The organism is Pseudomonas sp. HP_01, from assembly GCF_055284355.1.
In genome coordinates, this window is the sequence record NZ_JBTOPV010000010.1 from 56,902 (window position 1) to 109,301 (window position 52,400).

At 59.3% G+C, this 52,400-nt stretch carries 45 protein-coding genes, 2 tRNA genes and 1 pseudogene (1 of these 48 running past the window's edge); 33 read left to right on the forward strand and 15 right to left on the reverse strand.

Annotated elements, in window-relative coordinates; all coding sequences use genetic code 11:
- The 3 genes from carA to greA form a co-directional block, all read left to right on the forward strand.
- A protein-coding gene (gene carA, locus ACYAR8_RS07755; protein ID WP_463579547.1) for a glutamine-hydrolyzing carbamoyl-phosphate synthase small subunit crosses the window boundary here: on the forward strand, positions 1–396 show its end. 741 nt of this gene lie to the left of the window's left edge; 396 of the gene's 1,137 nt are visible here — the last part of the coding sequence; its start codon lies off the left edge, out of view; the stop codon is at positions 394–396.
- Between the two features lie 122 nt (positions 397–518).
- Positions 519–3,740 (forward strand): carbamoyl-phosphate synthase large subunit, encoded by a 3,222-nt coding sequence (gene carB / locus ACYAR8_RS07760; RefSeq protein ID WP_074888468.1) that lies wholly within the window; start codon positions 519–521, stop codon positions 3,738–3,740.
- Positions 3,737–4,213 (forward strand): transcription elongation factor GreA, encoded by a 477-nt coding sequence (gene greA / locus ACYAR8_RS07765; protein ID WP_037015137.1) that lies wholly within the window; start codon positions 3,737–3,739, stop codon positions 4,211–4,213. Before carB ends, greA begins: the two co-directional genes overlap by 4 nt.
- A 181-nt stretch (positions 4,214–4,394) precedes the next feature.
- Here greA and ACYAR8_RS07770 read toward each other — a convergent pair whose 3' ends face one another.
- Entirely contained in the window at positions 4,395–4,703 is a 309-nt protein-coding gene (locus ACYAR8_RS07770; protein WP_074888472.1) for a YhbY family RNA-binding protein, read from the reverse strand.
- A 107-nt stretch (positions 4,704–4,810) separates the two neighbouring features.
- On the opposite strand from ACYAR8_RS07770, the gene rlmE reads away from it, so the two are divergent.
- The 18 genes from rlmE (at position 4,811) to ACYAR8_RS07860 (ending at position 23,238) form a co-directional block, all read left to right on the forward strand.
- Positions 4,811–5,461 carry a 23S rRNA (uridine(2552)-2'-O)-methyltransferase RlmE gene (gene rlmE, locus ACYAR8_RS07775; protein WP_065987607.1) on the forward strand — a complete coding sequence of 217 codons (651 nt, stop codon included), beginning with the start codon at positions 4,811–4,813 and terminating at the stop codon, positions 5,459–5,461.
- 189 nt (positions 5,462–5,650) lie between these two features.
- Positions 5,651–7,561: an ATP-dependent zinc metalloprotease FtsH gene (gene ftsH / locus ACYAR8_RS07780; RefSeq protein WP_108118907.1), complete on the forward strand. Its 1,911-nt coding sequence runs from the start codon at positions 5,651–5,653 to the stop codon at positions 7,559–7,561.
- Between the two features lie 8 nt (positions 7,562–7,569).
- Positions 7,570–8,421, forward strand: a complete 852-nt coding sequence (gene folP, locus ACYAR8_RS07785; protein WP_463579548.1) for a dihydropteroate synthase — start codon at positions 7,570–7,572, stop codon at positions 8,419–8,421.
- 16 nt (positions 8,422–8,437) lie between these two features.
- Positions 8,438–9,781: a phosphoglucosamine mutase gene (glmM, locus tag ACYAR8_RS07790; protein WP_463579549.1), complete on the forward strand. Its 1,344-nt coding sequence runs from the start codon at positions 8,438–8,440 to the stop codon at positions 9,779–9,781.
- Between the two features lie 66 nt (positions 9,782–9,847).
- A complete protein-coding gene (gene tpiA, locus ACYAR8_RS07795) occupies positions 9,848–10,603 on the forward strand; it encodes a triose-phosphate isomerase (protein WP_074888486.1) in 756 nt (251 codons plus the stop codon).
- Between the two features lie 4 nt (positions 10,604–10,607).
- On the forward strand, positions 10,608–10,991 hold the full coding sequence (gene secG, locus ACYAR8_RS07800; RefSeq protein ID WP_074888489.1) for a preprotein translocase subunit SecG: 384 nt from the start codon (positions 10,608–10,610) through the stop codon (positions 10,989–10,991).
- A gap of 44 nt (positions 10,992–11,035) precedes the next feature.
- A tRNA-Leu gene (locus ACYAR8_RS07805) sits at positions 11,036–11,121 on the forward strand.
- Between the two features lie 97 nt (positions 11,122–11,218).
- Positions 11,219–11,295, forward strand: a tRNA-Met gene (locus ACYAR8_RS07810).
- Between the two features lie 128 nt (positions 11,296–11,423).
- Positions 11,424–11,882: a ribosome maturation factor RimP gene (gene rimP, locus ACYAR8_RS07815; protein WP_074888710.1), complete on the forward strand. Its 459-nt coding sequence runs from the start codon at positions 11,424–11,426 to the stop codon at positions 11,880–11,882.
- A gap of 59 nt (positions 11,883–11,941) precedes the next feature.
- Positions 11,942–13,423, forward strand: coding sequence for a transcription termination factor NusA (nusA, locus tag ACYAR8_RS07820; protein ID WP_074888492.1), 1,482 nt, complete (start codon positions 11,942–11,944; stop codon positions 13,421–13,423).
- Positions 13,424–13,450: 27 nt separating this feature from the next.
- The gene (gene infB, locus ACYAR8_RS07825; RefSeq protein WP_074888495.1) at positions 13,451–15,988 is read left to right on the forward strand and encodes a translation initiation factor IF-2; all 2,538 of its coding nucleotides are present in this window, start codon (positions 13,451–13,453) and stop codon (positions 15,986–15,988) included.
- A 161-nt stretch (positions 15,989–16,149) separates the two neighbouring features.
- Complete coding sequence (rbfA, locus tag ACYAR8_RS07830; RefSeq protein ID WP_463579550.1) at positions 16,150–16,548, forward strand: 30S ribosome-binding factor RbfA; 399 nt, start codon at positions 16,150–16,152, stop codon at positions 16,546–16,548.
- Between the two features lie 3 nt (positions 16,549–16,551).
- Positions 16,552–17,469 carry a tRNA pseudouridine(55) synthase TruB gene (gene truB, locus ACYAR8_RS07835; protein WP_074888502.1) on the forward strand — a complete coding sequence of 306 codons (918 nt, stop codon included), beginning with the start codon at positions 16,552–16,554 and terminating at the stop codon, positions 17,467–17,469.
- Positions 17,470–17,620: 151 nt separating this feature from the next.
- A complete protein-coding gene (gene rpsO, locus ACYAR8_RS07840; RefSeq protein ID WP_037015114.1) occupies positions 17,621–17,890 on the forward strand; it encodes a 30S ribosomal protein S15 in 270 nt (89 codons plus the stop codon).
- Between the two features lie 172 nt (positions 17,891–18,062).
- Positions 18,063–20,168 carry a polyribonucleotide nucleotidyltransferase gene (gene pnp / locus ACYAR8_RS07845; RefSeq protein ID WP_065987598.1) on the forward strand — a complete coding sequence of 702 codons (2,106 nt, stop codon included), beginning with the start codon at positions 18,063–18,065 and terminating at the stop codon, positions 20,166–20,168.
- Positions 20,169–20,462: 294 nt separating this feature from the next.
- A complete protein-coding gene (locus ACYAR8_RS07850; protein WP_074888508.1) occupies positions 20,463–20,813 on the forward strand; it encodes a BON domain-containing protein in 351 nt (116 codons plus the stop codon).
- Between the two features lie 460 nt (positions 20,814–21,273).
- Positions 21,274–22,275 (forward strand): response regulator, encoded by a 1,002-nt coding sequence (locus ACYAR8_RS07855; RefSeq protein ID WP_074888511.1) that lies wholly within the window; start codon positions 21,274–21,276, stop codon positions 22,273–22,275.
- A 3-nt stretch (positions 22,276–22,278) separates the two neighbouring features.
- The gene (locus ACYAR8_RS07860; RefSeq protein ID WP_108118902.1) at positions 22,279–23,238 is read left to right on the forward strand and encodes a GGDEF domain-containing protein; all 960 of its coding nucleotides are present in this window, start codon (positions 22,279–22,281) and stop codon (positions 23,236–23,238) included.
- 159 nt (positions 23,239–23,397) lie between these two features.
- Here ACYAR8_RS07860 and ACYAR8_RS07865 read toward each other — a convergent pair whose 3' ends face one another.
- From ACYAR8_RS07865 to ACYAR8_RS07895, 7 genes are all read right to left on the reverse strand, one after another.
- A complete protein-coding gene (locus ACYAR8_RS07865) occupies positions 23,398–24,159 on the reverse strand; it encodes a hypothetical protein (RefSeq protein ID WP_463579551.1) in 762 nt (253 codons plus the stop codon).
- Positions 24,160–24,522: 363 nt separating this feature from the next.
- Positions 24,523–25,803 (reverse strand): TRAP transporter large permease, encoded by a 1,281-nt coding sequence (locus ACYAR8_RS07870; RefSeq protein ID WP_074888520.1) that lies wholly within the window; start codon positions 25,801–25,803, stop codon positions 24,523–24,525.
- On the reverse strand, positions 25,803–26,330 hold the full coding sequence (locus ACYAR8_RS07875) for a TRAP transporter small permease (RefSeq protein ID WP_463579552.1): 528 nt from the start codon (positions 26,328–26,330) through the stop codon (positions 25,803–25,805). Before ACYAR8_RS07875 ends, ACYAR8_RS07870 begins: the two co-directional genes overlap by 1 nt.
- A gap of 63 nt (positions 26,331–26,393) precedes the next feature.
- Positions 26,394–27,377, reverse strand: a complete 984-nt coding sequence (locus tag ACYAR8_RS07880; RefSeq protein ID WP_463579553.1) for a TRAP transporter substrate-binding protein — start codon at positions 27,375–27,377, stop codon at positions 26,394–26,396.
- Between the two features lie 82 nt (positions 27,378–27,459).
- The gene (locus ACYAR8_RS07885; protein WP_463579554.1) at positions 27,460–28,347 is read right to left on the reverse strand and encodes an SMP-30/gluconolactonase/LRE family protein; all 888 of its coding nucleotides are present in this window, start codon (positions 28,345–28,347) and stop codon (positions 27,460–27,462) included.
- A 63-nt stretch (positions 28,348–28,410) separates the two neighbouring features.
- Entirely contained in the window at positions 28,411–29,235 is an 825-nt protein-coding gene (locus ACYAR8_RS07890) for an NAD-dependent epimerase/dehydratase family protein (protein WP_074888529.1), read from the reverse strand.
- A 633-nt stretch (positions 29,236–29,868) separates the two neighbouring features.
- Positions 29,869–31,125 (reverse strand): OprD family porin, encoded by a 1,257-nt coding sequence (locus ACYAR8_RS07895; RefSeq protein ID WP_463579555.1) that lies wholly within the window; start codon positions 31,123–31,125, stop codon positions 29,869–29,871.
- Between the two features lie 509 nt (positions 31,126–31,634).
- On the opposite strand from ACYAR8_RS07895, the gene ACYAR8_RS07900 reads away from it, so the two are divergent.
- The 6 genes from ACYAR8_RS07900 (at position 31,635) to ACYAR8_RS07925 (ending at position 38,862) form a co-directional block, all read left to right on the forward strand.
- Positions 31,635–32,582: a substrate-binding domain-containing protein gene (locus ACYAR8_RS07900; protein WP_463579556.1), complete on the forward strand. Its 948-nt coding sequence runs from the start codon at positions 31,635–31,637 to the stop codon at positions 32,580–32,582.
- Positions 32,583–32,702: 120 nt separating this feature from the next.
- Positions 32,703–34,214, forward strand: coding sequence for a sugar ABC transporter ATP-binding protein (locus tag ACYAR8_RS07905; protein WP_463579557.1), 1,512 nt, complete (start codon positions 32,703–32,705; stop codon positions 34,212–34,214).
- Positions 34,215–34,218: 4 nt separating this feature from the next.
- Positions 34,219–35,178 (forward strand): ABC transporter permease, encoded by a 960-nt coding sequence (locus tag ACYAR8_RS07910; RefSeq protein ID WP_074888538.1) that lies wholly within the window; start codon positions 34,219–34,221, stop codon positions 35,176–35,178.
- Between the two features lie 172 nt (positions 35,179–35,350).
- Positions 35,351–36,439: an alcohol dehydrogenase catalytic domain-containing protein gene (locus tag ACYAR8_RS07915; RefSeq protein ID WP_463579558.1), complete on the forward strand. Its 1,089-nt coding sequence runs from the start codon at positions 35,351–35,353 to the stop codon at positions 36,437–36,439.
- Positions 36,440–36,589: 150 nt separating this feature from the next.
- Positions 36,590–38,122: an FGGY-family carbohydrate kinase gene (locus ACYAR8_RS07920; protein WP_463579559.1), complete on the forward strand. Its 1,533-nt coding sequence runs from the start codon at positions 36,590–36,592 to the stop codon at positions 38,120–38,122.
- 2 nt (positions 38,123–38,124) lie between these two features.
- Positions 38,125–38,862, forward strand: a complete 738-nt coding sequence (locus ACYAR8_RS07925; protein WP_074888547.1) for an SDR family oxidoreductase — start codon at positions 38,125–38,127, stop codon at positions 38,860–38,862.
- A 221-nt stretch (positions 38,863–39,083) separates the two neighbouring features.
- Here the strand turns inward: ACYAR8_RS07925 and ACYAR8_RS07930 are convergent, their stop codons facing one another.
- Positions 39,084–40,100 carry a LacI family DNA-binding transcriptional regulator gene (locus ACYAR8_RS07930; RefSeq protein WP_108118893.1) on the reverse strand — a complete coding sequence of 339 codons (1,017 nt, stop codon included), beginning with the start codon at positions 40,098–40,100 and terminating at the stop codon, positions 39,084–39,086.
- 189 nt (positions 40,101–40,289) lie between these two features.
- A complete protein-coding gene (locus ACYAR8_RS07935) occupies positions 40,290–40,943 on the reverse strand; it encodes a hypothetical protein (protein ID WP_463579560.1) in 654 nt (217 codons plus the stop codon).
- Positions 40,944–41,368: 425 nt separating this feature from the next.
- Here ACYAR8_RS07935 and ACYAR8_RS07940 point away from each other — a divergent pair, with 425 nt between their 5' ends.
- Entirely contained in the window at positions 41,369–42,577 is a 1,209-nt protein-coding gene (locus ACYAR8_RS07940; protein ID WP_463579561.1) for an MFS transporter, read from the forward strand.
- A 3-nt stretch (positions 42,578–42,580) separates the two neighbouring features.
- Positions 42,581–43,048 carry a metallophosphoesterase family protein gene (locus tag ACYAR8_RS07945; protein ID WP_463579562.1) on the forward strand — a complete coding sequence of 156 codons (468 nt, stop codon included), beginning with the start codon at positions 42,581–42,583 and terminating at the stop codon, positions 43,046–43,048.
- A 150-nt stretch (positions 43,049–43,198) separates the two neighbouring features.
- Here the strand turns inward: ACYAR8_RS07945 and ACYAR8_RS07950 are convergent, their stop codons facing one another.
- From ACYAR8_RS07950 to ACYAR8_RS07960, 3 genes and pseudogenes are all read right to left on the reverse strand, one after another.
- On the reverse strand, positions 43,199–43,990 hold the full coding sequence (locus tag ACYAR8_RS07950; RefSeq protein ID WP_463579563.1) for a substrate-binding domain-containing protein: 792 nt from the start codon (positions 43,988–43,990) through the stop codon (positions 43,199–43,201).
- Between the two features lie 173 nt (positions 43,991–44,163).
- Positions 44,164–45,081: a methyl-accepting chemotaxis protein gene (locus ACYAR8_RS07955; RefSeq protein WP_463579569.1), complete on the reverse strand. Its 918-nt coding sequence runs from the start codon at positions 45,079–45,081 to the stop codon at positions 44,164–44,166.
- Positions 45,067–46,284 (reverse strand): annotated as a pseudogene (locus ACYAR8_RS07960) (methyl-accepting chemotaxis protein); the annotation flags it as partial. The pseudogene ACYAR8_RS07960 and the gene ACYAR8_RS07955, both read right to left, overlap by 15 nt.
- A 106-nt stretch (positions 46,285–46,390) precedes the next feature.
- On the opposite strand from ACYAR8_RS07960, the gene ACYAR8_RS07965 reads away from it, so the two are divergent.
- Positions 46,391–47,566, forward strand: a complete 1,176-nt coding sequence (locus tag ACYAR8_RS07965; RefSeq protein ID WP_463579564.1) for an acyltransferase family protein — start codon at positions 46,391–46,393, stop codon at positions 47,564–47,566.
- A gap of 23 nt (positions 47,567–47,589) precedes the next feature.
- On the opposite strand, the gene ACYAR8_RS07970 is transcribed toward ACYAR8_RS07965, so the two are convergent.
- The gene (locus ACYAR8_RS07970) at positions 47,590–48,828 is read right to left on the reverse strand and encodes a TIGR03862 family flavoprotein (protein ID WP_108118887.1); all 1,239 of its coding nucleotides are present in this window, start codon (positions 48,826–48,828) and stop codon (positions 47,590–47,592) included.
- Positions 48,829–49,053: 225 nt separating this feature from the next.
- Positions 49,054–49,971 carry a histone deacetylase family protein gene (locus tag ACYAR8_RS07975; RefSeq protein WP_463579565.1) on the reverse strand — a complete coding sequence of 306 codons (918 nt, stop codon included), beginning with the start codon at positions 49,969–49,971 and terminating at the stop codon, positions 49,054–49,056.
- 127 nt (positions 49,972–50,098) lie between these two features.
- Between ACYAR8_RS07975 and ACYAR8_RS07980 the strand changes: the two genes are divergently transcribed.
- The 3 genes from ACYAR8_RS07980 to ACYAR8_RS07990 all read left to right on the forward strand — a co-directional run bounded on the left by ACYAR8_RS07980 (position 50,099) and on the right by ACYAR8_RS07990 (position 52,253).
- On the forward strand, positions 50,099–50,662 hold the full coding sequence (locus ACYAR8_RS07980; RefSeq protein ID WP_074888576.1) for a GNAT family N-acetyltransferase: 564 nt from the start codon (positions 50,099–50,101) through the stop codon (positions 50,660–50,662).
- Positions 50,663–50,790: 128 nt separating this feature from the next.
- A complete protein-coding gene (gene tesB / locus ACYAR8_RS07985) occupies positions 50,791–51,660 on the forward strand; it encodes an acyl-CoA thioesterase II (protein ID WP_463579566.1) in 870 nt (289 codons plus the stop codon).
- A complete protein-coding gene (locus tag ACYAR8_RS07990) occupies positions 51,657–52,253 on the forward strand; it encodes an HAD family hydrolase (protein WP_463579567.1) in 597 nt (198 codons plus the stop codon). Before tesB ends, ACYAR8_RS07990 begins: the two co-directional genes overlap by 4 nt.
- Positions 52,254–52,400 lie beyond the last annotated feature (147 nt).

Sequence of the window (52,400 nt, forward strand, 5' to 3'; positions counted from 1 at the left end):
TGCGACTACGCCATTCAGGCGATCAAGGACGTGCTGGAGACTGACATTCCAGTCTTTGGTATCTGCTTGGGTCACCAGTTGTTGGCGCTCGCGTCCGGCGCTCGGACCATCAAGATGGATCTGGGCCACCATGGTGCCAACCACCCTGTTCAGGACCTGGACACCGGCGTGGTCATGATCACCAGCCAGAACCACGGTTTTGCGGTGGACGAAGCGACTTTGCCGAGCAACGTTCGCGCGATTCACAAGTCGCTGTTCGATGGCAGCTTGCAAGGCATCGAGCGCACCGACAAGGACGCGTTCAGCTTCCAGGGTCACCCTGAGGCGAGCCCGGGACCGACCGACGTCGCGCCGCTGTTCGATCGTTTCATCACAGCGATGGACAAGCGCCGCTAAGGCTGCTTTGCGACTGTAGCGAGCAGGTGGCCGCGGCGGACCGGACAAGGTCCGATAGCCCGCCCGGCACCTGAGATGTTCAAGACGGCTTGCCGACTGACACAGGATTCGAGTGACAACCCATGCCAAAACGTACAGACATTAAAAGCATCCTGATTCTTGGCGCTGGCCCGATCGTGATCGGCCAGGCCTGCGAATTCGACTACTCCGGCGCCCAGGCCTGCAAGGCCCTGCGCGAAGAGGGTTACCGCGTCATTCTGGTCAACTCGAACCCGGCCACCATCATGACCGACCCGGCCATGGCGGATGCGACCTACATCGAGCCGATCAAATGGGCGACCGTCGCCAAGATCATCGAAAAGGAACGCCCTGACGCGCTGCTGCCAACCATGGGCGGCCAGACCGCACTGAACTGCGCGCTGGATCTGGAGCGCGAAGGCGTTCTGGAGAAGTTCGGCGTTGAAATGATCGGTGCCAACGCCGACACCATCGACAAAGCTGAAGACCGCTCGCGTTTCGACAAGGCCATGAAGTCCATCGGCCTTGCGTGCCCGCGTTCCGGTATCGCCCATAGCATGGAAGAGGCCAATGTGGTCCTCGAAAAGCTGGGCTTCCCGTGCATCATTCGTCCGTCCTTCACCATGGGCGGCACCGGTGGCGGCATCGCGTACAACCGTGAAGAGTTCGAAGAAATCTGCGCCCGCGGTCTCGACCTGTCGCCGACCAAAGAGCTGCTGATCGACGAGTCGCTGATCGGCTGGAAAGAATACGAAATGGAAGTTGTCCGCGACAAAAAGGACAACTGCATCATCGTCTGCTCCATCGAAAACTTCGACCCGATGGGCGTGCACACCGGCGACTCCATCACGGTCGCGCCGGCACAGACGCTCACCGACAAGGAATACCAGATCCTGCGGAACGCGTCGCTGGCGGTCCTGCGTGAGATCGGCGTAGAAACAGGCGGCTCGAACGTTCAGTTCGGTATCTGCCCGGACACCGGCCGCATGGTCGTGATCGAGATGAACCCACGTGTCTCGCGCTCTTCTGCGCTGGCTTCCAAGGCTACCGGCTTCCCGATCGCGCGAGTGGCAGCCAAGCTGGCTGTCGGCTACACGCTGGACGAGTTGCAGAACGAAATCACCGGCGGCAAAACCCCGGCGTCGTTCGAGCCATCGATCGACTACGTCGTCACCAAGCTGCCACGCTTTGCGTTCGAGAAGTTCGCCAAAGCTGACGCGCGTCTTACCACTCAAATGAAGTCGGTCGGCGAAGTCATGGCCATCGGCCGGACTTTCCAGGAATCCCTGCAGAAAGCCCTGCGCGGCCTTGAAGTAGGTGTCAGCGGTCTCGATCCGAAGCTGGACCTGAGCAATCCGGAAAGCATGAGCATTCTCAAGCGTGAGCTGACGGTTCCGGGTGCCGAGCGCATCTGGTATGTCGCCGACGCTTTCCGTGCCGGCATGACGGTTGAACAGATTTTCGGCATGAACATGATCGACCCCTGGTTCCTGGTGCAGATCGAAGATCTGATCAAGGACGAAGAGAAGGTCAAAACTCTCGGCCTGTCGGCGATTGACCGCGACCTGATGTATCGCCTGAAGCGCAAGGGCTTCTCCGATGCACGCCTGGCCAAGCTGCTGGGTGTGACCGAGAAAAACCTGCGCACGCACCGTCACAAGCTGGACGTGCTGCCCGTCTACAAGCGCGTCGATACCTGCGCCGCCGAGTTCGCCACCGACACCGCGTACATGTACTCCACATACGAGGAAGAGTGCGAAGCCAACCCGACGAATCGCGACAAGATCATGATTCTGGGTGGTGGTCCGAACCGTATTGGCCAGGGCATCGAGTTCGACTACTGCTGCGTGCACGCTGCGCTGGCGCTGCGTGAGGACGGGTACGAGACCATCATGGTCAACTGCAACCCGGAAACCGTATCGACCGACTACGACACCTCTGACCGTCTGTACTTCGAGCCAGTGACCCTGGAAGACGTGCTGGAAATCGTCCGCGTCGAGAAGCCGAAAGGCGTGATCGTTCAGTACGGCGGCCAGACTCCGTTGAAGCTGGCGCGCGCACTGGAAGCCGCAGGCGTGCCGATCATCGGTACCAGCCCGGACGCCATTGACCGTGCAGAAGACCGCGAGCGCTTCCAGCAAATGGTCGAGCGACTGAACCTGCGTCAGCCGCCAAACGCTACCGTGCGCAGCGAAGACGAAGCCATTCGCGCTGCGGCGAAGATCGGTTATCCGCTGGTGGTTCGTCCGTCCTATGTGTTGGGCGGCCGTGCGATGGAGATCGTCTACGAAGAAGAAGAGCTCAAGCGCTACCTGCGTGAAGCGGTGCAAGTGTCCAACGACAGCCCGGTGCTGCTTGACCACTTCCTGAACTGCGCCATCGAAATGGACGTTGATGCGGTCTGCGACGGCACCGACGTGGTGATCGGCGCAATCATGCAGCACATCGAGCAGGCCGGCGTTCACTCCGGTGACTCGGCATGCTCGCTGCCACCGTATTCGCTGCCGGCGCATATCCAGGACGAAATGCGTGATCAGGTCAAGAAAATGGCCCTGGAGCTCGGCGTTGTCGGCCTGATGAACGTACAGCTGGCATTGCAGGGCGAGGACATCTACGTCATCGAAGTCAACCCGCGCGCATCCCGTACCGTACCGTTCGTGTCGAAATGCATCGGTGTCTCGCTGGCGATGATCGCCGCTCGCGTCATGGCTGGCAAAACCCTGAAAGAACTCGGCTTCACCAAAGAGATCATCCCTAACTTCTATAGCGTGAAAGAGGCGGTGTTCCCATTCGCCAAATTCCCCGGTGTGGACCCGATCCTCGGCCCAGAGATGAAGTCGACCGGTGAAGTCATGGGTGTCGGTGACACCTTCGGCGAAGCCTTCGCGAAAGCCCAGATGGGCGCCAGTGAAGTGTTACCGACTGGCGGCACGGCATTCATCAGTGTGCGTGACGACGACAAGCCGCTGGTGGCAGGTGTAGCACGCAGTTTGATCGAACTGGGCTTCGACATCGTTGCAACTGCAGGCACCGCACGCCTGATCGAAGAGGCCGGGCTGAAAGTCCGCCGCGTCAACAAGGTGACCGAGGGCCGTCCACACGTGGTCGACATGATCAAGAATGACGAAGTCACGCTGATCATCAACACGACCGAAGGGCGCCAGTCGATCGCGGATTCCTACTCCATTCGCCGCAATGCCCTGCAGCACAAGATCTACTGCACCACGACCATCGCTGCAGGCGAGGCCATCTGTGAAGCACTGAAGTTCGGTCCTGAAAAAACCGTGCGTCGCTTGCAGGATCTACATGCAGGACTGAAAGCATGATCAAGTATCCAATGACCGTTCAGGGCGCTCGCGCCCTGGAAGAGGAACACGCTCATCTGACCAAGGTAGTTCGTCCCAAGCTCAGCCAGGACATCGGGACTGCGCGTGAGCTGGGCGATCTCAAAGAAAACGCCGAATACCATGCCGCCCGCGAACAGCAGGGCATGGTTGAAGCGCGCATCCGCGACATCGAAGGCCGAATTCAGAATCAGGTGATCATTGACGTCACTACGATCCCTCACACTGGCAAAGTGATCTTCGGCACGACTGTCGAAATTGCCAACGTGGAGACGGACGATCGCGTCACCTACCACATCGTGGGTGAGGACGAAGCCGACTTTAAGCTGGGCAAGATTTCGGTGGGTTCGCCGCTTGCTCGCGCGTTGATTGGCAAGGAAGAGGGCGATGTCGTTGCTGTGAAAACACCGAGTGGTGTTATCGAGTACGAAATCGTGGAAGTGCGTCACGTTTGATGATCGACACCCGCATTGCGCGGGTGTTGATTCAGCCAGCGGGTTCGATGGTCAGCGACTGACCCTCCGAGCCGGCGGTCGCAGCTCTGGTATAGCTGGGGTCTGACCGGGTCGGCGCTCATCTTTGCAGGCGAGCACCGAATCGAAAGGCCAGCGATGTTTGGTCGCTGACCTGACAGGATCAGTTGAAACGGTGGACGTTGGACAGCTGCTTGTTGACCTTCGGGTTCTTGCGATAGATCAGCGCCATTTTGCCGATGACCTGCACCAGATCGGCCTTGCCGACTTTGCACAGTTCAGCGATGGCTGCCAGGCGGCTTTCGCGGTCGAGGATGTTGAGTTTGATCTTGATCAACTCGTGATCGCCCAGCGCGCGCTCCAGTTCGGCCAACACACCTTCAGTCAGACCATTGTCCGCCACCATCAACACCGGTTTCAGATGGTGACCAATGGATTTGTATTGTTTCTTCTGCTCTTGAGTGAGCGGCATAATCTGACCTCTGCGTCTGATCTTGTAAAAAGCGGCGGCCAGTTTACCCGAGCGAGTCCGGGACCGCCCGGTTAATCGCGACTCGTCCTAATTTTTTGAGGTGCTCCGTGGCACGTTCCAAAACCAGCCATAACTGGCTTAAAGAACACTTCGACGACAAGTACGTCAAAATGGCGCAGCGGGATGGCTATCGCTCTCGCGCCAGTTACAAGCTTCTGGAGATTCAGGAGAAGGACAAAATCATCCGCCCCGGCATGACGGTGATCGACCTTGGTGCAGCCCCCGGTGGTTGGTCGCAGGTGACCAGTCGTCTGATTGGTGGCCAGGGCCGTCTGATTGCATCCGACATCCTCGAAATGGACAGCATCCCCGATGTCACCTTCATCCAGGGGGATTTCACTCAGGATGAGGTGCTTGCGCAGATCCTTGAGGCTGTCGGTAATACACAGGTAGACCTTGTGATTTCCGACATGGCCCCCAATATGAGTGGATTGAGCGCTGTGGACATGCCACGCGCAATGTTCCTCTGTGAGCTGGCGCTTGATCTGGCCGGCCGTGTACTGCGCCCTGGTGGTGATTTTCTGATCAAGGTCTTCCAGGGTGAGGGCTTTGACGTGTACCACAAGGACATCCGCAAGCTGTTCGACAAGGTGCAGATGCGCAAGCCGTTGTCGTCGCGAGATCGTTCAAGAGAGCAATATTTGTTGGGTCGAGGCTTTCGCGGCATAGAAGGCTCCGCAAGCGATGAGCGCCTTTGATCAAGCGATAGCTTTTTTCAAATGGCTTTATCAAGGGAGCGTAACCAACATCGTGTAGTCAAAGTTTCACAAAGGGTTACAGACGCCGCCTGCCACGCCTGTAGGATCTGTAGTACGTTAGGCCGGTAAATATCATGCGAGGCACGCTCCAGCGTGGAGCTTGCTTCAGAGGGTAGCTAATTGAACGATATGGCAAAGAATTTGATCCTGTGGTTGATCATCGCGGCGGTTCTCGTGACCGTGATGAACAACTTCTCCAGTCCTAACGAGCCGCAGACCCTCAACTATTCCGAATTCATCCAGCAGGTGAAAGACGGCAAAGTCGAGAAGGTTGCCGTTGACGGTTACGTCATCACCGGCAAGCGCAGTGATGGCGACTCCTTCAAGACTATCCGCCCGGCCATCCAGGACAACGGGCTGATCGGTGATCTGGTCGACAACAACGTTGTGATCGAGGGCAAGCAGCCAGAGCAGCAAAGCATCTGGACTCAGCTCCTCGTCGCCAGCTTCCCTATACTGGTGATTATTGCTGTCTTCATGTTCTTCATGCGCCAGATGCAAGGTGGTGCGGGAGGCAAGGGAGGGCCGATGAGCTTCGGTAAAAGCAAGGCGCGCCTGCTGTCCGAAGATCAGGTCAAAACCACATTGGCTGACGTGGCCGGTTGTGATGAGGCCAAAGAGGAAGTCGGCGAGCTCGTCGAGTTTCTCCGCGACCCGGGCAAGTTCCAGCGCCTGGGCGGTCGCATCCCTCGCGGCGTCCTCATGGTGGGTCCTCCAGGTACAGGTAAAACCCTGATCGCGAAGGCCATCGCGGGTGAAGCCAAGGTTCCGTTTTTCACGATCTCCGGTTCCGACTTCGTCGAGATGTTTGTCGGCGTGGGTGCAAGCCGTGTTCGTGACATGTTTGAGCAGGCCAAGAAGCACGCGCCCTGCATCATCTTCATCGATGAAATCGATGCCGTAGGTCGCCACCGTGGCGGCGGCATGGGCGGTGGTCATGATGAGCGCGAGCAGACACTCAACCAATTGCTGGTTGAGATGGACGGCTTTGAAATGAATGACGGCATCATCGTGATTGCCGCCACCAACCGCCCGGACGTCCTCGACCCTGCGCTACTGCGTCCGGGCCGTTTCGACCGTCAGGTCGTGGTGGGCTTGCCCGATATCCGCGGTCGTGAGCAGATTCTTAAAGTACACATGCGCAAAGTGCCAATGGGTGACGACGTTCAGCCAGGCGTTATCGCTCGCGGTACCCCGGGTTTCTCCGGTGCTGATTTGGCCAACCTGGTCAACGAAGCGTCGCTATTCGCCGCCCGCACCGGTAAGCGCATCGTCGAGATGAAAGAGTTCGAACTGGCGAAAGACAAGATCATGATGGGCGCTGAGCGCAAATCGATGGTCATGTCCGACAAAGAGAAGCGCAATACGGCGTATCACGAGGCAGGTCATGCAATCGTTGGTCGCGTTGTGCCAGAGCATGATCCGGTCTACAAAGTGTCGATCATCCCGCGCGGTCGTGCATTGGGTGTAACGATGTTCCTCCCCGAGGAAGACCGCTACAGTCTGTCCAAGCGTGCGCTGATCAGTCAAATCTGCTCGCTGTACGGCGGTCGTATTGCGGAAGAAATGACGTTGGGCTTCGATGGTGTAACCACCGGCGCTTCCAACGACATCATGCGAGCCAGTCAGATCGCTCGAAACATGGTTACCAAGTGGGGTCTCTCCGAGAAGCTCGGTCCTTTGATGTATTCGGACGAGGAAGAAGGCGGTTACCTGGGTCGCGGCGGTGGCGGTCAGAATGCTAGTCTCTCCGGTGACACGGCGCGTCTGATCGACTCCGAAGTGCGGAGCATCATTGATCAGTGCTACGGAACTGCAAGACAGATCCTCACTGACAATCGCGACAAGCTGGAAGCGATGGCTGATGCGCTGATGAAATACGAGACGATCGACGCTGAACAGATCGATGACATCATGGCAGGCCGTCCGCCACGCGAACCTCGCGACTGGGAAGGTGGCTCCGGGGATTCCGGCACCCCTATCGCACCTGTAGGTCCGCGTCCGGAATCGCCGATTGGCGGTCCTGCTGCCGAACACTAAGGTCTGACATGGCTTCTGCGCTTCACCCGACCCGGTTGCCTTGCGGCAACCGGGTTCTTGATTTATCCCGCACGCACGTGATGGGGATCCTCAATATCACACCTGATTCGTTCTCGGACGGCGGCCGCTTTGCGCAGCGAGACTTGGCGCTGCGTCATGCCGAAGCGATGATGCTGGCCGGTGCGACCCTGATCGACGTCGGGGGCGAGTCAACTCGGCCCGGTGCGCGATCTGTTTCTCCCGTTGAAGAACTGGAGCGCGTGGCGCCTGTCGTTGAGGCAATCAGTGCCGAGTTGGATGTGATCATTTCGGTAGACACTTCCACGCCTGCTGTCATTCGCGAGACCGCCCGCCTGGGAGCAGGACTCATCAACGATGTTCGCGCGCTTCGTCGTGACGGGGCGCTCGATGCCGCCGTGGCAACGGGCTTACCCGTATGCCTCATGCACATGCGCGGCGAGCCGACGGACATGCAGAATGACCCTCACTACACTGATCTGGTTGGTGAGGTCAGTGCATTCTTGCGCGAGCGCATGGACCAGTGTGTCGCGGCAGGCATCCCTGTCGAGAGGATCATCCTTGATCCAGGGTTTGGCTTCGCCAAGACCCTTGAGCATAATCTGAGCCTCTTCAAGCACATGGAGGCCCTTCATGTGTTGGGCCGTCCTCTGCTGGTCGGTGTTTCTCGCAAGAGCATGATCGGCAAGGTTCTCGACAAGCCTGTTGATCAGCGTCTGCATGGCGCGCTCGCGCTGGCCGCCATGGCGATGATCAATGGCGCAAAAATTCTACGTGTGCACGACGTCCCGGAGACGGTAGATGTGGTGCGTATGATTGCTGCTGTTCAGTCAGCAAAATAAGAAATCTGGAGCACCCATGAGCACTAAAAAATATTTCGGTACCGACGGTATTCGCGGTCGTGTTGGTCAATTCCCGATCACCCCTGATTTCATGCTGAAGCTGGGATGGGCGGCAGGGATGGCCTTCCGGAAAATGGGCGCATGCCGGATTCTGGTGGGTAAGGACACGCGCATCTCGGGCTACATGTTTGAGTCGGCGCTCGAAGCCGGATTATCTGCTGCGGGTGCGGACGTGATGCTCCTTGGTCCGATGCCGACGCCGGCGATCGCTTATCTGACGCGTACATTCCATGCCGAAGCGGGCATCGTGATCAGTGCGTCGCATAATCCGCATTATGACAACGGCATCAAGTTCTTCTCCGGGCAGGGCACCAAGCTCCCTGACGAGATCGAACTGATGATCGAAGAACTGCTCGATGCACCGATGACCGTCGAGGAATCCGAAAAGCTCGGCAAGGTGTCCCGTATCAACGACGCCGCGGGCCGCTACATCGAATTCTGTAAAAGCAGTGTTCCGACCAGTACCGATTTCGACGGGCTAAAGATCGTTGTCGATTGCGCTCATGGTGCGACGTACAAGGTAGCGCCGAATGTGTTCCGTGAGCTTGGCGCCGACGTTACTGTGCTGTCGGCCGCTCCCAATGGGCTCAACATCAATGACAAATGCGGTTCCACCCACATGGGGGCGCTACAGGCTGCCGTTGTCGAGCATGGTGCTGACCTGGGCATCGGGTTCGATGGTGACGGCGACCGCGTACTGATGGTCGACCATACCGGCGCGATCGTCGATGGTGACGAACTGCTTTACATCATTGCGCGCGACCTTCAGGAGCGAGGGCAATTGCAGGGAGGCGTCGTTGGTACCCTGATGAGCAACCTCGGGCTGGAGCTGGCGCTTGCGGATCTCAACATCCCGTTCGTGCGCGCCAACGTCGGCGACCGTTATGTCATCGCCGAGCTGCTTGAGCGCGATTGGCAAGTGGGCGGCGAGAACTCGGGCCATGTCGTGTGCTTCCGGCATACCACGACGGGGGATGCGATCATTGCTGCATTGCAGGTACTGCTGTCGATGAAGCGTACCGGGCAGAGCCTGGCGCAATCGCGCGAAGGCCTTAAGAAATGCCCTCAGGTATTGATCAATGTTCGCTTTGAGGGTGGAGGTGTCGATCCGGTCAAGCACCCCGCCGTCATTGAGGCCTGTGATCGTGTGACCGCCGCCATGGCCGGGCGTGGACGTGTGCTTCTGCGCAAGTCCGGGACCGAGCCGCTGGTGCGTGTGATGGTCGAGGGCGAGGACGAAATCGTGGTGCGCGGGTATGCCGATCAACTGGCAAAACTGGTTGCTGAAGTTTGCGCCTGATTTCGGCTTGCCAGTGTTGAAACTGTTGGGTAACATCTGCGCCCACTTTGACCGACGAGGTACAGCATGCGTCGCCCTATGGTAGCTGGTAACTGGAAGATGCACGGTACCCGCGCCAGCGTCGCTGAGCTGATCGAGGGTCTTGCAAATCTCGCCCTTCCGGGTGGCGTAGATGTGGCGGTCTTCCCGCCAAGCCTGCACGTGAGTCTTGTGGTTGATTGCCTGGAAGGGCAGTCGATCTCTGTCGGTGCGCAGAATTGCGCCCCTCAGGCCGGGCAGGGCGCGTTGACTGGAGAAGTGTCGTCGACTCAGTTGGCTGATGCAGGTTGCAAGTTCGTGCTCGTGGGGCACTCGGAGCGTCGCCAGATAATGGGCGAAAGCAATGAGGTTCTGAATCGCAAGTTCGAGGCTGCTCAGGCAGCAGGCTTGATCCCGATACTGTGCATTGGTGAGACGCTCGAAGAGCGAGAAGCCGGCAAGACGCTCGAAGTGGTTGGTCAGCAGCTTGGCAGCATCATCGAAGAACTTGGTATTGGTGCTTTCGTTAATGCGGTCATTGCTTATGAGCCAGTCTGGGCAATTGGTACCGGACTGACTGCCTCGCCGGAACAGGCGCAGGAAGTGCATGCAGCGATTCGTGCGCAGTTGAAGAAAGAGAATTCTGAAGTCGCACAAGGTGTGCGTCTTCTATATGGCGGCAGCGTGAAGGCGGCCAATGCGGTCGAACTGTTCGGCATGCCGGATATCGATGGAGGCCTCATTGGTGGCGCCTCCCTGAATGCAGATGAGTTCGGTGCGATCATTCGCGCCGCGGGAAACTGAAAAAATGCTGGAAACAGTCGTAGTCGTTCTTCATCTGCTGGGTGCTCTGGGCGTTGTTGCTCTGGTTTTGCTGCAGCAGGGTAAAGGTGCTGACGCTGGCGCATCATTTGGAGCAGGTGCATCAAATACTGTGTTCGGTGGGCAAGGTTCCTCTACCTTTCTCAGTAAACTTACTGCTATACTTGCCGCCTGTTTCTTCATGACCAGCTTAGGGTTAGGTTACTTTGCTAAAGAGAAAGCTCACCAGCTGACTCAAGTAGGTTTGCCAAATCCAGCGGTACTGGAAGTGAAGCAAAAGCCGGCAGCAGATGATGTTCCGGTTCTGGAAGGGCAACAGAAACCAGCTGCAGTACCTGCTGATGTTCCTGCTACACCAGAGCAGAAGTAATACCGGATTCGCAGCTGTTTTTGGGGCTGCAAAAGAGTTGTAATGCCGAGGTGGTGGAATTGGTAGACACGCAACCTTGAGGTGGTTGTGCCCATAGGGTGTAGGGGTTCGAGTCCCCTTCTCGGTACCAATTAACAAGAAAGCCCGCAGTAGCGGGCTTTCTTGTAGGTGGATGTGTCGGATTGACCCAGATTTGGATCGGTCGTATACTTCCGCCCCAGCTTTGTCGCGGGGTGGAGCAGTCTGGTAGCTCGTCGGGCTCATAACCCGAAGGTCGTTGGTTCAAATCCAGCCCCCGCAACCAGTTTTAGCGGAGCCCCTTTTCAGGGGCTTTTTGTTAGCTGGACACTTTATGACGCCGCTATTCGCAGGCGTTTTTCATGATTGGGCTTTTGCCCATTTTTTATTTGCAGCATGCACGAGGGGGTTCAGGTGTCGAGCAAGCTAGAAGAGTTGCAGGCCTTGCTGGCCCCGGTGGTCGTGGCCCTAGGCTATGAATGCTGGGGTATCGAGTATTCGTCTCAAGGGCGCCACTCGATGTTGCGCGTCTATATCGATAAAGAAGGCGGCGTGTTGGTGGACGATTGCGCGATCGTCAGCCGTCAGGTCAGCGGTATTCTGGATGTAGAAGATCCGATCAGCTCCGAATACACGCTCGAAGTTTCCTCTCCAGGCATGGAACGCCCACTGTTCACCATTGAGCAGTTTGCGGAGTTTGCCGGGGCACAAGTGAAGATAAAGCTGCGTTCACCCTTTGAAGGTCGACGCAACTTTCAAGGCCTTCTCCGCGGGGTGGAGGAGCAGGACGTCGTGGTTCAGGTTGAAGATCACGAGTTTCTGTTGCCGATCGATCTGATCGACAAAGCCAACATTATTCCCACGTTTGACTAAGACGTGCCAGATACAGCGGATCCCGCGGATCCAATGGCTTGCGAAAGGCGAGGCGTACGATGAGCAAAGAAGTACTGCTGGTTGTTGAATCGGTATCCAATGAAAAAGGCGTACCGGCCGATGTGATTTTTGAAGCGCTTGAGATAGCTCTGGCTACGGCCACCAAGAAGCGTTTTGAAGACGAAGTAGACCTGCGTGTCGAGATCAATCGTCATACAGGTGCCTATGAGACTTTCCGTCGTTGGACCGTCGTCGAAGAAGACGATCTCGACGACCCGGCGATCGAAACGTGGCCGAGCAAGGTTGCCCTGACGCATCCGGGTGCCAACGTTGGCGACGTAGTAGAAGAAAAGATCGATTCCATCGAGTTCGGCCGCATCGCCGCGCAGACTGCCAAGCAAGTCATTGTGCAGAAAGTTCGCGAAGCCGAGCGAGCTCAAGTCGTGGACGCCTATCGTGAGCGTCTGGGCGAAATCATTTCCGGCACTGTTAAAAAAGTTACACGTGACAATGTCATCGTCGACCTTGGCAACAATGCCGAAGCTCTGCTGGCGCGTGAAGACATCATTTCGCGGGAGACTTTCCGCGTAGGTGTCCGCGTCCGTGCTTTGCTCAAAGAGATCCGCACCGAAAACCGCGGCCCTCAGCTGATCCTGTCGCGTACCGCGCCGGAAATGTTGATCGAGCTGTTCCGGATTGAAGTTCCGGAAATCGCTGAAGGACTCATCGAGGTGATGGCTGCCTCTCGTGATCCTGGTTCGCGTGCAAAGATCGCAGTTCGCTCCAAGGACAAACGCATTGACCCGCAGGGCGCGTGCATCGGCATGCGTGGTTCGCGCGTGCAGGCTGTTTCCGGCGAGTTGGGCGGCGAGCGTGTGGATATCGTGCTTTGGGACGATAACCCGGCGCAGTTCGTCATCAATGCCATGTCGCCTGCCGAAGTGGCAGCGATCATCGTTGATGAAGATGCCCACGCCATGGACATCGCTGTAGGCGCAGATAACCTCGCCCAGGCGATTGGCCGCGGTGGCCAGAACGTGCGGTTGGCCAGTCAGTTGACTGGCTGGACCCTTAACGTGATGACCGAATCGGACATCCAGGCCAAGCAGCAAGCGGAAACCGGTGACATCCTGCGCAACTTTATCGACGAGCTGGAAGTCGATGAGGATCTCGCTCAGGTTCTGGTAGACGAAGGCTTCACCAGCCTGGAAGAGATTGCCTACGTACCGTTGGAAGAAATGCTCAACATCGACGGCTTTGACGAAGATACCGTCAACGAGCTTCGCGCTCGTGCCAAGGATCGTTTGTTGACTAAAGCCATCGCTACTGAGGAAAAGCTGGCAGACGCCCATCCGGCCGAAGACCTGCTCTCGCTTGAGGGTATGGACAAGGATTTGGCGATGGAACTGGCGGTGCGCGGCGTAATTACCCGCGAAGACCTGGCCGAGCAGTCTATTGACGATCTGCTCGACATCGACGGCATTGACGATGATCGTGCCGGCAAGTTGATCATGGCCGCCCGAGCCCATTGGTTCGAGTAAGTAGATGCGGCCTGAGGAGAGAAGTGCATGACGCAAGTCACGGTGAAAGAACTGGCCAAGACGGTCGACACACCGGTAGAGCGCCTGTTACAGCAGATGCGTGAGGCAGGTTTGCCGCACAACGCCGCCGAACAAGTTGTGACCGATATCGAAAAACAAGCCCTGTTGACGCACCTGAAAAGCGGTCACAAGGCCAAGGTGGAAGAGCCGCGCAAGATCACTTTGCAGCGCAAGACCACCAGTACCCTCCGCGTTGCTGGCAGCAAAAGCATCAGCGTTGAAGTACGCAAAAAGAAAGTCTTTGTTCAGCGCAGCCCGGAAGAAATCGAAGCCGAACGCAAGCGCGAGCTGGACGAACGTCGTGCGGTAGAAAATGCCGCTCGTCAAAAGGCTGAAGAAGAATCCCGTCAGCGTGCCGAAGAAGAAGCGCGCCGTCAGCCTTCGTCGGGTGCCCCTGCAACTGACGCCGTTGCGGCGCCGGCACCTGCATCGCAAGCTGCCGAGCCAGCCCGGGAAACTCCGGCTGCGGCACCTGCACCTGCACCTGCACATGTCGTTGATCGCAAGAAAGACGAACAGCGTCGCCCTGACAAACCACGCAACGACGACAACAATCGTCGCAGCGGCGGCGGTGGTGATGGCGATCGCAAGAACGCTCCGCATCGTGCGTCGGTCAAGGAAAAGGCGCCAACGCCACGCGTTGCTCCTCGTACTACCGATGAAGAAAGCGATGGCTTCCGTCGCGGCGGTCGCGGCAAGGCCAAGCTGAAGAAGCGCAACGCGCACGGTTTCCAGAGCCCTACCGGCCCTGTCGTTCGTGAAGTGAAGATCGGCGAAACCATCAGCGTGGGCGATCTCGCTCAGCAGATGTCGGTCAAAGCTGCCGAGATCATCAAGTTCATGTTCAAGCTGGGTACTCCGGCCACCATCAACCAGGTTCTGGATCAGGAAACTGCCCAGCTGGTCGCTGAAGAACTGGGCCACAAAGTGACCCTGGTCAGCGACACCGCGCTGGAAGATTCCTTGGCCGAGTCCCTGAAGTTCGAAGGTGAGACGTTCTCCCGTGCGCCGGTTGTAACGGTCATGGGTCACGTTGACCACGGTAAGACCTCGCTGCTCGACTACATCCGTCGTGCGAAGGTTGCTGCTGGCGAAGCCGGTGGTATCACTCAGCACATCGGTGCGTACCACGTAGAAACCGAGCGTGGCATGGTGACGTTCCTCGATACCCCGGGTCACGCTGCGTTTACCGCAATGCGTGCCCGCGGTGCCAAGGCGACCGACATCGTGATTCTGGTTGTCGCTGCCGACGACGGCGTAATGCCGCAGACCATCGAAGCCGTGCAACACGCCAAGGCTGCCGGTGTTCCGCTGGTTGTTGCCGTGAACAAGATCGACAAGCCGGGCGCTGACCTGGACCGTATCCGCAGTGAACTGTCGGTTCACGGCGTGACGTCTGAAGAGTGGGGCGGCGAGACACCTTTCGTCTCGGTCTCCGCGAAGATGGGTACCGGCGTTGACGAGCTGCTTGAAGCCGTTCTGCTGCAGGCCGAAGTTCTGGAATTGATGGCAACGCCGTCGGCTCCGGGTCGTGGTGTTGTAGTTGAATCGCGTCTGGACAAGGGCCGCGGCCCGGTTGCGACTGTTCTGGTTCAGGACGGTACGCTGCGTCAGGGCGACATGGTTCTGGTTGGCTCCAACTACGGTCGCGTTCGGGCGATGCTCGACGAGAACGGCAAGCCAATCAAAGAAGCCGGTCCGTCGATCCCTGTCGAGATTCTCGGCCTGGACGGTACGCCGGACGCTGGCGACGAGATGAGCGTTGTTGCCGACGAGAAGAAAGCCCGTGAAGTGGCTCTGTTCCGTCAAGGCAAGTTCCGCGAAGTCAAGCTGGCCCGCGCTCACGCTGGCAAGCTGGAAAACATCTTCGAGAACATGGGTCAGGAAGAGAAGAAGACGCTCAACATCGTCCTCAAATCCGATGTCCGTGGTTCTCTGGAAGCGTTGCAGGGTGCATTGAATGGCCTGGGTAACGACGAAGTGCAAGTGCGTGTAGTGGGCGGCGGTGTCGGTGGTATCACCGAAAGCGACGCCAACCTGGCACTGGCCTCCAACGCTGTACTGTTCGGCTTCAACGTGCGTGCCGATGCTGGCGCACGCAAGATCGTCGAGCAGGAAGGTCTGGATATGCGTTACTACAACGTCATCTACGACATCATCGAAGACGTCAAGAAGGCCCTCACCGGCATGCTTGGCAGTGACGTTCGCGAGAACATCCTGGGTATCGCTGAAGTCCGCGACGTGTTCCGCTCGCCGAAATTCGGCGCGATCGCAGGTTGCATGGTCATCGAAGGCGTTGTCTTCCGTAACCGTCCAATCCGTGTACTGCGTGAAGACATCGTTATCTTCGAAGGCGAGCTGGAATCCCTGCGTCGCTTCAAGGATGACGCTTCCGAAGTACGTGCCGGCATGGAGTGCGGTATTGGCGTCAAGAGCTACAACGACGTCAAGGTCGGGGACAAGATCGAAGTCTTCGAGAAGGTCCAAGTGGCTCGCAGCCTCTAAATCGCGAGCTTCAGGAGTCATGGCAGGCGCAGCATGAAAATGCCCCGCGCCGGTCATGGACTCTAAACGCAACGCCCGGTCCGGCTCTCGCCAGGCCGGGCGTTTGCCGCTTTCAGACCACATGGCTTTTGCCATGGGTCAGCAGTGACAGGTAACAAGACATGGCAAAAGAATACAGCCGTACCCAGCGTATCGGCGATCAGATGCAGCGTGAGCTGGCACAGCTGATCCGTCGTGAAATCAAAGACCCCCGCGTGGGGCTGGTCACCATCACCGCCGTCGATGTCAGCCGTGACGTTGGCCACGCGAAAATCTTCATGACCGTGATGGGGCAGGACAGCGCCGAAGAAATCGCGCAGTCGATCAAGGTGCTCAATGCTGCTGCAGGCTTCCTGCGCATGCAGCTGGCGCGTGAGATGAAGCTGCGCAGCGTTCCGCAACTGCATTTCCATTACGACGAAAGCGTTGCCCGTGGCGCGCATTTGTCGGCATTGATCGAGCGTGCAGTGGCTGAAGACGGTCAGCACCAGGCGCCTAAGCAAGACGGTTCGGAGGAATAAGGCGTGGCTCAGGTCAAGCGTATTCGCCGTAACGTCAGCGGTATCATCCTGCTCGACAAGCCGCTGGGCTTCACGTCCAACGCCGCGCTGCAAAAAGTGCGCTGGTTGCTCAACGCAGAAAAAGCCGGCCACACGGGCAGTCTTGATCCGCTGGCAACCGGCGTTTTGCCGCTGTGTTTCGGTGAAGCGACCAAGTTTTCCCAGTATCTGCTCGATTCCGACAAGGGTTATGAAACCCTGATGCAGCTCGGCAAGACCACCACTACGGCCGATGCCGAGGGTGAGGTTTTGCAGACGCGGCCTGTGACCGTTGGTCGCTCGGATATCGAAGCGGTGCTTCCGGCATTTCGCGGGGATATCAGTCAGATACCGCCGATGTACTCTGCCCTCAAGCGGGACGGTCAGCCTTTATACAAGCTGGCCCGGGCAGGGGAAGTGGTGGAGCGCGAACCGCGTTCTGTTACTATTGCGCGCCTGGAATTATTGGCGTGCGAAGGTGACACCGCTCGTTTGGCTGTCGACTGCACCAAAGGCACCTATATCCGTACCCTCGTGGAAGATATCGGTGAAAAGCTGGGCTGCGGTGCTTACGTTGCCCAGTTGCGTCGTACCCAGGCCGGCCCCTTCACGCTGGCCCAGACGGTAACGCTGGAAGAGCTGGAAGCGGTGCATGCCGAAGGCGGGAACGAAGCAGTTGATCGCTTCCTGATGCCATCGGACAGCGGTTTGCTGGACTGGCCGCTGCTGCAGTTCTCGGAGCACAGTTCGTTTTACTGGCTGCATGGTCAGCCAGTAAGAGCCCCCGACGCGCCGAAGTTTGGCATGGTGCGGGTGCAGGATCATGAAGGGCGCTTCATCGGTATCGGTGAAGTGAGTGAAGACGGGCGCATTGCGCCTCGTCGACTGATTCGGTCAGAGTGACCGGACCCGTCGCGGCAGGGTTTCCTGGCACGGCGGTACGAGGGTGGCTGTTAACAGGCATGGTCACTCCTCACATTTAAATACGAGAGTCAGCTCTCGGCCTGTTGAAGCCGTCTCCCCGGAGCGGTTTCTTGATAAAAGGAATGCCCACATGGCACTCAGCGTTGAAGATAAAGCTCAGATCGTAACCGACTACCAGCAAGCTGTTGGTGATACTGGTTCGCCAGAAGTGCAAGTTGCACTGCTGACCGCCAACATCAACAAACTGCAAGGCCACTTCAAGGCCAACGGCAAGGATCACCACTCCCGTCGTGGTCTGATCCGTATGGTAAACCAGCGTCGCAAGCTGCTGGATTACCTGAAAGGTAAGGACGTTAGCCGTTACAGCGCCCTGATCGGTCGTCTGGGTCTGCGTCGCTAATAACGACTCGGATAGAGGTTGGCTGGTCGTCATGTTCCGCTGGTTTTACCAGTGGGCTGGCGGCCTCCCAGCCTCTAGTTGTATCTGGACTGCCGAAGGGTCCGATTCCCCTCGCTGCCCAAGAATTCGCAAGAAACCAGTTCCCCAAGAGCCACAAAGAAGGTAGGAAACCGTGAACCCGGTAATCAAGAAATTTCAATTCGGTCAATCGACCGTAACCCTCGAGACTGGCCGTATCGCCCGTCAAGCTTCTGGTGCTGTATTGGTCACCGTTGACGACGACGTCACCGTTCTCGTGACTGTGGTCGGCGCCAAGCATGCAGACGCAAGCAAAGGCTTTTTCCCTCTTTCCGTTCACTACCAGGAAAAGACCTACGCCGCTGGCAAGATCCCTGGTGGTTTCTTCAAACGTGAAGGCCGTCCTTCCGAAAAAGAAACACTGACCTCGCGTTTGATCGACCGTCCGATCCGCCCACTGTTTCCAGAAGGCTTCATGAACGAAGTGCAGGTTGTCTGCACCGTCGTCTCCACCAGCAAGAAAACCGATCCGGACGTCGCGGCGATGATCGGTACTTCGGCTGCCCTGGCCATCTCCGGCATTCCGTTCGACGGCCCGATCGGTGCCGCGCGCGTTGCTTTCCACGAGAGCACCGGCTACCTGCTGAACCCGACTTACGAGCAACTGAAAGCATCGAGCCTGGACATGGTCGTTGCCGGTACCGAAGAAGCGGTACTGATGGTTGAATCGGAAGCCAAAGAACTGACCGAAGACCAGATGCTGGGCGCCGTGCTGTTCGCCCACGACGAATTCCAGTCGGTCATCAAGGCCGTTAAAGAGCTGGCCGCCGAAGCTGCCAAGCCAACCTGGAACTGGGCGCCGAAAGCTGAAGCCACTGAGCTGCTGGGCGCCATCCGCTCCGAGTTCGGCGCAGCGATCTCCGAGGCCTACACCATCACCGTCAAGGCCGATCGTTATGCTCGCCTGGGTGAGCTGAAGGATCAGATCGTTGCCAAGCTGGCTGTTGAAGACGGCAGCCCGTCCGCCAGCGAAGTCAAAGCCGCATTTGGCGAAATCGAATACCGCACCGTTCGCGAAAACATTGTTAACGGCAAGCCGCGTATCGACGGTCGCGACACCAAGACTGTTCGTCCACTGAACATCGAAGTCGGCGTTCTGCCGAAGACTCACGGTTCGGCGCTGTTCACCCGTGGCGAAACTCAGGCACTGGTCGTGGCGACCCTGGGTACCGCCCGTGACGCTCAGTTGCTCGATACCCTTGAGGGCGAGAAGAAAGACCCGTTCATGCTGCACTACAACTTCCCTCCGTTCTCGGTGGGCGAGTGTGGTCGCATGGGTGGCGCAGGTCGTCGTGAAATCGGTCACGGCCGTCTGGCCCGCCGTTCTGTTCAGGCCATGCTGCCTGCTGCCGACGTGTTCCCTTACACCATCCGTGTTGTGTCGGAAATCACCGAGTCCAACGGTTCCAGCTCCATGGCTTCGGTCTGTGGTGCTTCGCTGGCCCTGATGGACGCTGGTGTTCCAATGAAGGCACCGGTTGCCGGTATCGCCATGGGTCTGGTTAAAGAAGGCGAGAAGTTCGCCATCCTGACCGACATCCTGGGTGACGAAGACCACCTGGGCGACATGGACTTCAAAGTGGCCGGTACCGCTAAAGGTGTGACCGCGCTGCAGATGGACATCAAGATCAAGGGCATCACCGAAGAGATCATGGAGATCGCTTTGGGTCAGGCGCTGGAAGCACGTCTGAACATCCTGGGTCAGATGAACACCATCATTGGTCAGTCGCGCACCGAGCTGTCGGAAAACGCACCGACCATGATCGCGATGAAGATCGACACCGACAAGATTCGCGACGTGATCGGCAAAGGCGGCGCGACCATCCGTGCCATCTGCGAAGAGACCAAGGCGTCGATCGACATCGAAGACGACGGGTCGATCAAGATCTTTGGCGAAACCAAGGAAGCAGCTGAAGCTGCACGTCAGCGCGTTCTGGGTATCACCGCTGAAGCCGAGATCGGCAAGATCTACGTCGGGAAGGTTGAGCGCATCGTCGACTTCGGCGCGTTCGTTAACATCCTGCCGGGCAAAGACGGTCTGGTGCACATCTCCATGTTGAGCGACGCTCGCGTAGAGAAAGTCACCGACATCTTGAAAGAAGGTCAGGAAGTCGAAGTACTGGTGCTGGACGTGGACAACCGCGGTCGCATCAAGCTGTCGATCAAAGACGTCGCAGCTGCCAAGGCGTCGGGGGTTTAACCCGCGCTCCCGCTGCTGTTAAAGAAGAGCCCTTAGGGGCTCTTTTTTTTGAGCGCAATTAAGGGCTTAGCGACGAAATCATTGGCTGGGCGTCCCGTCAGAACATGCATCTTGCAAGCGGAACTTTCCCAAAGCGGGCAATCTGCACGACAGCAGTGGATCCTGAAAAATATAACCCATTGATTTATATAGTTTTTATTTCAATGAGGGGGTTGGCACAGCGCTTGCGACATATAGGTAACCCTGCAGCCAACCAGATTGGCGCAGATTCTGAGAAAAACAGGAGTTACCCGTATGAAGAAGTTCGCTATCGCTGCTGCTACCGCCACTGCTCTGACTCTGACTATGGCCAACGTAGCCATGGCTCAGACCTCTGCACAAGCTCCAATGACTGTAGCTGCAAACGAAGTTGCCAAAACCAAAGAAGCTACTTCGGACACCTGGATCACCACCAAGGTCAAATCTGATCTGCTGACCGAGAAAGGCATCCCAGGCTCGGACATCAAGGTTGAAACCAACAAAGGCGTGGTTTCCCTGTCGTCGACTGTTGCTGTTACCGAAGCACAGAAAACTACCGCTGTAGCTATCACCAAGAAAATCAAAGGCGTGAAAGCTGTTTCGGCTGATGGCCTGAAAGCTGAGTAATTACATTCGATCGAACCTGCGCAATAGCCTGCTGACAGTGTGAAAGTCGTCAGCCGACTGATTCAAGGTTCATGCGAAAGGCCACAAGGATGTGGTCAACAAAAGCCCCGGCGCTCGCGTCGGGGCTTTTTTTATGCCCGGATTTCCTCGCGTCTTCCTGACTCTCTCACCCATGAAGGAGGTATTTGACATATTCTCGGCACGCTCGCTGCGTTACTCTGCAGCGCGCGTTGCTATCCAAATGAGGTGGTAGCGCCTATCCACCCGGGATGAACGGAATCAGCTGAGCACAGTAATTGCATATCACGCAGCCCATTGTTAAATGGGTGGTGAATCTACCCACCCCTTAACGCTTTGATGACTTGTCATCAGCTACAGTCTGGCGTGAGTCTTTGCTCACCTAGTTGTGACAACGCTGTACACCGGGCCAAGCCTGAAACTCTTTTGCTGTGAGAAGTAGATGCCCACGATTCCCTTACTGATTTGCGACGACTCCAACATGGCGCGCAAACAACTGATGAAGGCCCTGCCGCCCGAGTGGGATGTGTCAGTGACCACGGCGACCAACGGCCGTGAGGGGATCGAGGCGATTCGTCAGGGTCTGGGCCGCGTGGTATTGCTCGATTTGACAATGCCGGACATGGACGGCTACCAGACGTTGGCCGCCATCCGCGCGGAAAGCCTGCAGACCAGCGTCATCGTCGTCTCCGGTGACGTACAGGAAGAGGCGGTGCGCCGTACCCTCGAACTGGGCGCGCTCGCCTTTCTGAAAAAGCCGGCCGACCCAGATCAACTGCAGCAGACCCTCAAGCGGCTAGGCCTGTTGGGGGAGAGCGCCAATCAGTCGCTGGCCCCGGCGTCGATCTTCGACCAGTCGGCCATCAGTTTCAATGACGCGTTCCGCGAAACCGTGAACGTCGCAATGGGCCGCGCGGCCGCTTTGCTGGCGAGGGTATTGGGCGTATTCGTGCGGCTGCCGGTGCCCAACGTCAATATGCTGGAGGTGGGCGAGTTGCACATGGCGCTGGCCGATGCCCAGGCCAACGACCGGCTCACGGCGGTGTGTCAGGGTTATATCGGTGGCGGGATCGCAGGCGAAGCGCTGTTGTTGTTTCATGATTCGGAAATCGCCGACATGGCGCAGCTGATGAAGATCGATGACGCCGACTACTCCGACATGGAGATGTTGCTGGATCTGTCTTCGATCCTGATCGGTGCCTGTCTGAGCGGCATTGCCGAGCAGCTAGATATCGCATTTTCCCAGAGCCACCCTCAAGTGCTGGGTTTGCACAGTGGCATTGAAGAGCTGATCAGTCTCAACGAGCGGCGCTGGAAGAAGACGCTGGCTGTGGAGATCAGTTACAGCCTGGAGGGCTATAACATCCATTTCGATCTGTTGATGTTGTTCACCGAAGACTCGGCCGAGCTGCTTTCGCGGAAACTCGCCCACATGATGAGCTGATTCATGAACGATCGTATCGATTTCAAGGAATTGCACTGGCTGCTCACCGTGACGCAGAGCATCGACGTCGGCGTGGTGGTGCTGGATCAGGAATACCGGGTGCAGGTCTGGAACACCTTCATGGAGAACCGTTCCGGAATACTGTCTTACGAAGCGTCGACCCGTTCGTTCTTTTCGTTGTTTCCGGAGATCAACGAACGCTGGCTGAGAAACAAGCTCGACAGCGTGATTACCCTTGGTACGCCAGCGTTCACGATCTGGGAGCAGCGCCCTTTTCTGGTTCATTTCAAGAGTTATCAGCCCATCACCGGGCAAGAAGACTTCATGTACCAGAACACCACGATGTATCCGCTGCGCTCGACGACCGGCGCGGTGACCCATGTCTGCCTGGTGATCTACGACGTCACCGATGTGGCGACGAACCGTCTGCAATTGCAGGCGGCCAACCGCGAGCTGCAGAAGCTGTCGAGCACCGACCGCCTCACCAGCCTGTACAACCGCGGCCACTGGGAAGAAGCGCTGCGTCTGGAGCATGCGCGGCATGTGCGTTACGGCACCAGTGCAGCGTTGGTGATGTTCGACATCGATCACTTCAAACGCGTTAACGACACTTACGGGCATCAATGCGGCGACCGGGTGATCCAACGGGTGGCGGACGTGGTCCGTGAGCACATCCGCGACGCTGACATTGCCGGCCGTTACGGCGGCGAAGAGTTTGCAGTGTTGCTGCCCGACACCGACAGGCAAGGTGGCGCCATGTTCGCCGAGCGTCTGCGCGTCGCCGTCGAGGCGCTGGAGGTCATGCATGAAGGCGAAGCTATTCATTGCACGATCAGCCTGGGCGTCGCTGACATGACCTCGCCGATGGACGACCACAAGATGCTCATCGAGCGCGCAGATCAAGCCCTGTACGAATCCAAAAAGAACGGGCGCAATCGCGTGTCGGTGGATGCCTCGGATTGAAGGGGCCAGCGTAGGACTGCCTTGACGGCGGTCCTCGCCCTTTGGGACAACTCCGCGAAATCGCTGAGCATGCGATTTCTGTCGGAGCCGGCTCCTGCAAGGTGGTGCCCAGTCACCACCGTCCGCCAGGCATCACGGTTGCCGGGCCACCTGATCACCTCAGATCTGCGGCACATCCTCCTGCAAACCCTTATCTTTCCAGGTCCCGAGTGATCGACGCAGTCGGCTGGCCAGCGAGCTGCTGCCGTGCACGTTGTGGTAGTGGAACACCGCCGTGGCGCGCAGTGCGTCTTCGGCCACGGGCATATTGGTGTGCAGTGAGCGATACCCCCAGAACAGGTACAGGTGGCCGGGTTGCATGGCGATCCGCGTAAAGGCGTTCTCATCCTTCGCGACTTTGCTCCTGAGACGGCGCTGCACCCAGCCGTTGTCCACTAGCACCTTGTCGAGCAAGTTGGTGAAGTAGGAGCGGCGGATCGGCCGACGGTTGGGCAGCATCAACAGGTCGCCGCGTTCTCCGCTGGTGGGCATGCAGACCGGCATGATGGTAGTCAGCACGAACGAGTCGTAGTGGAAGATCAGGGATTCGCGGCGCCCGCCGCTGCCGGTCAGACAGCGCAATGTCTGGGTCATGTCATTGTCCCTTGAGCGCTCACCGGTGACGCCCTCGACGATGCGTCGGCATAAATCGATGAAGTCCGGCGACGTGCCCCATTCATGAAGCGGCGTGCCTTGCACGGCCTTTGGGCCTGAGAGGGCCACGTAATCGTTGCCGCAATCGGCAACAGTACGGGCCACCAGTGCTTGCAGTGATTCGAGTTGGGAGGGGCTGGCCCAGTTTGGCAGGACGGCGTATCCGTTACTGTCGATGGCCTTGATCAAGTCCTGGACCTGAACTTCCGAAAAAGTCGTGTAGGGCATGTGGCGGTAACCTCATAGCGTGGACCGAGGAACGAAGAAGCCCATCGGACCTACTGCTTGAGATGTGCCGTTTCAGCCGGGCGAGGCCAGAGCCTAGCACCTAGCACAACGTTATCCACGTGCAAGGAAAGAATATTTCCAAATGTTTATTTTCATGGGAGAAATTGCTGTTTTCTGTCCGTTTCTGAAACAGATCGACGCAGATCGCCCGATTTAGGCGCGCGATGAAGCGTAACGAGTTTGTGTCACTGAATATGTCGAATTCCTTTTGGTCTTTGAGACAGGCGACGATGTCTACGTGGACCACTAAGCAAAACGCCCTCGGAAAGAGGGCGTTTTCTCAGCGCTTTCGACTCACGTGATTTACAGCACCACGCTTGGCAGCCACAGCGAGATCGCAGGGATGTACGTCACCGCCATCAGTACCAGGAACAGCGCCACATAGAACGGCAGCAGCGCTTTCACCGTGGCCTCGATCGTCACCTTGCCGACTGCAGCGCCGACGAAGAGCACAGCCCCCACAGGCGGCGTTATCAGACCGATGCCGAGATTGACCAGCATGATCATCCCGAAGTGCACCGGATCGACGCCGATACCGACGATCACCGGCAAAAGGATCGGGGTGAGGATGAGGATCAGCGGCGCCATGTCCATCACCGTGCCCAGCAGCAGCAACATGACGTTGATGCACATCAGGATCACGTAGCGGTTGTCCGACAGCGTCAGGAACGCTGTGGTGATCTTCATCGGGATTTCCATCAGCGTCAGGATGTAACCGAAGCTGGCGGCGAAACCGATCAGGATCATCACGATGGACACCGTGCGCACGGCCCGATGCATCAGCTTGGGGAGGTCACGCCACTTGTAATCGCGGTAGATGAACATGGTCACGAAGAACGCCCACAGCACAGCGATCGCAGCGGACTCGGTGGCGGTAAACACGCCCGACAGGATACCGCCGAGGATGATCACCATCGCCATCATGCCCCACAGTGCTTCACCGGCAATTTTCAGCGCCTTGCGCAGCGGGATCACTTCGCCCTTCGGGTAATTACGCTTACGGGCGAAGATCATGCACAGCACCATCAACACGGCGCTGAGCAGCAGACCCGGCATGATTCCGGCCATGAACAGCGAGGCGATCGACACCGTTCCGCCGGCGGCCAGCGAATACAGCACCGAGTTGTGGCTGGGGGGCGTCAGCAACGCTTGCACCGAGCCACTCACCGTCACCGCGGTGGAGAAGTCCCGGGGATAGCCGTTGCGTTCCATCTCCGGAATCAGCACCGAACCCACCGACGCGGTGTCGGCCACCGACGAGCCGGAGATGGCGCCGAAGAACGTCGAGGCGACGATGTTCACCAGCGACAGCCCGCCGCGCACGAAGCCGACCAGAACACCGGCGAACGCCACCAGACGCCGTGACATCCCGCCTTCGGCCATGATCGCGCCGGCCAGCACGAAGAACGGGATCGCCAGCAGCGAGAACTTGTTCACGCCACCCGCGACCTGAATCATCAGTGCGTCGAAAGGGATCTCGATCCACCACGCACCGATCAGCGCAGACAGGCCCAGAGCGAATGCCACCGGCATGCCGACCAGGATCAGTGCGATGAAGCTGCCCAACAGAATAAATGCGTCCATCATGCTGCCTCTTCGCTGGATTCGACCAAGTCGTAACTCACCACCCGACGGTGACGCTGGTCCCCCAGGAACAGTTTCTCCAGGACGAAGATCAACGTCAGTGCGCCACCGATGGGAATCGGCAGGTAGGAAATCCCAACCCGCAATGACGGCATCTCGCCCAGAAACTGGTTCCAGGTACTCAGGCACAGCTTCATGCCCTTGACCGCCATGAATACGCACACCACGGCCATGAGGATTTGCACCAGCACAGCGGCGGCATTACGCGCGGCTTCCGGCAGGCGGTCAGTGGCCATATTCACGGCCATGTGAGCGCCGGCCCGGTAACTGGCGGCGGCGCCAAAGAAGGTGAACACCACCATCAGCAGAATGGCGGTGGGTTCCGGCCAGCTAGAGCCGGTACCCAAGACGTAGCGGGTGAAGATGCCCCACGGGATGATCAGCGCCATGGTCAGCATCGACAGGCCCGCGATCCCGATGCAGAGGCGATACAGTGCGTCATTGAAACGCAGAATCGTGTTTTTCATAGGCTCACCACAACGACGGTGAACGGCCAGGGCCGCCACCGCAGTGCTATCGGGCTGAAGGACTTATTGAACCGCTTCGATGCGCTTGATCAGGTCGGTGAAGGGCGCGCCGTATTTGTCTCGCACGCTCGCTGTCGCGTCGTAGAAGGCTTTCTTCTGGTCAGGCGTCAGCGTGATGAACTCGACGCCTGCCGCCTTCAGCTTGGTTTCGCTCTCGGCAGACTTTTTGTCCCACAAGACACGCTCTTCAGCCTGGGCTTCGACCGCCAGCTTCTTCACCAGCGCCTGTTGCTCCGGGTTCAGTTTTTCCCAGGCGGCTTTTGACATCACCACCGGCTCCGGCAGGATCAAATGCTCGGTGAGGGTGTAGAACTTCGCGTTCTGATAGTGGTTGTGCTCGAGCAGGGTAGGCATGTTGTTCTCGGCGCCGTCGATCACGCCGGTCTGCAGGGCGCTGAAAATCTCGCCCGTCGCCATGGCAATGCCGTTGCCGCCCATCGCGTTGATAGTGTCGATGAACACCGGATTGCCCTGCACGCGGATCTTCATGCCCTTGAGGTCGGCTACGTCGCGTACCGGCTTCTTGGTGTAGAGGTTGCGCGTGCCGCCGTCCATCCAGGCCAACGCGACCAGCTTGGCTTCGGATTGAGTGATTTTGTCGAGGATCTCCTGGCCGATCGGCCCATCGATCACGTGGCGCATGTGGGCGTGATCTCGGAACACGAAGGGCAGGTTGAAGACGTTCACGTCCGGCACAACGGGCCCGACGATGCCGAGGCTGATGCGGGTCATCTGGACGGCGTTGGCCTGGACCTGCTCGACGACTTCCTTCTCGGAGCCGAGCACACCGCCGGCGAACATCTTGAAGCTGATCTCGCCTTTGCTTTGCTCTTCCAGTTTCTTGCCCATGTTCTGTTCAGCGACAACAGGTGGGTAACCTGCGGGGTGTACTTCAGCGAACTTGATTTTGATTTCGGCCAGCGCTGTGTTTGAAAGGCACAGCGCCAAAGGGAGTGCGGCGAGGATCAACTTGCGTTTGAAGTCCATGGATGTTCTCCGGTGTTGTTATTGTTTTTTCAGATCGAACGGGAAAGCGGTAAGGCGGCGCAGCGTTGGCCGAGTCTCTGGCTCAGCCTTTAAACAGGGGTTCTTCGAGGCCCTTCACTCCGGGGTTTAACGCAAACACGCCGCCAGCCAGCGGCTGGTCGCTGATGTCGCCGCCGGGGTGTATCGAGGTGACGTAAAGGGTGTCCAGATTCGAGCCGCCGAAGGCGCACATCGCGGGCTTTTTGACTGGCACGGTGAGCGAGCGATCCAGCTTGCCCTCGGGAGTGAAGCGATGGATCACGCCTTCATCGTTGCCACAGATCCAGTAGCAGCCATCGGCGTCGACCGCTGCGCCATCAGGGCGGCCGGCGTGCTGATTCATGTCCACGAACAGCCGGCGGTTGTGCGGCGTGCCGGTGTCGATGTCGTAATCGAACGCCCAGATCTTCTGCACGGAGGGGTGGGAGTCGGAAAGGTACATGACACGGCCGTCCGGGCTGAAGCCCAGTCCATTAGGCACGATCATGTCGGTAATCTGCGCGGTCAGCGGTTCGGTCTGGTCGGCGCTGTAGCGATACACCGAACCTACGGCCGACGCCTTCGCCATGTCCATGAACATGGTGCCGGCCCAGAAACGGCCCTGGCGATCGCAGCGACCGTCGTTGAAACGCATATTGTCGCTGGCGTGTTTGACGCTGCTCAGCAGTTGCGTAGTGACAGTGCCATCGTTCTGGGGATGAAGGTGGAACAGGCCGCTTTCCATGCCGGCCAGCCAGCTGCCGTCGCTGTAGCGTGCGATGCAAGCGAGCATTTCCGGTGCTTCCCAGCGTGTGGTGAGACCGTCTTGGGAGCTCCAGCGATGGAGGTGACGGGCCGGAATGTCGACCCAGTAAAGCGCCTGTTCCTGGGCGTTCCATACCGGCGACTCACCGGTGGCGTTGCGTGCATCGAGAATCAGCTCTGCGTCCATGACGATCATTCCCTGATTTTGATGGTGAGAGGCCGACATCGCAGTCGGCTTCGTCGTTGAGTCTTACTCGTCGCCGAACGGCCCGTTCGCTACGAACGCCCCGCCCTGATAAACCATGGCGGGGTCATCGGACGCCGGCATCGGCTGCGCTTCCACCTTGGCGCGGAACTGCTCGGAGCTGTCTTTCGGCTGATAGCCCAGATGATTGGCCAGGCGGTTATCCCACCAGACCTTGCTGTTGTCCGATGCGCCGTAAACGATGGTGTGGCCGACGTTCGGAGAGAACAGGCCGCGCTCGATCAGTTGGGTCAGGTCGTCGTAGCTCAGCCAGCTGGCGAGCATGCGGCGGTTCTGGGCTTCAGGGAATGAGGAGCCGATGCGGATGCTGACGGTCTCGATGCCGTAGCGATCGAAATAGAAACTGGCCATGTCTTCGCCGTAGGATTTCGACAAGCCGTAATAGCTGTCCGGGCGACGCATGGCGCTGGCGTCGATGACTTCATCCTGGCGGTAGAAGCCGATGACGTGGTTGGAACTGGCGAAGATCACCCGCTTCACACCATGCCGGCGCGCTGCTTCGTAGATGTGGAAGATGCCGCAAATGTTCGGGCCGAGGATTTCCTCAAAGGATCGCTCCACCGAGACGCCGCCGAAGTGGACGATGGCATCGACGCCGTCGACCAACTGATGAACCGCGTTTTTGTCGGCCAGGTCGCAGATCTGGATTTCTTCGTGGGGGCCGGCTGCCGGTGCCATGTCGGCGATATCGGAAAGGCGCAGGATCCTGGCAAACGGACGCAGGCTTTCGCGCAGGACTTTACCGAGGCCGCCAGCGGCGCCCGTCAGCAAAATACGGTTGAGCGGGGCCTGGGCGTTGAATTCAGTCATCGTGGGAAGCCCTGATTCTGATGTTGTTTTTATGGTGTCATCGGTTGTCGTATGACGTTTGCGGGATTATCAACAGCGCTCTCAAATTTTGTCAACGCGACGAAGGTGTAAGCCCGTTTGACGCCGGTCTGAAAATGTCGTCCGAACAGTGCAGATGCCGGGAGAATGCCGTGCCTTCACTTAGCAGTGTCAGGCTCGACGCTTTCCCGGCTAAAGCCGGTCCCACCAGGGGTATGCAGTCCTATAGTGGGACCGGCTTCAGCCGGGAAGAGGCCAGTTTGAGCAGCATCACTTTTGCAGTGTGACACCCGACGCCTTCCCGGCTAAAGCCGGTCCCACTGACTGCACGCGGTGTTCCAGTGCAGCCACAGCCAGCCCCATTGACTAGACGCGGTGTTCTACTGGGACCGGCTTCAGCCGGGAAGAGTCCAGTTTGAGCAGCATCACTTCTGCAATGTGACACCCGACGCCTTCCCGGCTAAAGCCGGTCCCACTGACTGCACGCGGTGTTCTAGTGGGACCGGCTTCAGCCGGGAAAAGGCCAGTTTGAGCAGCATCACTTTTGCGGTGTGACGCCTGACGCTTTCCCGGCTAAAGCCGGTCCCACTCACTGCATGCGACGGCGTTTGCCCCTTACATCAGCGAGATCGGGTAGCTCACAAACACTCGGTTTTCATCGAACTCGTTAGTGCTGTAATCACGGCGCATCGAGGAGTTGCGCCACCGGACGTTGAGGCTCTTGAACGTGCCGCTCTGCACCGTATACGCCAGCTCGGATTCACGTCCCCACTCCTTGCCGTCGGTCACGGTGCCGGTGTGCACGTTATCGCCGCTGATGTAGCGGTTCATCATCGTCAGGCCGGGGACGCCGAATATCGCGAAGTCCAGGTCGTGACGCAGTTGCCAGGAGCGCTCCTTGGCATTGTCGTAGCTGGAGTTGTAACTGTCGTTGGCCAGCGTGCCGCCGCTGGTGCCGTTGACGCGCATCCACTGGTCGTCGCCATAGACCTTTTGCAGGCCCAGGTAGACGGTGTTGCCCTTGTAGTTGGCGGACAGCATGGCGTAGGCGGTCTTGTTATCCAGCTCGCCGGCCAGCTTGTTGCCGTCCTCTTTGCCGAGGAAGTAGCCCAGGTTGGCACCCAGGGTCCAGTCGCCGATCGGCTGCTTGTGGATGAGATTCAAGAACTCCTGCTGGTAGACGTCTTCCAGCTGTGCGTACCAGAGCCCGACCTGGGTGCGCTTCTCGTTGAAGGTGTATTCGCCGCCGCCAAAGTTGAAGCGGTCCGACTTGAACGCAGCGGATTTGCCGTTCATGAACATGTCTTCCATGCTCGCGTCATTGCGTGGGCTGTTGCCGCGGAACTGGCCGCCGTACAGCGTCAGGCCGGCGATTTCCTTGGAGGTGATCTGCCCGCCGCGGAAGGTTTGCGGCAGAGAACGACCGTCATCGGAGCGCAGGATCGGCAGCACCGGCATCCATTCGCCGATCTTCAATTCCGTGTTGGAAACTCGCGCTTTCGCCGCCACACCCAGGCGGCCGAAGTTGTCGGCGGGGCGCCCGTCATCATGGATCGGCAACAGCTGAGTGCCGCCCGTCCCCTTGCCACCATCGAGCTTTTGCGAATAAAGACCCAGCACATCAAGGCCGAAGCCGACCGTGCCCGGTGTGAATCCCGATTTCACATCAAGGATGAAGTTTTGCGTCCACTCTTCCGCGTAGTTCTGAGGGTTCGCCGCATTGGTGAAGTTGCGGTTGAAATAGGCATTGCGCAGGTTGAGCGTGGCCTTGGTGTCATCGATAAAACCTTCAGCGAGGCTCATCAACGGCAGGCTGAATGCGACGCTGCCAGCGCCAAGCAACAGCCACGAACGGTTGGTCTGGATCTTCATTTCTTATTGTTCTCCCTTTCTGCTGACAAAACGGTCCCGCACCGAAGGTCGCCGCCAGGACGCCGAAGGCATGGACAGCGGTGCTCAAGTCACCGGTTTTGAATGAGGCTTACTGCCTGATCGAAACGGTCGTGTCGATCAATCGCTGACGGCTGCCTAGGCAAACACAGGCGCACACGCGGGCACAGCCAGAGCGGAGAAAGCAGAATGAAAAAGGGAGGGGTAGCGGGTTTGCTGAGGCGACAGGCGCCGATCGACAGTCATCGTCATGGAAGCATTCCTTTTTATTTTTGTTATCGGTTATGCGTTGTCGTACAACGCGAGCTGGAGTATCGGCAGAGATCTTTAGTCTGTCAACGCGCCCGGCCAGGAAACTCGCCAACGGTCGTGATGCCGGGCTTACCAACGGTCGCCAGCGGATATTGCGGCCCCCTTGTTTCTCTGCTAATTTCGAAAATGTTAACGATGACATTTCCGCTTTAACAATAAAAACAACGGGATTTTTCGCTATGACAACTCGCCTCAAGAAAGGCTTTTCCGCCGTTCTCTGTTCTATCGCCGTTGCTGTCGCCTGCGGCAGCGCCCTCAATGTTCAAGCCGCCGACGCCGCAAAGACCGGTCCGCTGAAAATCGGTGCCTCGTTTCAAGAGATCAATAACCCCTATTTCGTGACCATGAAGGACGCCCTTCAGGATGCGACTGCCAGCATCGGCGCAACGCTGCTGGTCACTGACGCGCGCCATGACGTGTCCAAGCAGATCAGCGACATCGAAGACATGCTGCAGAAAGGCATCGATATCCTGATCATCAACCCCACCGATTCGGTCGGCGTTCAGTCCGCCGTCAAGCAGGCCCATGACAAAGGCGTTGTAGTGGTTGCCGTTGACGCTCAGGCCAATGGCCCACTGGACTCGTTCGTTGGCTCGAAGAACTTCGACGCGGGTGTTCAGGCCTGCGATTACCTGGCCAAGAACATCGGCGAGAAGGGTGACGTCGGGATTCTCGACGGCATCGCGGTGGTGCCGATTCTTGAGCGCGTGCGCGGCTGTAAAGAGGCGCTGGGCAAGTACAAAGACATCAAGATCGTCAGCATTCAGAACGGCAAGCAGGAGCGTGATCAGGCGCTGACCGTGACTGAAAACATGCTGCAGGCGCAGCCCAATCTCAAAGGCCTGTTCAGCGTCAACGACAACGGTTCCCTCGGTGCCCTGGCCGCTATTCAATCCAGCGGCATGGACGTCAAGCTGACCAGCGTCGACGGCGCGCCCGAAGCCATCAAGGAAATCCAGAAGCCCAACAGCAAGTTCATCGCCACTTCCGCCCAATACCCTCGCGATCAGGTACGTCTCGCCCTCGGGCTGGCGCTCGCCAAGAAGTGGGGCTCACAAGTCCCGGCGACCATTCCGGTCGACATCCTGCTGGTGGATCAGGCGAAGGCGAAAACCTTCACCTGGTAACGGCCGTGGCGCTGCTCGCCTGAGGTTTTCGGTCAGGCGGGCGCCACGGGTTCTGGCCAGGGAGTTTGGCCCCGGATTCTTGTGAGTTGCGCAGCGATGTTCTGCTGCGACGAGGTGCCCATGAGCTGCCTTCTGCAATTGGAAAACATCTGTAAAAGCTACCCGGGCGTGCAGGCGCTCAAGTCGATCAATCTGCAGGTCGAGCGCGGCGAAATCCACGCGCTGCTCGGTGAAAACGGTGCGGGCAAATCGACCCTGATGAAGATCCTCGCGGGCGTCGAACATCAGGACAAAGGCAGCATTCTCATTGATGGCGCGGAGCAGCATTTCGCGACCTACAACGAGGCCATCGCCGCCGGTATCGGCATTGTCTTTCAGGAGTTCAGCCTGATCCCCTATCTCAATGCCGTGGAGAATATTTTCCTCGGCCACGAGATCGTCAATGGCTTCGGCTTGTTGCGTAAAGGCGAGATGCGCGAGAAAGCCATCGCGCTGTTCGACCGCCTCGGCGTGAAGATCAATCTGGATTGTTCGGTGCAGCACTTGAGCGTTGCCGAGCAGCAGTTTGTCGAGATCGCCAAGGCACTTGCCCTTGAAGCGCGGTTGCTGATTCTCGACGAACCGACCGCCACCCTGACGCCGTCCGAGGCCGCGCTGCTGTTCGACATCATGCGCGAGCTGAAAAGCCAGGGCGTGGCGGTCATCTTTATCTCCCACCATCTGGAAGAGATTTTTCAGGTCTGCGACCGCATTAGTGTGCTGCGCGATGGCGCCAACGTGGGCGCCCTGACCGTCGCCAACAGCGACATCGACACGCTGGTGGAGATGATGGTGGGGCGACGCCTGGAAGCGAGCTTTCCGCCCAAGCAGTCCCGCGCCCAAGGCGAAGTAGTGCTGCAAGTGCGTGACATCCAGCTGACCCGCAATGGTCCACACAACAGCTTCAACCTGCACAAGGGCGAGATTCTCGGCTTCGCCGGGCTGGTAGGGTCCGGGCGTACCGAGCTGGCGCTGGGCGTGATCGGCGCGTTGCCGGTGGTCAGCAAGGATGTGCTGCTGCGGGGGCAGCCGGCGCACCTCAATGATCCGGCGCAGGCGCTCGCCAGTGGCATTGGACTGCTGCCGGAAAGCCGCAAGAGCGAAGGGCTGATCGTGGATTTCACCATTCGCGAGAACATCTCCCTGAACAATCTGGGCAAGTACGAAGGCGCGGCGCACCTGCTCGACCGGCACAAGGAGGACACCACCACTGCCGAGCTGATGAAGCAGCTGTCGATCAAGGCGCCGAGCTGTGAAAGCCGCGTGATTAACCTCAGCGGCGGCAATCAGCAGAAGGTTGTCATCGCGCGCTGGATCAATCACCACTGCGACATCCTGATCTTCGACGAACCGACCCGAGGCATCGACGTGGGCGCGAAAGCGGAGATCTACACCCTGATGCGCACACTCACCGAACAAGGCTTCGCGATCATCATGATCTCTTCGGAACTGCCGGAAATCATCGGTATGTGCGACCGCGTGGCCGTTTTCAACAAGGGCGCTATCGTCAATGTGCTGGAGGCTTCGGCCATCAATCCGCAGGAAGTGATGCGCCATGCCACCGGGAGCCTGAACAGTGAACACCTCCATTAAACCCATGACCGCGCAGCCCAACCGGATGCAGCTCAACTTCGCTCGATTGATCCGCTCGCCCGCCTTTTATCCCTTCGTGGGGCTGGTGGTGGTGACGGTCTTCATGATTTTCGCCAGCGACAAGTTTCTCACCGGCGCGAACCTGGAAAACATCGCCCGTCAGGTGTCGATCAACGCAATCATCGCGGTCGGCATGACCTGCGTGATCCTCACCGGCGGTATCGATTTGTCGGTGGGTCCAGTGATGGCATTGTCCGGCACGCTGACCACCGGGCTGATGGTGGCAGGCGTCCCGGCGCCGATCGCGATCCTCATCGGCTTGCTGATTGGTGTGGGCTTCGGGGTGGGCAACGGTATCTTTGTGGCTTACCTGAAAATGCCGCCGATCATCGTCACGCTGGCGACCATGGGCATCGCGCGCGGACTGGGCCTGATGTACACCGACGGCTACCCGATTGCGGGGATGCCGGACTGGTTCGCCTGGTTCGGACGCGGCACGCTGTTCGGCATTCAAGTGCCTATCCTGATCATGCTGGCGACCTACTTTTTCGCCTGGGTGCTGCTGCAGCACACCCGCGTCGGTCGCTACATTTACGCCATCGGTGGTAACGAAGAAGCCGTGCGGCTGTCCGGCGTGCGCGCCTCGCGGTTCAAGCTGCTGGTGTACTCGATCAGCGGGCTGACGGCAGCGATTGCCGGACTGGTGTTGTCGTCACGGCTGATGAGCGGGCAACCGAACGCCGGCGTTGGGTTCGAACTGGACGCTATTGCGGCTGTGGTGCTCGGCGGTGCGTCGATTGCCGGCGGGCGGGGCGTGATCATCGGCACGCTGGTGGGCGCGATGCTGTTGGGCGTGCTGAACAACGGCCTGAATATGCTCGGCGTGTCGCCCTATGTGCAAAGCGTGATCAAGGGCGGAATCATTTTGCTGGCGATTTTCATCAGTCGGCAGCGGCATAAATGATGGATCTGCGACGTCCGTGCCTGCCTCATCGCGAGCAAGCTCACTCCTACAGGGCGACGCGATCATTGTAGGAGTGAGCTTGCTCGCGATAGGGCCGGTCCAGTCACTGATGAATTTGAAACGATATCGGCTATCTCAGCCGTCATCCAAACATCAAAACAGGTAACCCGACATGGAACAAAACACAAAAAACACCATGCAAGCCGTCGTCTGCCATGCTCCGAAAGACTACCGTCTGGAGCAGATCAGTAAACCCGTTGCGCGGGCCAATGAACTGGTGATCCGCATCGGAGCCTGCGGGATCTGCGCCAGTGACTGCAAATGCCACTCGGGCGCGGCGATGTTCTGGGGCGGCGAGAGCCCGTGGGTGAAAGCGCCTGTGGTGCCCGGCCACGAGTTTTTCGGTTATGTCGACTCGGTGGGCGAGGGCGCTGAAGAACACTTCGGCGTGAAGGTGGGTGACAAGGTCATCGCCGAGCAGATCGTCCCGTGCGAGAAGTGCAAGTTTTGCAAGTCCGGCAAGTACTGGATGTGCGAAGTGCACAACATCTTCGGCTTCCAGAAAGACGTCGCCGAGGGCGGCATGGCGCAGTACATGCGCATCCCTAAAACCGCCATCGTGCACCACATTCCCGAGTCGGTTTCACTGGAAGATTCGGCGCTGATCGAGCCGATGGCCTGCTCGATTCACACCGTCAACCGTGGTGATGTTCAGCTCGACGACGTGCTGGTGATTGCCGGCGCCGGCACCCTCGGTCTGTGCATGGTGCAGGTCGCTGCGCTGAAAACGCCGAAGAAGCTGGTGGTCATCGACATGGTCGACGAGCGCCTGGAGCTGGCGAAAAAATTCGGCGCCGACGTGGTGATCAACCCGAGCCGAGACAACGCGAAAGAGATCATCAACGGGCTCACCGATGGCTACGGCTGCGACGTTTACATCGAGACCACGGGCGTGCCGATCGGTGTTACCCAAGGCCTTGATCTGATCCGCAAGCTGGGCCGCTTTGTGGAGTTCAGCGTGTTCGGCGCCGAGACCAGCGCTGACTGGTCGATCATCGGCGATCGTAAAGAACTGGACGTACGCGGCGCTCACCTGGGGCCCTATTGCTACCCGATCGCCATCGACCTGTTCGAGCGCGGGCTGGTGACATCGGAAGGCATCGTCACCCACGACTTCGGTCTGGACGACTACGCCGAAGCGTTCGCCCTGGCCGATTCGACCAAGTCGATCAAGGTGCTGCTCAAGCCGGTCAACGCATAACGCTGTCTCTGTAGGAGCCATCGGAGGTTACGACGGTCGCGATGCGGTGTACCTGACACAACGCTTTCGCGACCGTCGTGACCTCCGATGGCTCCTACAGGGGACCGTGGCACGCCTCAAACAACCCAATAACAACTAGAGCGCACCCGGATGGATTACGTCATCGGTGTCGACATCGGCACCCAAAGCACCAAGGCGTTACTGGTCGATGCCCAAGGCCGGATCATCGCGCAGCACAGCCACAGTTATAAGGTCGACACCCCCAAACCGCGCTGGGCCGAACAATGGCCGCAGGTCTGGCTCGACGCCGTGGAAATCTGTGTCGCCGCCTGCATGCGCAAAAGCGCGTTGCCCAAAGACAGCGTCAAAGCCCTGTGTGTCAGCAGCCTGTATGGCGGCTCCGGCATTGCCGTCGATGCTCAGATCAAGCCCTTGTACCCGTGCCTGATCTGGATGGACCGCCGCGCCGAAGCCCAGGTCGAGTGGGTCAATCAACACGTCGACCTTGAGCGGCTGTACACGATCACCGGCAACTCGGTGGACAGCTATTACGGCTTCACCAAAATGCTCTGGCTCAAGGACAAACAGCCGCAAGTCTGGGCCGACACGCGCTACCTGCTACCGCCCAACAGCTACGTCAATTACTGCCTGACCGGCGAGGTCGCGGTGGACCACAGTTCTGCCGGCAACATCGGCGGTGTCTACGACGTCAAGGCGCGGGGCTGGTCGGCAGAGATGCTCGACGCGCTGGGCATCCCGGCGTCGATGATGCCCGAGCGCCTGGTTCACTCCGGTGATGTGGTCGGTGGCTTGTTGCCCGAATGGGCCGACCGCCTTGGGCTCACCCCTGACATTCCGCTGCTCGGTGGCGGTGTCGATGCCGCCATGGCGACCTTCGCTGCGGGCGTCACCCAGGCCGGCAATCACGTGGCGATGATCGGCACCAGCATGTGCTGGGGCTACCTCAATCAGCAGGTAGACGCCCGGCACGGCCTGGTCAGTTTTCCCCACGTCTTCAACGGCGCGAAGGACCTCTACATCTTCGGCGGCGCAATCACCGCCGGCGCCTCGGTCAGCTGGTTTCGCGAGCAGTTCTGTCAGGCTGAAGAGCAGCAAGGCCGCGAGACCGGCGAAGACAGCCACGTGATACTCGAACGCGCTGCGATGAAGATCCCGGCCGGTAGCGACGGCGTGCTGTTCCAGCCGTACCTGATGGGCGAGCGCAGTCCGGTATGGGACGCCAAAGCCAGCGGCAGCTTTGTCGGCCTGAGCCTCTATCACAGTCGAATTCATCTGTATCGCGCGGTGCTCGAAGGCGTCACTTTCGCGCTTCGGCACAACATCGAAGCGGGCACCAAAGGGGCGCAATCCCTGGACCCTCGGCTGATCGTGGTCGGCGGTGCCAGCCACTCGGACCTGTGGATGCAGATCATCGCCGACGTCACCAACTTTCCGGTCTACACCATCGTCCAGGAAGTCGAAGCGGCGCTCGGTGCCGCGCTGCTCGCTGCTCATGCGGTCGGTCTGGTGGATGAGGCGCAGGTCCACAAAGGCTGGGTCCAACTGGAGCTACGGGCCGAGCCTCAAACGGAGAACGTCGCGCTGTATTCGCGGCTGTTCGCCGATTACGTGGCGCTGTACCCGGCGCTGAAACCGATCATGCATCGCTTGCAGGGAGCGTGACTGTGAACACGGCTCAATTTGATTTCAGCGGCCAGCGCATTTTGGTCACCGGCGCCAGCAGCGGCATTGGCTGGGAGGTCGCGCAGCAACTGTTGAGCAGCGGCGCCGAGGTGTATGCCATCGGCCGCGATGCGTCGGCGCTGGAAAAGCTCGCGGGGCAGGGCTGTTTGGCGTTGCGCGTGGACGTGGCTGATCAGCCGTCATTGGCCGCAGTGCTGGCGGACTTGCCGGTGATGCACGGCCTGGTCAACTGCGCCGGGATTTCCATATTGGAGTCCGCGACCGAGGTGAGCGCTGAGGCGTTCGATCAGGTCATGTCGGTCAATGTGCGGGCGGCGGCGATGATCGCGGGGGCAGTGGCGAAGAAGATGATCGCTGAAGGCGTGGCGGGGAGCATCGTCAACGTGTCGAGCCAAGCCTCATTGGTGGCGCTGGACGATCACTTGAGCTACTGCGCGTCAAAGGGCGCGATGGATGCCATGAGCCGTGTGCAGTGTGGCGAATGGGGCCGGCACGGGATTCGCGTCAACAGCGTGAACCCGACTGTGACCCTGACGCCCATGGCGCAGATGGCCTGGAGTGAGCCGAGCAAACGCGACCCGGCGCTGGCAGCCATTCCCCTCGGCCGCTTCGCTGAAACCGCAGAAGTCGCGGCGCCGATCCTGTTCCTGCTGAGCAGCGCGGCGTCGATGATCAGTGGTGTGTCGTTGCCGATTGATGGGGGTTACACGAGCCGGTAGAACGCAACTCGCAATGGTAGGAGCGTGGCTTGTCCCGCGATCTGCCGGGCACCGGCAGCAAAGTCTGTCGACGCGGTGAAACAGAAATACCGTAGCGTCTGTCATCGCGACCGGTTCCCGGTCGATCGCGGGACAAGCCACGCTCCTACAGGGGACCGCGTCGAGTTGGGGAGGGTAAGAGTTTCACGGGAGAGGTTTGGCGATGAGTCGATAATAAAGGCTCACCCGCCAACGCCATTCTCCAACTCCCCGACAATCACCACCTGGGCCTTCGGCAGATGCCGGTCCTCGATTCGCTCCAGCAGCAGTTTCACCGCGCTGCTTCCGGCCAGCGAGGCGTCGTGGGCGATGCAGGCGATGGGGATGCCGAAGATGTCGGCGAACGGCAGCCGGTCAATGCCGCAGATGGCCACGCTGTTGTGGGCGATATCGCGGTCGCGCAGGGCTTTCATGGCGCCCAGGGTGATGAGCTGGTTGAAGCCGAAAATCGCGTCTGGCACTGGATGGTCGCGCAGGTAATCCAGCGTGCTCTGGTGCGACGGCTCCAGGGTGTAATCACCAGCAAACACATCCAGTTGCACCGGCTTGCCGCTCTCGGCAATCGCTGCTTTCACGCCCTTCAGACGCTCCTCGGAAATCCGCGAATGCGCAGGCCCGGTCAGCACCAGCATGCGGCTCATCGTCGGGCTTTGCGCCAGCAGGTAGCGGGCGCCTTTCAGGCCGCTGTGATAGTTGTCCAGCACCACATGGCTGAACGGGCTGGCAGGCAATGCGCGGTCCAGTTGCACCACGGGAATGTCGCCGTTGCCCAGGCGACTGAGATAGACCGGCTGGTACGCCGGCTCGTCCGACACCGGCGACAGCACGATGCCGGCCACGCGATAACTGAGCAGCGTATCCACTGCCTTGGCTTCGAGTTCTTCGGAGCCGTCGGTGTCCACCAGCATGATGGTGTAACCGCGGGTTTTCGCCTCGCGGGAGATCGCCTTGATCATCTCGCTGTAGAAGGGGTTGTCCACCGACGCGGTAATGACCCCGATGATCATGCTCTCGCTGCGCTTGAGGCTGCGGGCAAAGGCATTGGGGACGTAATCGAGTTCTTGCGCCACTTCCAGAATGCGCGCCAGGGTGGCGGGCTTGACCAGATCGGGTTTGTTCAGCGCCCGGGAAACAGTGACTGGCGTCATGTTCACGCGGCGGGCGATGTCGGAAATGGTGACGGGGGTTTTCTTGCTCATGGGCGATTGGCTGCCTGAAATCCGGGACAACCTGCGGGGCAGTCGCATCCCTCCAAAGAGTGCCAAGGCTAGCACGATGGAGGGCGCGAAAGGGATGACGATGTCGGGGCTGGCAAGCAATCCGACGGCTTTATTTTCGGACGCTGGCTGACTGTCTGATGACGCTCGGCCGATACCCGGGCGCCAGGGTCAGACGCTGGTTTCCATTGCCTGGGCGTGTGCGCGGGGCCTGGCTGTGACGGGAGTGGAAATCTGCAATTCGGTGAGCTCGTCAAAGCGGGAAAGCTCGCGGCGCAGCTCAAGCATGTAATCCAGCGCGCCGCTCAGGCAAATGCTGTAAGCCAGCAATTCGACGCCTTCTTCGACGGTGGTTTTCGCCAGCCGCGCGTAGCCGCCTTGAAGGATGCCGTGCCACAGCGAGCCCATGCCGAACAGTCGCGAGAAGATCAGCACCAGCAGGCCCGCCATGACGAAGCCGAAGGCTGGGCGCACTGAGAAGCGAGCCAGGCCCGAGACCACGTCACGCCGGGCACTCTTGTTGCCCAACGCCTTGTAGACGCAGGTGCCAGCAGTGAGCAGGGCGGGCCATAGCCAGAAACTGTGACTGATCGGGTCAAACAACCCGTCCAGCTCACGAATCAGCATGCAGGCAAAGAAGCCGCCGATCAGGATGCCAATGCCGCGTTGCCCTGGTTGGCGCGCCGAGACCCAGAACACCCCCGCGATGATTGCCAGCATGACTTCCTGGCTGACTTCGGTGAACGAGGTTTCGAGGATGTCCGTTTTAGCGACAAAGATGTCGATGAACACCATGCCGATACTGAAGAGGGTAAGCGTCAGCATGACGCTAAAGCGCGTCAGTGCTGATTTAATAAGTTTTAGATCGTTGTTCACAAGTTTTTCACTGCCGAGCCGGTATTAAGGGGCGCGACTCTAAAGAACTTTTCCGGGCTCGCCAAACAGCAGATAAGTTCATTCTTCCGCTTTTTCTCTTCTTCAGTAAAAGTCTTTTGTTATATCCGCTCTTGCGATTTTTTAAATCCGCAGTTTCCGCGTGAATACTACCGCAGCATTGCGGGATCGGGCCGCTCATGCGGGCTGATGGGCGTGAAACACACAAAGTCAAAGTGTTTAACCTGATGTTGAATATGTTCACGCATACTTCAAAATCGGCTGAGCATGAACCTCGACAACGCTCTCAGGTCTACCTTGCCTGGTCTGTATCAGCGACACTGCGTGTCTTGTTTATACCGGTGCCCGGAGCGCTCATGTCCTTGCCTGCTTCCCCTTCTTCCACGCGCGATTTCATCTTCGCCGCTTGCGCCTTGCTCATTGCCATGGTCGGCACCACGCTGCCCACGCCGTTGTATGCGCTCTATCAACAGCGGCTCGGCTTCGACGCGAGCTGGTTGACGATCATCTTCTCGATCTATGCGGCGGGCGTTATCGCAGCACTGTTGGCGGTCGGTAGCTGGTCCGATCAATTAGGGCGCAAGCCGTTGTTGCTGGCAGGGCTGGCGATGGGGGCTATAAGCGCGGTCATCTTTCTGTTCAGCGATTCCATTGGCGGCCTGCTGATCGGCCGGCTTTTTTCCGGCTTCAGCGCGGGCATCATGACCGGCACGGCCACTGTTGCCGTCATCGAACTGGCCCCCAAGAGCTGGAAGAACGCCACGCTCGTGGCCACGGCCGCCAACATGTTCGGCCTCGGCATCGGGCCTCTGCTCGCTGGCTACACCTCCCAGTTTCTGCCGGACGCGCTGCACCTGGTGTTCTACGTGCACCTGGGAATGCTCGTGCTGGCGACGCTCGGCATCGCGCTGATTCGCGAAACCGTACAGCGTCCTGCGGTGCTGAAACTGGGCATCCAAAAGCCTTCCGTTCCGGCTTCCGTGCGCAGCGTGTTTATCTCCGCGTCCATCGCCGGGCTGGCGGGTTTCAGCGTGGCAGGATTGTTCACCAGCATGGTGCCGTCGGTGATGATCCACGTCATGCATGAGCAAGGCGGGCTGTTGATCGGCGCGGTGATCGGCTTGTTCTTCGTCGCCTCCATCATCGGCCAGGCGCTTTTGCAGGTCTTGCCGAAGGACCGGCACATGACCCTCGGTTGCGTCGGGTTGATCATCGGCATGATTTGTCTGGGGCTGAGCATTGCTACCTCGCAGTTGGGGCTGTTGATTGCGGCGGGGCTGGTGGCAGGCATCGGCCAGGGCATGATCCTGCGCGCCGGCATGGGCGCGGTCACCGCCAGCAGCCCGGCTGATCAGAAGGCTGCCGTGACATCCGCCTTCTTCGTGGTGCTTTACGTGTCGATCTCGGTGCCGGTGGTGGCGGTGGGTTTCAGCGTGCGAGTGTTTGGTCTGGAGCATGTGGGCGAATTCTTCGCCGCGCTGGTGGCCGTCGTGGCCTTGCTGGCGATGATCAGCATGAAGCGTGTGCAGTCAAAACAGGCCGCCCTGTCGGCGTCCGGGAGCTGAACAATGAGCGTTAAAGTCGGCTTGATCTCGGACACCCACGGCCTGCTGCGCCCTCAGGCACTGCAGGCATTGCAGGGCTGCGATTACCTGATCCACGGTGGCGACATCGGCAAGCCGGAAATCCTCGAGGCGTTGAAGGCCATCGCGCCACTCACGGTGGTGCGAGGCAACAATGACACCGACGACGCCTGGGCCTGCGACGTGCCGTACGAAGCGGTTTTGCGGATCGGCGGCCTAGCGATTTACACCACGCACATACTGGCCGATGTGCCGAAAGCATTGCCCGAAGGTGTCCGTGTCGTGGTCACCGGGCACTCCCACCGGCCCTTGCAGCAGATGCGCGACGGCGTGCTGTTCATCAACCCGGGCAGCGCCGGACCGCGACGATTTAAATTGCCGATCACCGTGGGCCTGCTGCACATCGATGGCGACGAAGTGCGCGGTGAGTTGATCGAGCTGGCGCTCACATAACCCCGGCTTGTCTTGGTCTCGCCTCTGCCGACCGGCGTAGGAGCGCGCTGGCCCGCGATGGCGTTCAGTCTATGAATCCCTGTCGCCTGGCACGCCGCGTTCGCCAGCAAGCCGCCTCCTTGATCTGATAGCGTTCGCCGAATATCCCGGTTACTTCGCAATCGGGTCCAGGCCGCTGGCCTTGATGGCTGGCGCGGCTGCCGATGAGCTCAGAAACTCCAGAAACTGTTTGGCCTGCTCAGGGTGTTTGCTCTGGGTGACGACGCCCGCAGAGTAGAGGGTCATCTGCTGCGCCTGGTCGGGGATCAGGCCGATGATGTCGATGCCGTCCACCGGCTTGAGCTCGCTCAGCTGCTGAAAGCCGATCTCGGCGTCTCCGCGTGCGACGACTTCGCCGACGGGCTCGGCAGGGATCATGCGGCTTTTGCTCTGAATCCGGTCGGCGATGTGCATCTGGCTGAACAGCACGCGGGACAAGTACACGCCGCTGGCGCTGTCCGAGTAGGCAATGCTTTTGGCGTCCAGCAGGGTCTGCTTGAAGGCTTCCATGGTGCTGATGTCCGGGTGCGGCGCGCCGTGACGCACGGCCATGGCGATGTAGGATTTGCCCAGATCGACGCGGGTCTTCGGATCGACCTTGCCTTCCTTGATTAACTTGTCCAGCGCCGCACCGACCATCAACACCACGTCGGCCGGCTCGTGGCGCGCCAGTCGGTTGGGAATGGCCTGGGGCGTCGCGCCCATTGAAGGCGCCACTTCTCCTTGCAGCTTCACGCCGGCGCGCTGTTCGTAATCGGGGGCTACAGCCTTGAACGCGCCCATGATCCCGCCCGAACTCAGCACGATCAGCTGGACCGGTGCAGGTGCCGTGGCGGCGTGGGAGAAGGCGACAGGAACGAGGGAGAGGGCGGCACTGAGGAGATAAGGCAACATTCTTTTCATGGAGATAAACCCGGCGTTGGAGATGAATATGACGAAATAAAACAGCGCGGGCAGTATGTGGCAATTGTGAGATCAGTAAATCCCTTTCTTGCCAGTGCACCTGCGATGTTCGTCTTCAACCCCTTGCACCGCCTGCGTCGGGCGGCTTTTCGCCCGACGCAGATAAAGCGGATTTACACCTTGAAGTGGCTGACCAGCATTTGCAGCTGGTTGCCCAATCGTGCGAGTTCGACGCTTGAAGCGGCGGTTTCTTCGCTGGCGGCGGCCGTCTGTTCGGACACGTCGCGCACGTTGACGATGCTGCGGCTGATCTCTTCGGCCACCGAGCTTTGCTGCTCGGCAGCGGCTGCGATCTGCTGGTTCATGGCCTGAATGTTCGACACTGTCTGGGTAATGTTTTCCAGCGACGTTCCGGCCTTGCGGGTCAGGACCACCGAGCTGTCGGTCAGGTTGCGGCTGCTGAGCATGATCTCCGATACCTGGCGAGTGCCGTTTTGCAGCGCGGCGACCAGACCCTCGATCTCTTCGGTGGATTGCTGAGTGCGTTGCGCCAGGCCTCGCACCTCGTCGGCGACCACGGCAAAACCGCGACCGGCTTCACCGGCACGGGCCGCCTCGATAGCCGCGTTGAGGGCCAAGAGGTTGGTCTGCTCGGCAACGGCCTTGATCACGTCCATGACCTTGCCGATCTTGTCGCTTTCCTGTTCCAGCACCGACATCGCGTCAGTGGAACGGACCACTTCACTGGCCAGTTTCTCAATCTGCACGATCGCTTCGCCTACCACTTTGTCGCCTTCACGTGCCTGCTTGTCAGCGGCAGAAGCGGCGACCGATGCCTGCTCGGCGTTGCGCGCCACCTCGTGAACAGTGGCTGACATTTCGTGCATCGCGGTGGCGACCTGGTCGGTTTCGACCTTCTGGCTGTTGACCCCGGCGCTGGTCTGTTCGGTCACGGCCGACAGCTCTTCAGCTGCGCTGGCAATTTGCGTGACACTGTCACGGATGCCGCCGATCAACTCACGCAACGTGGCGCCCATGCGCTGGATGCCCATTTGCAGAACGCCCAGTTCATCTTTGCGGGTCACGACCATGTTGTGGGACAAGTCGCCGGAGGCAATGCGATCGACCACGGCCAGTGTCTGCTGCAGTGGACGGGTGATCTGGCGGGTAATGATGATCGCCGCCAGGGTGCCGAGAATCAGCGCCAGGAGCGTGCCTGCCAACTGCAGCGTGCGGGCTTGCTGAATGTCAGCCTGACCCAAGGTGTTCTGCAGATCAGTGAGCTGTTGCGCCAGCTTCACGATGACACCCTGTTCCTCGGTCATCTCGGTGCGTGCAGCATTGATATTGCCAGTGGCGAGCTTGAATCCCTGCACCGAGTTGCGATAGCCGATCAGCGCAGCTTCCAGCTGCTTCAGCCGCTCGGCCTGAGTGCCGCCAAACATAGCGTTGAGTGGCGCGAGGCCGTCGAGGGCGGTGGTCAATTGGCGCATGGCCGCTTCTTCAGTCTTGGCCGAGACGCTTCCTGTGTACCCGCGTACTTCATAACGCACCAGCATCACGTCTTCGCGGGCTTTGATGACAGCCTGGTACTGCTCGAAACGGCGTTCGTCCGTCGGATCGAGCTTCATCACATCATCGCTGATCGCGGCAATAAGGTCGGCTGCGTTCACCGCGTCGACGCCCATGCTATCGCGCACCTTGGCGCTCGCGAGGTAGGACTCGCGCATTTTTTTCAACGAGCCTTCATAAGCGCTGATCTGCTCGCCCATGGTTTTGATGAGCGGGACGTTCTGCGGGTTAGTGAAGGTTTTTTGCAGAAATTGCTGCTGCGCCTTGAATGCGTCGAGCGCGGTCTGAACGCTTTGCGCGGCCACTTCGTCGCCGTTGCTGAGCATATATTGCAGGCGCGTCACCCGCAGGTCGGTGAGCTTCTGGCTGAGCTTGGTGATATCACCCACCCATTGGCTGCGTAAGCTCATCTGGCCCAGGCTGTTCCAGCCCACCAGGGCCAGCAGGGCAGTCAGTACAAGCACGACGCCGAAGCCCAGGGCTAGCTTCTTATTGACGCTGATGTTGGCCATCCAGCTGTTCATTCCATTTCTCCAGAATCCGTAATTTTTTGAAATCGTCAGCTGGAGAGTTGTTGTTATGGAGCCAGCGAAACATTCATGTGTACGAATGCATCGGCAGGCTGCGGAGAATCTGTAACCGATGTGTGACTTGTCTGATGAGCGTGTACGAGGTTGGCAAATGCTGGCGCCAATCTTTTCGCCGTCATCTGTAACGGGCATGAAATCTTTCAACTGTTGGCAAGCCCGCTAACGCACTACCGTGTAAAGGCCGCGAGACTTCGCCGCCGCCGATGGCGATTTTCTAATCACGACAGGACGTTTGGCCATGGGGTCAGTTCAGCGATTTACCACGCTAGACAGCTTCAGGGGCGTTTTCGCCTTGCTGGTGGTGTTCCATCACCTGCATGTCGTGGGCGCGTTCATCGAGCTGCCGTTTTTTCGCAGAGCCGAGATCCTGCTCAACTTCTTCTTTGTGCTCAGCGGTTTTGTCCTTGCCCACTCGTATGGCCTGAAGGCGCCGTTTGGCTTCAAGCGTTTCGTCATCTCGAGAATATTCCGCCTGTACCCGCTGCACGTCGTGATGCTGCTGGTGTTTATCCTCTTCGAAGGAGTGCGTTGGGCGGCCTACAAGAAAGGGTTTACCCTGAACAACGTGCCGTTCACCGGGCTGTTCGACCCGTCAGAGATCCTGCCCAATCTGCTACTGGTGCAAGCCTGGACGACGCTCACTGAAACCATGTCGTTCAATTACCCGTCATGGAGCATCAGCATCGAGTTCTACATCTACCTGCTCTTCGGCGCGCTGTGCCTGCTTTCGTTGAAAAGCCGCTTTGTGATGTTTGCCTGCGTGGCCATCGTTGCATTCACGATGATCTTCACTGAACACGAACCGCTGGTCTGGCGGGCCATGATGGGGCTGTCCTGCTTCTTTGCCGGCAATATCACGTACCTGGCTTATCTGCTGATTCGCGACCGATTCGTGCCGGTGCGCTGGCTGATGACGGTGCTCGAAGTGGCGCTGACGTGCACAACGTACTGGATGGTGATGAACGACTACAGCGACCGCTCGCCCATTGCCAGCCTGACGTTCTGCGTGCTGGTGCTGGTGTTCGCGTTCGAGGCCGGGCTGGTATCGACTTTCCTGAAAACTGCGGTATTCAGGCTGCTGGGCAAGTTGTCGTACTCCATCTATATGACCCACGCCGCGCTGCTGTTTTGCCTGTCGACGGTGTTCATTGTGGCGCAGAAGCTCACCGGGCGAGATCTGTCGCCGATGATCAACGGTCAGCGTTTCATGGACACCGGCTCAGAGCTGGCCAACAACGCGCTGGTGGTCGCGGTGACCCTCGTGGCGATTGGCCTGGCAGCCCTGGCTCACACGTACATCGAGCTGAAGGGCGTCGAGTTGGGCAAGCGGATGGTCGGGCAATCGCCGAGTAAAGCACCGGTCAGTCAGGGCATGGGTGATGGCTTGAAGCCGCAGGTGGATCGCGCGGCGTGAACCCCCGATGGATACGCTGAGGCCTACTCGCGGCGGAGCCAGTCCACCATTCCCAGCCCTGCCGCGCGGCCGCTGGCGAAACAGGCGGTGAGCAAATATCCGCCGGTGGGCGCCTCCCAGTCGAGCATCTCTCCGGCGCAGAACACGCCCGGCAGGGACGGGATCATCAATTGCTCGTTCAGCGCTTCGAATCTCACCCCGCCCGCTGTGCTGATGGCTTCATCCAGCGGGCGCGGCTTGATCAGTGTCAGCGGCAAGGCCTTGATCGCCAGCGCAAGCAAGGCTGGATCAGCGAATGTCGCTGCGGGGGTAAGCTCGCGCAACAGCGCCGCCTTCACGCCGTCGAGGCCCAACTGGCTGTGCAGATGCTTGGACATCGAGCGTGAACCGCGCGGTTTGCTCAGGGCCTTCTGTACCTGGGGGACGGTTTTGCCGGGCAGCAAATCAATCTCGACCGTGGCCGAGCCCGACTGATTGATCGCCTCGCGGATCTGCGCGGACAAGGCGTAAACGAGGCTGCCCTCCACGCCAGTCTGGGTGATCACGCATTCGCCCAGGCGCAGGGTCTGACCTTGCAGACCCATCGCGATGTTTTTCAGCGGTTCGCCGGCAAACTTGCTGCGCAGCAGTTCGCTCCAGGCCGAGACTTCGAACCCGCAATTGGCGGCCTGCAGCGGTGCGATCTTGACCCCGCGTTGAGCCAGCAGCGGCAACCACGCACCGTCCGAGCCCAGCCGCGACCAGCTTGCCCCGCCCAACGCCAGCAGCGTGGCGGAGGGGTTCAAGGCGAGCTCTCCTTCGGGACCGGCAATCCGCAACGTAGTGTCGGCATTCCAGCCCAGCCATCGGTGACGGGTGTGGATAACTGCGCCGGACTCACGCAGACGCTTGAGCCAGGCGCGCAGCAGTGGCGCGGCTTTCATGTCAGTGGGGAACACGCGGCCCGAACTGCCGACGAAGGTCTGGATGCCCAGGCCGTGAATCCACTCGCACAGCGCTTGGGCGCCGAAGCTGCGCAGCATGGGCGCGATCAGCGGGGCGCGTTCGGCGTAGCGGGACACGAACGCAGGTGGCGGCTCGGAGTGGGTGATGTTCATGCCGCCGACCCCAGCCAGCAGAAACTTGCGCCCGACTGACGGCATGGCGTCGTAAAGATCCACCTTGAAGCCCGCCTGGCTCAGCACTTCAGCGGCCATCAGGCCGGCAGGGCCGCCGCCGATGATGGCAACTGTCTGGGTGCTTGAGGTGGCGGGTAAGGTCATGGCTGAACGGATACCGGTTGAATGAGGGGCGCGCATTCTACGCGAGCTTCGTGAAACGCAGCCACCCTGTGGAAAACTAATCGATCAAAAAACGTACAGTGCGCGCCAGGCCCACCGTTATCAGGGGATCGTGGCCTTGCGCTCAGGTTATCCACAGGCCGTTCCACAGGGGATGTGGGTAAGTCTGCGGGAGCGAGTTTGCTCGCGAATGAGTCCAGCGGCCACTCATAGCCCACGCTCCATCCACACCCGCTGCGCACTGTGGTGAAGAATCCCGTGCCGCCGGGCAAGTGCTTCACGGTCCTTGCTGTAGCCACCGCCTATCACGCCCATCACTGGAATGTCGCGGCCCAGGCAATGGCGCATGACCGCCTCGTCACGGCGGGCAACCCCTGCGTCAGTCAGCTGCAGATACCCCAGCGCGTCGTCCTTGTGCACATCCACGCCAGCGTCGTACAGCACCAGATCAGGCCGATACAGCGGCAGCAGGTAATTGAGGGTGTCGTCGACCACTTTCAGATAATCGTCGTCACCCAGGCCCATTGGCAGCGGAATGTCCCAGTCACTCTGGGCCTTGCGCGCGGGGAAGTTCTTTTCGCAGTGCAGCGAGACGGTGATCGCGTCATCGGTGTGTTCGAGAATCCGCGCGGTGCCGTCGCCCTGATGCACGTCGCAGTCGAAAATCAGCACCCGGTCGACGCGTCCGCTGTGCAGCAGGTACTGACTGATGATCGCCAGGTCGTTGAAGATGCAGAAACCGGCCGGGTAATCGTAATGCGCATGATGGGTCCCGCCCGCCAAGTGACAGGCCAGTCCGTGTTGCAGCGCCATTTCTGCGGTCAGCAAAGAACCTCCCACCGCACGCACCGTACGTCGGGCGAGATCCTCGGTCCAGGGCAGGCCAAGGCGACGTTGATCCTCCCGCGACAGTGCGCCGTCCATATAACGGCTGATGTAGCCAGGGTCATGGGCGAGCGCGAGGATGTCCGTTGGGCAGACCTGCGGGCGAAACAATTGAGCATCTGTCGTCAGGCCGGTGTCGATAAGGTGGTCGTGCAGAAGCCGGAACTTGTCCATCGGGAAGCGATGGTCCGGCGGAAAGTCCGGGCTGTAGTCTTCGTGATAAATAAGGGGCAGGGGCATGGTGGGCACGCGTCTGGTTCGAAGGGGAATCTTGCCAGTTCTGACGATCACCGCACAGCGATTTGCCTGAGCGGGAAGATCGCCAGCCGGCAGGGAATTTGAAAGCCGAGGCACAGGGAGAAGATCGATGGAGCCGATTCTTGAGCTCAACAGCGCACGCTTGTTGATGCGTCAATGGCGAGATGATGATTTGCCGACTTTCGCGCAGATGTGCGCCGATCCCCAAGTGATGCGCTATTTCCCGCAGCCCTTGAGCCGCATGGAAAGCGCCAAGCTGATTGGCCGCGTGCGCGGGCATTTTGCCGAGTACGGATTTGGGTTCTGGGCCCTTGAGCGCAAGGATACGGGCGAATTCATCGGCTTCACCGGCCTGAGCGTAGTGGGCTTCGACGCAGGATTTACCCCCGCGGTGGAAATCGGCTGGCGCCTGGCTCGCGAGCATTGGGGCCTGGGTTACGCCAGCGAAGCCGCCTGGACGGTGCTCGGCTGCGGTTTCGAGCACCTGGACCTGGATGAAATCGTGGCCTTTGCGGCGGTGAACAATCTGCCTTCGCAAAAGGTCATGCAGGCCATCGGCATGCGCAACGATCCGGCTGACAACTTCGATCATCCGAAATTGCCCGACGGCCATGCCCTCAGGCCCCACGTGTTGTATCGCATCAACCGAAAAGGCTGGCTGGCGACCCTGTGATTCGCTGCGGGAATCGGGCTACAAACCTCTGTATCATTTCGTCCTACTTCCATCTGCGCCGAACTTCGGCGCCCATGGCCTGATTGATGTAATGACGGTCGGCGAGACGACCGTGTGAGGAACCCTGAATGAGTCACGTGCTGGATGATCTGGTGTCGCTATTGAGCCTGGAGCCGATCGAAGAAAACCTCTTCCGCGGGCGCAGCCAGGACCTTGGCTTTCCCCAGCTGTTTGGCGGTCAGGTGCTGGGTCAGTCGCTGTCGGCGGCGAGCAAGACGGTCGAAGACGCGCGCCATGTGCATTCACTGCATGGCTATTTTTTACGCCCCGGCGACGCGCACTTGCCAGTGGTGTATCAGGTCGACCGGGTCCGTGATGGCGGCAGTTTCAGCACGCGCCGGGTGACGGCTATCCAGAAGGGGCAGCCGATCTTCACCTGCAGCGCGTCTTTCCAGTACGACGAAGAAGGCCTCGAGCACCAGACTCAAATGCCACAGGTGGTCGGTCCTGAAAGTCTGCCGTCCGAGCTTGAGCTGATGCGTCAGCGCGAGCACCTGATTCCGGAGCACATGAAGGACAAGCTGCTGTGCCCCAAGCCCATCGAGTTCCGGCCGGTCACCGAGTCTGATCCCTACAATCCCAAGCCTGCGGACCCGGTGAAATACGTGTGGTTTCGCGCCGACGGCACGCTGCCCGATATCCCCGCGTTGCACCGCTACATGCTCGCCTACGCCTCTGATTTCAACCTGCTGACCACTTCTCTGCTGCCTCACGGCAAGACGGTCTGGCAGAAAGACATGCAGATCGCCAGCCTTGATCACTCGTTGTGGTTCCATGGTGAACTGCGCGCTGACGACTGGCTCCTTTATGCGATGGACAGCCCATGGGCCGGCAATTCACGCGGGTTTTCCCGTGGCAGCGTGTTCAACCGCGCGGGCAAGCTCGTGGCTTCGGTCAGCCAGGAAGGTTTGATTCGCCATCGCAAGGATTGGTCATGAGCCTTACACAGGTACGCCACTGGGTATTCGACATGGACGGCACGCTGACCGTCGCCGCCCATGATTTTCCAGCCATCAAACGCGCGCTGGATATCCCTCAGGAGGACGACATCCTCGGGCATCTCGCTGCGCTGCCGGCCGACGTCGCGGCGGCCAAACATGCCTGGCTGCTGGAGCACGAGCGTGCGGTGGCGATTGAGTCCAAACCCGCGACGGGGGCTGTCGAATTGGTGAGGGAGCTGGCAGGGCGGGGTTATCGGCTCGGTATTCTGACTCGCAATGCACGGGAGCTTGCCCATGTGACGCTGGAGGCCATCGGCATCGCGGACTGCTTTGCGGTGGACGACGTGCTCGGTCGCGACGAAGCCGCGCCGAAACCCGATCCGGGTGGCCTCCTGAAGCTGGCGCAAGCGTGGAATGTGCAGCCTTCGGAAATGGTGATGGTGGGTGACTATCAGTTCGACCTGGCCTGCGGCCGCGCGGCAGGCACCCAGACCGTACTGGTCAATCTCCCGGAAAACCCGTGGCCAGAACTGACCGACTGGCATGCGGAAGATTGCGTGGCGTTGAGGAATATGATTGGAATGAAATAGGGCGCGCATTCAAATAGTGGGACGGCTTAAGCCGAGAAGGCGTCCGGCGTCACACCCCAAATTGGAGGTGTACATGCTGGCTTCTTCCCGGCTGAAGCCGGTCCCACTGTCGGATCGCGTTTAAATAGTGGGACCGGCTTTAGCCGG

Bases quoted from the DNA above. Each gene is read 5' to 3' on its own strand.
- ACYAR8_RS07860 (WP_108118902.1), top strand. From the start codon at position 22,279: ATGAACGATCGTATCGATTTCAAGGAATTGCACTGGCTGCTCACCGTG.
- ftsH (WP_108118907.1), top strand. From the start codon at position 5,651: ATGGCAAAGAATTTGATCCTGTGGTTGATCATCGCGGCGGTTCTCGTG.
- ACYAR8_RS07885 (WP_463579554.1), bottom strand. From the start codon at position 28,347: ATGGACGCAGAGCTGATTCTCGATGCACGCAACGCCACCGGTGAGTCG.
- ACYAR8_RS07915 (WP_463579558.1), top strand. From the start codon at position 35,351: ATGGAACAAAACACAAAAAACACCATGCAAGCCGTCGTCTGCCATGCT.
- ACYAR8_RS07975 (WP_463579565.1), bottom strand. From the start codon at position 49,971: ATGCCCCTGCCCCTTATTTATCACGAAGACTACAGCCCGGACTTTCCG.
- ACYAR8_RS07770 (WP_074888472.1), bottom strand. From the start codon at position 4,703: ATGCCGCTCACTCAAGAGCAGAAGAAACAATACAAATCCATTGGTCAC.
- infB (WP_074888495.1), top strand. From the start codon at position 13,451: ATGACGCAAGTCACGGTGAAAGAACTGGCCAAGACGGTCGACACACCG.
- greA (WP_037015137.1), top strand. From the start codon at position 3,737: ATGATCAAGTATCCAATGACCGTTCAGGGCGCTCGCGCCCTGGAAGAG.
- rpsO (WP_037015114.1), top strand. From the start codon at position 17,621: ATGGCACTCAGCGTTGAAGATAAAGCTCAGATCGTAACCGACTACCAG.
- ACYAR8_RS07980 (WP_074888576.1), top strand. From the start codon at position 50,099: ATGGAGCCGATTCTTGAGCTCAACAGCGCACGCTTGTTGATGCGTCAA.
- ACYAR8_RS07895 (WP_463579555.1), bottom strand. From the start codon at position 31,125: ATGAAGATCCAGACCAACCGTTCGTGGCTGTTGCTTGGCGCTGGCAGC.
- ACYAR8_RS07890 (WP_074888529.1), bottom strand. From the start codon at position 29,235: ATGACTGAATTCAACGCCCAGGCCCCGCTCAACCGTATTTTGCTGACG.
- folP (WP_463579548.1), top strand. From the start codon at position 7,570: ATGGCTTCTGCGCTTCACCCGACCCGGTTGCCTTGCGGCAACCGGGTT.
- ACYAR8_RS07940 (WP_463579561.1), top strand. From the start codon at position 41,369: ATGTCCTTGCCTGCTTCCCCTTCTTCCACGCGCGATTTCATCTTCGCC.
- ACYAR8_RS07965 (WP_463579564.1), top strand. From the start codon at position 46,391: ATGGGGTCAGTTCAGCGATTTACCACGCTAGACAGCTTCAGGGGCGTT.
- glmM (WP_463579549.1), top strand. From the start codon at position 8,438: ATGAGCACTAAAAAATATTTCGGTACCGACGGTATTCGCGGTCGTGTT.
- ACYAR8_RS07855 (WP_074888511.1), top strand. From the start codon at position 21,274: ATGCCCACGATTCCCTTACTGATTTGCGACGACTCCAACATGGCGCGC.
- ACYAR8_RS07875 (WP_463579552.1), bottom strand. From the start codon at position 26,330: ATGAAAAACACGATTCTGCGTTTCAATGACGCACTGTATCGCCTCTGC.
- ACYAR8_RS07900 (WP_463579556.1), top strand. From the start codon at position 31,635: ATGACAACTCGCCTCAAGAAAGGCTTTTCCGCCGTTCTCTGTTCTATC.
- secG (WP_074888489.1), top strand. From the start codon at position 10,608: ATGCTGGAAACAGTCGTAGTCGTTCTTCATCTGCTGGGTGCTCTGGGC.
- ACYAR8_RS07920 (WP_463579559.1), top strand. From the start codon at position 36,590: ATGGATTACGTCATCGGTGTCGACATCGGCACCCAAAGCACCAAGGCG.
- ACYAR8_RS07905 (WP_463579557.1), top strand. From the start codon at position 32,703: ATGAGCTGCCTTCTGCAATTGGAAAACATCTGTAAAAGCTACCCGGGC.
- ACYAR8_RS07850 (WP_074888508.1), top strand. From the start codon at position 20,463: ATGAAGAAGTTCGCTATCGCTGCTGCTACCGCCACTGCTCTGACTCTG.
- rbfA (WP_463579550.1), top strand. From the start codon at position 16,150: ATGGCAAAAGAATACAGCCGTACCCAGCGTATCGGCGATCAGATGCAG.
- ACYAR8_RS07970 (WP_108118887.1), bottom strand. From the start codon at position 48,828: ATGACCTTACCCGCCACCTCAAGCACCCAGACAGTTGCCATCATCGGC.
- ACYAR8_RS07880 (WP_463579553.1), bottom strand. From the start codon at position 27,377: ATGGACTTCAAACGCAAGTTGATCCTCGCCGCACTCCCTTTGGCGCTG.
- tpiA (WP_074888486.1), top strand. From the start codon at position 9,848: ATGCGTCGCCCTATGGTAGCTGGTAACTGGAAGATGCACGGTACCCGC.
- nusA (WP_074888492.1), top strand. From the start codon at position 11,942: ATGAGCAAAGAAGTACTGCTGGTTGTTGAATCGGTATCCAATGAAAAA.
- ACYAR8_RS07945 (WP_463579562.1), top strand. From the start codon at position 42,581: ATGAGCGTTAAAGTCGGCTTGATCTCGGACACCCACGGCCTGCTGCGC.
- ACYAR8_RS07870 (WP_074888520.1), bottom strand. From the start codon at position 25,803: ATGGACGCATTTATTCTGTTGGGCAGCTTCATCGCACTGATCCTGGTC.
- ACYAR8_RS07910 (WP_074888538.1), top strand. From the start codon at position 34,219: ATGACCGCGCAGCCCAACCGGATGCAGCTCAACTTCGCTCGATTGATC.
- ACYAR8_RS07990 (WP_463579567.1), top strand. From the start codon at position 51,657: ATGAGCCTTACACAGGTACGCCACTGGGTATTCGACATGGACGGCACG.
- ACYAR8_RS07930 (WP_108118893.1), bottom strand. From the start codon at position 40,100: ATGAGCAAGAAAACCCCCGTCACCATTTCCGACATCGCCCGCCGCGTG.
- ACYAR8_RS07950 (WP_463579563.1), bottom strand. From the start codon at position 43,990: ATGAAAAGAATGTTGCCTTATCTCCTCAGTGCCGCCCTCTCCCTCGTT.
- ACYAR8_RS07955 (WP_463579569.1), bottom strand. From the start codon at position 45,081: ATGGTCGTGACCCGCAAAGATGAACTGGGCGTTCTGCAAATGGGCATC.
- carB (WP_074888468.1), top strand. From the start codon at position 519: ATGCCAAAACGTACAGACATTAAAAGCATCCTGATTCTTGGCGCTGGC.
- tesB (WP_463579566.1), top strand. From the start codon at position 50,791: ATGAGTCACGTGCTGGATGATCTGGTGTCGCTATTGAGCCTGGAGCCG.
- ACYAR8_RS07935 (WP_463579560.1), bottom strand. From the start codon at position 40,943: ATGCTGACGCTTACCCTCTTCAGTATCGGCATGGTGTTCATCGACATC.
- ACYAR8_RS07865 (WP_463579551.1), bottom strand. From the start codon at position 24,159: ATGCCCTACACGACTTTTTCGGAAGTTCAGGTCCAGGACTTGATCAAG.